The organism is Xylanibacter rarus, from assembly GCF_001275135.1.
In the GTDB taxonomy this organism is placed as follows: domain Bacteria; phylum Bacteroidota; class Bacteroidia; order Bacteroidales; family Bacteroidaceae; genus Prevotella; species Prevotella rara.
The window spans coordinates 1-57,671 of record NZ_LFQU01000022.1; the positions used below are offsets into that span (position 1 = coordinate 1).

General features: G+C 44.2%; 47 protein-coding genes, 2 tRNA genes and 1 pseudogene. 35 read left to right on the plus strand and 15 right to left on the minus strand.

Going from position 1 to position 57,671, the window contains the following annotated elements; genetic code table 11:
- The first annotated feature begins 301 nt into the window (after positions 1-301).
- From ACU52_RS10805 to ACU52_RS10815, 3 genes are all read left to right on the plus strand, one after another.
- Complete coding sequence (locus tag ACU52_RS10805) at positions 302-832, plus strand: transposase (RefSeq protein WP_239684913.1); 531 nt, start codon at positions 302-304, stop codon at positions 830-832.
- 298 nt (positions 833-1,130) lie between these two features.
- Positions 1,131-1,961 carry a hypothetical protein gene (locus tag ACU52_RS10810; RefSeq protein WP_053398784.1) on the plus strand — a complete coding sequence of 277 codons (831 nt, stop codon included), beginning with the start codon at positions 1,131-1,133 and terminating at the stop codon, positions 1,959-1,961.
- Positions 1,962-2,022: 61 nt separating this feature from the next.
- The gene (locus ACU52_RS10815; RefSeq protein WP_125104904.1) at positions 2,023-2,619 is read left to right on the plus strand and encodes a hypothetical protein; all 597 of its coding nucleotides are present in this window, start codon (positions 2,023-2,025) and stop codon (positions 2,617-2,619) included.
- A gap of 312 nt (positions 2,620-2,931) precedes the next feature.
- Here the strand turns inward: ACU52_RS10815 and ACU52_RS10820 are convergent, their stop codons facing one another.
- From ACU52_RS10820 to ACU52_RS10835, 4 genes are all read right to left on the minus strand, one after another.
- On the minus strand, positions 2,932-3,873 hold the full coding sequence (locus tag ACU52_RS10820; RefSeq protein WP_053398786.1) for a helix-turn-helix transcriptional regulator: 942 nt from the start codon (positions 3,871-3,873) through the stop codon (positions 2,932-2,934).
- An 800-nt stretch (positions 3,874-4,673) separates the two neighbouring features.
- Entirely contained in the window at positions 4,674-5,468 is a 795-nt protein-coding gene (locus tag ACU52_RS10825; protein WP_053398787.1) for a hypothetical protein, read from the minus strand.
- Positions 5,431-6,087, minus strand: coding sequence for a hypothetical protein (locus tag ACU52_RS10830; RefSeq protein WP_053398788.1), 657 nt, complete (start codon positions 6,085-6,087; stop codon positions 5,431-5,433). The genes ACU52_RS10825 and ACU52_RS10830 overlap by 38 nt, the downstream gene beginning before the upstream one ends.
- An 86-nt stretch (positions 6,088-6,173) precedes the next feature.
- Entirely contained in the window at positions 6,174-6,395 is a 222-nt protein-coding gene (locus ACU52_RS10835; protein WP_053398789.1) for a DUF6140 family protein, read from the minus strand.
- Positions 6,396-7,760: 1,365 nt separating this feature from the next.
- Between ACU52_RS10835 and ACU52_RS10840 the strand changes: the two genes are divergently transcribed.
- Both ACU52_RS10840 and ACU52_RS10845 read left to right on the plus strand, forming a co-directional pair.
- The gene (locus tag ACU52_RS10840; protein WP_053398790.1) at positions 7,761-8,381 is read left to right on the plus strand and encodes a radical SAM protein; all 621 of its coding nucleotides are present in this window, start codon (positions 7,761-7,763) and stop codon (positions 8,379-8,381) included.
- Positions 8,378-9,142: an energy transducer TonB gene (locus tag ACU52_RS10845; protein WP_053398791.1), complete on the plus strand. Its 765-nt coding sequence runs from the start codon at positions 8,378-8,380 to the stop codon at positions 9,140-9,142. The genes ACU52_RS10840 and ACU52_RS10845 overlap by 4 nt, the downstream gene beginning before the upstream one ends.
- Positions 9,143-9,337: 195 nt before the next feature.
- Here the strand turns inward: ACU52_RS10845 and ACU52_RS10850 are convergent, their stop codons facing one another.
- Positions 9,338-9,970 carry a hypothetical protein gene (locus ACU52_RS10850; RefSeq protein WP_125104899.1) on the minus strand — a complete coding sequence of 211 codons (633 nt, stop codon included), beginning with the start codon at positions 9,968-9,970 and terminating at the stop codon, positions 9,338-9,340.
- A 600-nt stretch (positions 9,971-10,570) separates the two neighbouring features.
- Here ACU52_RS10850 and purL point away from each other — a divergent pair.
- From purL to ACU52_RS10865, 3 genes are all read left to right on the plus strand, one after another.
- Positions 10,571-14,272: a phosphoribosylformylglycinamidine synthase gene (purL, locus tag ACU52_RS10855; protein ID WP_053398793.1), complete on the plus strand. Its 3,702-nt coding sequence runs from the start codon at positions 10,571-10,573 to the stop codon at positions 14,270-14,272.
- A 154-nt stretch (positions 14,273-14,426) separates the two neighbouring features.
- Positions 14,427-14,972: a chromate transporter gene (locus tag ACU52_RS10860; RefSeq protein ID WP_021855400.1), complete on the plus strand. Its 546-nt coding sequence runs from the start codon at positions 14,427-14,429 to the stop codon at positions 14,970-14,972.
- 44 nt (positions 14,973-15,016) lie between these two features.
- A complete protein-coding gene (locus tag ACU52_RS10865) occupies positions 15,017-15,592 on the plus strand; it encodes a chromate transporter (RefSeq protein ID WP_021855401.1) in 576 nt (191 codons plus the stop codon).
- Between the two features lie 784 nt (positions 15,593-16,376).
- Here ACU52_RS10865 and ACU52_RS10870 read toward each other — a convergent pair.
- The 6 genes from ACU52_RS10870 to ACU52_RS10895 form a co-directional block, all read right to left on the minus strand.
- On the minus strand, positions 16,377-17,276 hold the full coding sequence (locus ACU52_RS10870; RefSeq protein ID WP_053398794.1) for a hypothetical protein: 900 nt from the start codon (positions 17,274-17,276) through the stop codon (positions 16,377-16,379).
- Positions 17,277-17,303: 27 nt separating this feature from the next.
- Positions 17,304-18,161, minus strand: a complete 858-nt coding sequence (locus ACU52_RS10875) for a hypothetical protein (RefSeq protein ID WP_053398795.1) — start codon at positions 18,159-18,161, stop codon at positions 17,304-17,306.
- Between the two features lie 30 nt (positions 18,162-18,191).
- The gene (locus tag ACU52_RS10880; RefSeq protein ID WP_239684914.1) at positions 18,192-18,818 is read right to left on the minus strand and encodes a DUF6108 family protein; all 627 of its coding nucleotides are present in this window, start codon (positions 18,816-18,818) and stop codon (positions 18,192-18,194) included.
- Positions 18,819-18,901: 83 nt separating this feature from the next.
- Positions 18,902-19,351 carry a hypothetical protein gene (locus ACU52_RS10885; protein WP_053398796.1) on the minus strand — a complete coding sequence of 150 codons (450 nt, stop codon included), beginning with the start codon at positions 19,349-19,351 and terminating at the stop codon, positions 18,902-18,904.
- 17 nt (positions 19,352-19,368) lie between these two features.
- On the minus strand, positions 19,369-19,893 hold the full coding sequence (locus ACU52_RS10890) for an RNA polymerase sigma factor (RefSeq protein ID WP_053398797.1): 525 nt from the start codon (positions 19,891-19,893) through the stop codon (positions 19,369-19,371).
- A gap of 312 nt (positions 19,894-20,205) precedes the next feature.
- Positions 20,206-22,587: a T9SS-dependent choice-of-anchor J family protein gene (locus ACU52_RS10895; protein WP_082335258.1), complete on the minus strand. Its 2,382-nt coding sequence runs from the start codon at positions 22,585-22,587 to the stop codon at positions 20,206-20,208.
- A gap of 1,272 nt (positions 22,588-23,859) precedes the next feature.
- On the opposite strand from ACU52_RS10895, the gene ACU52_RS10900 reads away from it, so the two are divergent.
- Both ACU52_RS10900 and dcm read left to right on the plus strand, forming a co-directional pair.
- A complete protein-coding gene (locus ACU52_RS10900) occupies positions 23,860-25,461 on the plus strand; it encodes a MutH/Sau3AI family endonuclease (RefSeq protein ID WP_053398799.1) in 1,602 nt (533 codons plus the stop codon).
- Positions 25,462-25,464: 3 nt separating this feature from the next.
- Positions 25,465-27,195: a DNA (cytosine-5-)-methyltransferase gene (gene dcm / locus ACU52_RS10905; protein ID WP_053398800.1), complete on the plus strand. Its 1,731-nt coding sequence runs from the start codon at positions 25,465-25,467 to the stop codon at positions 27,193-27,195.
- Positions 27,196-27,667: 472 nt separating this feature from the next.
- Here dcm and ACU52_RS10915 read toward each other — a convergent pair.
- Positions 27,668-27,740: transfer RNA gene (locus ACU52_RS10915), tRNA-Phe, on the minus strand.
- Positions 27,741-27,872: 132 nt separating this feature from the next.
- Here ACU52_RS10915 and ACU52_RS10920 point away from each other — a divergent pair.
- The 14 genes from ACU52_RS10920 (at position 27,873) to ACU52_RS10980 (ending at position 40,483) form a co-directional block, all read left to right on the plus strand.
- Positions 27,873-27,948 (plus strand) — tRNA-Pro (locus ACU52_RS10920).
- Positions 27,949-28,228: 280 nt separating this feature from the next.
- Positions 28,229-29,020, plus strand: coding sequence for a pyrroline-5-carboxylate reductase family protein (locus tag ACU52_RS10925; protein WP_053398802.1), 792 nt, complete (start codon positions 28,229-28,231; stop codon positions 29,018-29,020).
- Between the two features lie 494 nt (positions 29,021-29,514).
- Positions 29,515-30,477, plus strand: a complete 963-nt coding sequence (locus ACU52_RS10930; protein WP_053398803.1) for a Rossmann-fold NAD(P)-binding domain-containing protein — start codon at positions 29,515-29,517, stop codon at positions 30,475-30,477.
- Positions 30,478-30,630: 153 nt separating this feature from the next.
- Complete coding sequence (locus ACU52_RS10935; RefSeq protein ID WP_053398804.1) at positions 30,631-31,542, plus strand: AEC family transporter; 912 nt, start codon at positions 30,631-30,633, stop codon at positions 31,540-31,542.
- A 128-nt stretch (positions 31,543-31,670) separates the two neighbouring features.
- Positions 31,671-32,696 (plus strand): hypothetical protein, encoded by a 1,026-nt coding sequence (locus ACU52_RS10940; protein WP_053398805.1) that lies wholly within the window; start codon positions 31,671-31,673, stop codon positions 32,694-32,696.
- A 217-nt stretch (positions 32,697-32,913) separates the two neighbouring features.
- Positions 32,914-33,633: a Bax inhibitor-1/YccA family protein gene (locus ACU52_RS10945; RefSeq protein WP_021855424.1), complete on the plus strand. Its 720-nt coding sequence runs from the start codon at positions 32,914-32,916 to the stop codon at positions 33,631-33,633.
- Between the two features lie 202 nt (positions 33,634-33,835).
- On the plus strand, positions 33,836-34,312 hold the full coding sequence (locus tag ACU52_RS10950) for an arginine repressor (RefSeq protein WP_021855425.1): 477 nt from the start codon (positions 33,836-33,838) through the stop codon (positions 34,310-34,312).
- A 136-nt stretch (positions 34,313-34,448) separates the two neighbouring features.
- On the plus strand, positions 34,449-35,051 hold the full coding sequence (locus tag ACU52_RS10955) for a GNAT family N-acetyltransferase (RefSeq protein WP_053398820.1): 603 nt from the start codon (positions 34,449-34,451) through the stop codon (positions 35,049-35,051).
- A gap of 18 nt (positions 35,052-35,069) precedes the next feature.
- On the plus strand, positions 35,070-36,275 hold the full coding sequence (locus ACU52_RS10960; RefSeq protein ID WP_053398806.1) for an argininosuccinate synthase: 1,206 nt from the start codon (positions 35,070-35,072) through the stop codon (positions 36,273-36,275).
- Between the two features lie 4 nt (positions 36,276-36,279).
- Positions 36,280-36,483, plus strand: coding sequence for a PspC domain-containing protein (locus ACU52_RS14835; protein ID WP_193391582.1), 204 nt, complete (start codon positions 36,280-36,282; stop codon positions 36,481-36,483).
- A gap of 305 nt (positions 36,484-36,788) precedes the next feature.
- Complete coding sequence (argC, locus tag ACU52_RS10965; RefSeq protein WP_053398807.1) at positions 36,789-37,757, plus strand: N-acetyl-gamma-glutamyl-phosphate reductase; 969 nt, start codon at positions 36,789-36,791, stop codon at positions 37,755-37,757.
- Between the two features lie 55 nt (positions 37,758-37,812).
- Positions 37,813-38,202, plus strand: coding sequence for a four helix bundle protein (locus tag ACU52_RS10970; protein ID WP_053398808.1), 390 nt, complete (start codon positions 37,813-37,815; stop codon positions 38,200-38,202).
- 83 nt (positions 38,203-38,285) lie between these two features.
- Positions 38,286-39,428, plus strand: a complete 1,143-nt coding sequence (locus tag ACU52_RS10975) for an aspartate aminotransferase family protein (RefSeq protein ID WP_053398809.1) — start codon at positions 38,286-38,288, stop codon at positions 39,426-39,428.
- 821 nt (positions 39,429-40,249) lie between these two features.
- Positions 40,250-40,483 (plus strand): DUF4248 domain-containing protein, encoded by a 234-nt coding sequence (locus ACU52_RS10980; RefSeq protein WP_021965105.1) that lies wholly within the window; start codon positions 40,250-40,252, stop codon positions 40,481-40,483.
- A 352-nt stretch (positions 40,484-40,835) separates the two neighbouring features.
- On the opposite strand, the gene ACU52_RS10985 is transcribed toward ACU52_RS10980, so the two are convergent.
- Entirely contained in the window at positions 40,836-42,155 is a 1,320-nt protein-coding gene (locus tag ACU52_RS10985) for an ATP-binding protein (protein WP_053398810.1), read from the minus strand.
- Positions 42,156-42,736: 581 nt separating this feature from the next.
- Between ACU52_RS10985 and ACU52_RS10990 the strand changes: the two genes are divergently transcribed.
- The 4 genes from ACU52_RS10990 to mcrC all read left to right on the plus strand — a co-directional run bounded on the left by ACU52_RS10990 (position 42,737) and on the right by mcrC (position 47,706).
- Positions 42,737-43,240: a hypothetical protein gene (locus ACU52_RS10990; RefSeq protein WP_053398811.1), complete on the plus strand. Its 504-nt coding sequence runs from the start codon at positions 42,737-42,739 to the stop codon at positions 43,238-43,240.
- 532 nt (positions 43,241-43,772) lie between these two features.
- Complete coding sequence (locus ACU52_RS10995) at positions 43,773-44,201, plus strand: HU family DNA-binding protein (protein WP_021854535.1); 429 nt, start codon at positions 43,773-43,775, stop codon at positions 44,199-44,201.
- A 416-nt stretch (positions 44,202-44,617) separates the two neighbouring features.
- Positions 44,618-46,657: an AAA family ATPase gene (locus ACU52_RS11000; RefSeq protein WP_053398812.1), complete on the plus strand. Its 2,040-nt coding sequence runs from the start codon at positions 44,618-44,620 to the stop codon at positions 46,655-46,657.
- On the plus strand, positions 46,654-47,706 hold the full coding sequence (gene mcrC / locus ACU52_RS11005; protein ID WP_053398813.1) for a 5-methylcytosine-specific restriction endonuclease system specificity protein McrC: 1,053 nt from the start codon (positions 46,654-46,656) through the stop codon (positions 47,704-47,706). The genes ACU52_RS11000 and mcrC overlap by 4 nt, the downstream gene beginning before the upstream one ends.
- Before the next feature lie 28 nt (positions 47,707-47,734).
- Here the strand turns inward: mcrC and ACU52_RS15155 are convergent.
- Positions 47,735-47,923: pseudogene (locus tag ACU52_RS15155) on the minus strand (ATPase); the annotation flags it as partial.
- 457 nt (positions 47,924-48,380) lie between these two features.
- Between ACU52_RS15155 and ACU52_RS11010 the strand changes: the two are divergent.
- Together ACU52_RS11010 and ACU52_RS11015 are read left to right on the plus strand one after the other, a co-directional pair.
- Entirely contained in the window at positions 48,381-48,809 is a 429-nt protein-coding gene (locus tag ACU52_RS11010) for an HU family DNA-binding protein (RefSeq protein WP_053398814.1), read from the plus strand.
- 514 nt (positions 48,810-49,323) lie between these two features.
- On the plus strand, positions 49,324-51,087 hold the full coding sequence (locus ACU52_RS11015) for a GNAT family N-acetyltransferase (RefSeq protein WP_053398815.1): 1,764 nt from the start codon (positions 49,324-49,326) through the stop codon (positions 51,085-51,087).
- Between the two features lie 298 nt (positions 51,088-51,385).
- Here ACU52_RS11015 and ACU52_RS11020 read toward each other — a convergent pair whose 3' ends face one another.
- Positions 51,386-52,684, minus strand: a complete 1,299-nt coding sequence (locus ACU52_RS11020) for a UDP-N-acetylmuramoyl-tripeptide--D-alanyl-D-alanine ligase (RefSeq protein ID WP_053398816.1) — start codon at positions 52,682-52,684, stop codon at positions 51,386-51,388.
- A 183-nt stretch (positions 52,685-52,867) separates the two neighbouring features.
- Between ACU52_RS11020 and ACU52_RS11025 the strand changes: the two genes are divergently transcribed.
- From ACU52_RS11025 to ACU52_RS11045, 5 genes are all read left to right on the plus strand, one after another.
- Positions 52,868-53,353, plus strand: coding sequence for a pyridoxamine 5'-phosphate oxidase family protein (locus ACU52_RS11025; protein WP_053398817.1), 486 nt, complete (start codon positions 52,868-52,870; stop codon positions 53,351-53,353).
- A gap of 228 nt (positions 53,354-53,581) precedes the next feature.
- Positions 53,582-54,394: a dihydropteroate synthase gene (locus tag ACU52_RS11030; protein WP_082335259.1), complete on the plus strand. Its 813-nt coding sequence runs from the start codon at positions 53,582-53,584 to the stop codon at positions 54,392-54,394.
- Complete coding sequence (gene cdaA, locus ACU52_RS11035; protein WP_021854541.1) at positions 54,387-55,157, plus strand: diadenylate cyclase CdaA; 771 nt, start codon at positions 54,387-54,389, stop codon at positions 55,155-55,157. The genes ACU52_RS11030 and cdaA overlap by 8 nt, the downstream gene beginning before the upstream one ends.
- A 553-nt stretch (positions 55,158-55,710) precedes the next feature.
- A complete protein-coding gene (locus ACU52_RS11040) occupies positions 55,711-56,001 on the plus strand; it encodes a hypothetical protein (protein WP_021854542.1) in 291 nt (96 codons plus the stop codon).
- Positions 56,002-56,250: 249 nt separating this feature from the next.
- Positions 56,251-57,126: an OmpA family protein gene (locus ACU52_RS11045; protein ID WP_021854543.1), complete on the plus strand. Its 876-nt coding sequence runs from the start codon at positions 56,251-56,253 to the stop codon at positions 57,124-57,126.
- Positions 57,127-57,671: the final 545 nt, after the last annotated feature.

The following is a 57,671-nucleotide window of genomic DNA, read 5'->3' on the forward strand; positions in this document are numbered from 1 at the left end:
TGACGGATGGGAATGATAAGTAATGGGAATTATTATTTTAACCAAAATCGCTTTCTATGTTCAAATCTAAATATTTTAGCTATTATTTTTATAACATTGTCTTTATTGTGGCTTCTCCATGAGGGTGTGTCAAAACTCATTTTTTGAAAACATGAACTTATAATTTGAAATTTGAGTATTCTAAAAGGCTAAAGAAAGGGCCGTATCATTACTCAATACAGAGTTTAATACGACCCTTTTAAATATTACAGTTATAATCTGTAACTTTGAGGAGTAGTCCTTTTAATTTTGACACACCCTCATGGAGAAGTCCCACGTAAAGACAATAATCTCACAGAGCGGCAGGCATATAGTATCAGAACTGAACAAGGAGATAGAAAAGTTGGGCAGGCGGATATCAGAGCTCATAGAGGCCAACTATGAACTCTCTGAGATTTACCGCATTGTAACTTCCATGCTGGGCATGGGATTCCAGAACGCGGTCTGTCTGATGGTATATACCTACAACTTCCGCAGGTTCAACTATGATGCAAGAAAGATAGCGTGTTACTATGGCATAGCTCCATTTGGCAAGGTTTCGTGTACCAGCATAAATACTGATCCCCATGTACACTATATGGCCAACTGGCAGATAAAGGCCATGTTGACGCAGGCTGCATTGGCTGCTATCAGATATAACAAGACCATTTCGAAATATTGTTCGGGGCTTGTGGAAGAGGGGAAGAAAAATCAGGTCGCACTTAACAATGTCAAGAACAAACTGATCCATCTTGTTACTTCCATGGCCAGAAATCACAAACTTTACAATCCTGAATATAGAATGTCTACATAATTGTTTAAAAAATAGTTAAAATATTTGGATTTGAACATAAAAAGCGATTGGGGTTTAAACCATACTATGCCATGCTTATGATATCCTGATATTGTTTTTGTATTGATTCTTAGCTAAATGTTGATGGAATAACGGTTTTATGTGCATAAAATCACGGATTTCCGTTATTGTGTAAATATATGTTTGTAGCTATATTTGCAAAAAATATTAAAAACAATATACATTCGTCTATGTAAATGTTGCAAACGACATCAGATGTGCCTGCACGCTGTAATAAGTTAAATATAATCTATATGCCATGAAAGAAATTCTGTTAACGTCAACTCTGCCTTACTGGCTTGTCTTCCTGCTGGTATTGGGCGGCTTCGTTGCCCTGTTGTTTCAGGGGCGAAACGGCAGTAAAAGCAACCTGCCTATACTCACGGCTGCCGGCTGCATGCTTGCCGCCACTATCCTCGAGGTTCTTATTTATGCCATAGTGGGCAACAACTGTATGTGGTGGTGCCTGTCAAAGGAGTACGGATTCTGGTCAAAGCTGTTCCGCATTATACCCTTTGCAGTGTTTGTGGTGCTTCAGATAGGACAGATATTCATGTTTAAGGGTGTGCTTGAGGAAATGATGGGCAAGTCGCTATCGATGAAACTGCTTTTCATCTGTTTTGTGCTTACGTTTCCCGTAGTGTTTGTGCTATCTGTCGGAGCAGACATCTTCGGCGCTTCCGATGAAACAAAGAACAGCATCGGCACCACAGCCTTCTGGATTCTCGTCATAGCCGGACTTGCATGGTCGCTTGTGCGCAACATAATGTCTGTCGGTATAAAGCACGGCGTTGTCTTCACCGTGTTCTCGGCTGTCTGTGTCGTTGCCGTCTGCCTTGCTGTGTTCGTGTTCCTTGTAGCCCTTATTGCGCTGTTCTTCCAGGTGCTTATAACCGTGGCTGCCTGTGGCGCGATATTCTTTATACTTACAAACGGAATGGGCAAGGGCAGCTCGATGGTTGACGAGTTTGCCAACCATAAGTCTCCCGGACCGGTGTTTCGCGATGATGACGGACATCTGCACCATAATTCGGCGGCACGCGACAGTGCCAACCGGAAGATTGCCGAACGCAGGAACGGCGAAAGTTAGAAGTTACGAGCTTAAGTGCATTTTATAGAAATGATTGTTTAATATTAAAAATTTTTTGGTTATGAAAAAGATTATCAGAACAGTTTGCATTGCTGCAATAGCTCTCTTTGCAATACCTCAGCAGGCCGATGCGCAGTTTTTCAAGAAACTGAAAGAAGCCGCCAAGGGCGTCGTGCAGGAAGTTACCGGAACCACTACTACCGGCACAGCCTCCACTACCACGACAGCTCAGAATGCTCCTTCTGTAAGCTATCTTCCGTCAGCCTCGGGTGTGTTGGTGGGCAATCCCGGCTCAAAGTATTTCACACTGGAGTTTGTTGAGGCCAAGGGCAGTAAGGGCTCCAACCGCGTTGACATTTATGTTAAGGTAAAGGCCGTAAGCCTGAGTATACAGAATGCGCTTGTAGGCGGAGCCGGTCTTACAAAGGCTTATGATGCCGACGGCAACGAGTATGGTGCTGGCTGCGACTATGACGACAAGAAGAACCTTAATCCCGATGTGGCTGTAAAACTGAAGTTTGCCACTATCTGTGAGGTACCTTCCACGGTTACGTCGTTTGTACTTGTTAAAGGACCGTGGAATCTTGGCGGAGGCAGAAACTCGTCGTCCATCAACGAGTATATTCAGCTGAAGAACGTGCCTATTGTATGGGAATGATACAAAACCGATCAAAGATCTGAATGGACTCTTTATAATAACGTGAATGACGGGACGCCTTGCTGGCGCCCCGTTTCTTTTTGTTCATTCTTTATATTTGATGTTTGTTGTGTAGGTTGCTTCCCGATTTTGAGCTAAAGTTCCAGTATCTGAAAAATTATAGTTTCCTGTCATAGTCTTGCCGTCTGTTTGATATAAGGCTGCAATCCTGCCGAAACTATATGACATGTCTGCGGTAAGTCGGAATATTCCGTCTCATCTTCATGCTATATTATTGACCTCCCTTTCCTGCCGCGTATAGATTTTAGGCTGTTAAGGCTTGTCGTAAAACTTCAGTATGTGCAGGGCAAGGCCGCGCATCTCCTCTCTCACCGCTTCAGGTTCTATTATCTCCAGCTGGTTTGCCTGCGCAAGTATCAGCTGATAGAAGTCGAACGTAGGCTTGAGGTGATATTCAAACAGTGTAGACTCTTCGTCGCTGCTGAGTTCGCGCTGCGACTCATGCAGCGGCAGCGTGCGCAGATAATCTGCGAAGTTGTCGTATGCACGCACCACAATCCTTTGCAAAGGTTCATCAGACGTAATCACTCCGCAGCAGCCTTCAAAGTATTTCGCCGCGTCGAAGTCTTTGTTCATTGTGAACGTCTTGTCTGTGTCCTTTATATCCATTATCCTGTCGAGGGCATATATCCGGAATACATCGTATGGCTTAATGCCTTTCTCCTTGTTCCTTTCAGAATAATAGGGACTTCGCGCCAGCACATACCAGCGGCGGTGAGCCACTTTAAGGCAGTAAGGCTCTATGTCGAATGTCGTTGATTCCGACTTGCCGAATCCGTGATATGTTATGCTCAGCACCCTGTTGTTGCGCATGGCTTCTGCGATATGTGTCAGCCATGTCTGTCCCGACGGTATGTTCTCAAATATAATTCTGTTCTCCAGCTTGCTGTCGGCCTTTATCTGGTTGAGCGTAGAGTAAGAACTTATGAGCCAGTTGTACAGGTTGTTGCTTTCAAGCCTTTCAGGCTCGTCAATATAATATCTGTATCCGTCCTTCTTGTCGCATTCTATATACACGTCAAAGATGTCCTTTATTGCATCCTGGTGGCGATGGAATGTCCTCAGTGGCAGTTCCTCGCCATAGCTTAGTCCGCTTTCCTGCCACAACGAACAGATTTCCTTAAATGTCAGGCGCTTATACCTGCGCAGGATGTCTATCAGCCATACATACCGTCCAAATATATTTGCTGCCATATATTTATTGTTTTATTAGGTTACGCTGCAAAGTTACAATTTAGCCTGTGACAAATCATGACACAGGCTTGTCTTTTTTATTCTTTTGTCAGTAAATTTTCGTAAGAGATACTGCTGTGGAATAATGTATGCATCAAATCCCGTGCCGCCGGGTATGTAGCAACAAAGCTAATGTACCGGCTGATTTGCAATTGTCGTGCAAGTGAGAGCAGAAGCAAATTATATTTGGTTATGCCGAGCGCAGCCGACAATCAATAAAATTAATCTCCCTACAATAGGCATATACCAACAAAACTATTGTGCCGGCTGATTTGCAATCTGCCGGAATTAAGTATAAGGATTTTTCAATCCGCTTGCTTCCTCTTCCTTATTGCATAGGTATGAGTCTCGGATCACAGATCCTTATATTCGATGCTGTCGGATAGCATATCCGACAGAACATTACTCTTGCTGTTTCTTTACAGGGTATGTAGCAACAAAGCTATTGTGCCGGCTGATTTGAACACCGTTGGTCCTGATATTTTATATTGTACTTCCAATCACCACAAAGCATTTCATAATTGGCTTGCGCCAAACTTGCTGTTGGTTTATATATGCATTCAGTCAGGCAGTCCCCATAGATTATACACACAACAATAGTTTCAGACAATATCTCTTGCCTGTTTTTAGGCTGACAAATTCGTCAATGCCATCGGGCATATTTGTCATTTCAGTGTTTGTCCAAGGACAACCACTTTAATTATATGTTGTGATGTTAAACCTCATCTTCGTAAGTTCCGTTATTGCAACTAAGTTGATGTTCATTTATTAGTTCCTTTCTCTATATTCTTCATCCATCCTTTTACTTTTGATGATACATCACAGCCTTTTTCGTATATTGTTTCTAGCGTATAGGTGCCATCTTCATCATGGGTAAGGTTGCCACATCCTTCCATCTTTTGTACCAATTGTTCGGTAAGTTGTGTCTGTTCCGCTCTATTGGAAAGTTCAATGATAATCTTTTCTGTTTTTGTATCGTGCTTTACATCAATATATGGGCGACCGAATTCTTCACTGTCGTATTCGCATGCAAGTGTGTCCCATTCCCATGTGAATATAGACCAATTGGCGTGCAATCCAACCTTATCCAATAATTGGATTGTATTATGTTCGCGTTTTACAATGTCCATTAGGTCTTCTATCCAATCGTAGATATATTTGCGTAGCCCTTCATCGTTGCAGAAATTGTCATACAACTTGTTTTCAGGAATGTTATAAAACTTATTTTCGAAGTGTTTCCACCATGTTCCGTAGCTTCGCCTTCCGCCATATTTCGCCTTTAAGGCTTTTGCAAAATTAGGATCTCGCCAATATGAGGCCTGAATGTAATAATGACCATCGTACCATCCGATGTTTACGTGCGCCGGTTTGTTGTTGCCTGCATCAGACCCAATAAGTGTAAGCATAAAGCCGTTATTGTCGGAAAGATAGTCATTGATGTTCCAGCCTTTACCTGTCCACTCATTTTTCATATTGATCCATTCTTCTTCTACGGCCTTTGTATCAGTATATATTACCTTATAAGTTTTTTTCGTCTGGCAATGTTTGTGGAGCATTGCTGTCGCCTTTGTCTTGTGCGAAAGCTGTAGTGAAGTTTTTGAGCGTTTTTTCCCAATCAGAAGTTTTCAGGCCTTTGAAGTCTTGATACAGGTCTGCCTTGAATTCATCCATGACTTTAAATAATTCACCTAACAGCTCATTCCATCCTTTTTCATTCAACGTTTCAAGTGCGTTGCCGTTATCGTTGATGCTTAGTTTGAATATCTTTTCTACACTTTCGCTTATTTTTTCTACACGATCATGTTCACAGTGCATTGCGACCGATGAAGTTTTGAAGGCCAACTTAAGCTTTTCGCTGTTAGAGTTCTTGCCGTCTTTTATCACTTTGTATAGAGTCGTAAGGTATTCTTGGTATATGCGCAACTTTTCTTCGAATACTTTACCCTTTTTCTCACGTTTCTCTTCGTTGTCTGTTTGGCCGACAAGCAACATCATTGTTATGACAGCTGTAATGATAACTCCTATTATTGCTGCGAACATTTCGTACCAAAGTTCCTCGCCTGTGTAAAGTTTTAAGTAAACAGCAAATGCACATGCTATGGCTATAAGGGCTATAATTACGGATGTGATAACAATATTTTTGTGATTTGCAAATTTCTGTTTTATAGTACTCATTATAAGTTTGTATTAAATTGGTGAGATACTAACGGCAGGCAGCTAAGAAATAATATTAACTGCCTGCACCTTTTTCTTTAAAAGAATTAATCTAACGCTTTGAACTCAAAATCGTTCTTGCTGCAACATGCCTTTTTGTAATCAAAATTGTATATACGCTTGTAAGCTTCCTGCAACTCTTTTGCTCCGTTGTAGAAAGGGTCAGATGTGTGCATGTTGGTTGTTACTGTTACTGCCATTTCTGGCGTCAGAACGGTCCCGTTTGTGCGTTTAATGCGCTTTGGAATTACTTGGAATACTTTGCTCATGGTTGTATTTTTTTAGTTAAACGATAAGTTAATATATAATATTAAAGGTTTTTGTATGAAGTCTTATGTATTTTTGTACAAATATAGGGCGTATAATATGCAGAATTGCGGCACAGTGCATTTTTTTGCATAGTTTCTTAAAAAGAAAGTTACATTTATATTAAACCTTATTTTTAGAAAGGCAATTGTATTACTTTGTAGGCGTCAAATAAATCTTTTATAAGTTTACGCTTATTTTTTTATTACAAAAAACTTGTATAGAATTTTGATTGGTAAGTAACATGTAGTATTAGTTGTGTCTTTGTCTCATTTAGTCCTCCTCTGTTTTTGTTGTTTTCTGCAAATATAGCGATTTTTTTCAATATGCTCAAATTGTTTATTGGTAAATTTTTTATTTGTCAGGTGTTTATCTGTTAAGAACAAATATATCCTCCCGTGTGCTGGGTATTTAGCAACAAAGCTATTGTGCCGGCTGATTTGCAATCTGCCGGAATTAAGTATAAGGATTTTTCAATCCGCTTGCTTACTATTGCTAATTTATAGGTATGTTTTTCGGATCGCAGATCCTTATATTTTTTGCTGTCGGATGGCATATCCGACAGAACATTAGTCTTGCTGTTTCTCTGCAATCGGTATGTAGCAACAAAGCTATTGTGTCTTGCTTGCTGCCGCATCTCATTATTTCAACTGATTAATGTTCGGAAATTTTATCATGACGGCACGGTTGCGACAGAAAACTTTTTTGTTTTGACGCTCTCAGACTTGCCGTCCTCATCTCATTTTCGGCTTTTCATGCGAAAAATGCTCAAAAATGAATATTCTTGTTAAGTTGCTGATATATTGTGAAATACGTGCTTTTGTGAATGGAGGTGCAAATGTTAAAAAACATAACTCGGCCACTTACGGTCGGTTAACCATAGGTTTGTCTCTTGAAAGTGGTGGGTTTTAAGGCGGAAAAGTGCTGTTTTGTGCCACGAAAACGATGATTTTAGATGATTGGGATGTGGTAAATGTAAACAAAAGTTAATTATTCTGCGGTCTATTCATTCTTTCTTAACATAAATTATACTGCAATTTTCTATTTCACAGAAAACTCTGTACACGGATAATGTAAATAGTTTTCCTTTTGCCGTGCCTTTAGCTCCTTTGCTTTGGATGCAGCTTCTTGTTGCTTGCAGCCGTATGCTGATGCGCGGGCGTAAATATTATTTATGACAGATTTGTGGTCGTGTTTGTTTTAAAATCATTATATTTGCATAATGGTCATCCTTGGTGTGTGTCGTACGTTAGGGCGCATATACGGCAGGATGAATTTATGGCAAGAAGTGTGTGCAGGCGTTTGACTAAGACCAAAAAAGTGAAGTTATGAGCGAAGAGCAGTTTGTTCCGTTTATCGGTGTGTCGCGCCACAGGATGGCGACCGACGGCAACGGCGTTACCACGCTTGCCGCCTTTCATGGCTGCCGGCTCGGTTGTAGCTATTGTCTCAATCCGCAGTGCCGCGCAGACGATAGTCCGTGTTTGTGGCATACGCCCGAAACGCTGTATGAAGAAGTCAGGGCAGACGAGCTTTATTTCCTCGCCACAGGCGGCGGAATAACTTTCGGCGGCGGCGAACCGCTGCTGTATCCAGATTTCATCGTAAGGTTCAGAGAACTTTGCGGACCGCAGTGGAAAATCAATGTTGAGACTTCGCTCAATGTGGCAGCCGCCAATGTTGAGGCCATAGCCGATGTTGTAGACACATGGTTTATCGACGTGAAAGACCTTGATGCCGACATCTACCGCCGCTACACGGGGCACGACAATGCGCAGGTAATAGATAATCTCTCGCTTATAGCCGGTGGCGGCAGGGCAGGGCGGTGCGTGATACGGCTTCCGCTCATACCCGGATATAACACCGATGCCGACCGCACAAGTTCAGAAGCCAGGTTAAGGGATATGGGCTTTGAACATTTTGACAAATTTAATTATGAAATACCATGACACGGGGAAAGGAAATTTGTGGAATACTGAAAGACATACGCCGCCGTATAGCCGAGGCGAACGGTATTGAATATGTTGCAGCTGAATGCCGTTATGAAGGCGACTGCAGCGGCACTTGTCCGCGATGCGAGGCCGAGGCGGCTGCTCTATGGCGTCAGCTCGACATGCGCCGTGCCGCAGGCAGGGCAGTGGTGCTCGCAGGACTTTCAGCCGGACTGCTTACGGCGTCGGCACAGAGCAGCGGCGGAGCTGGGCAAGGCTGTGGCTCATGCCACTCAGGTTGTCAGCCGGCGGAAGTGTCAAGCCGTAATCCGGCTGCGGAAAATGTAGACACAATCAAGGTTATGCACAACAGCGGCAAGGCAGAGCCGCGCTTGTCTGCCGATAAAGACGACCGGCAATTGTTTGGCGCGATAAACGAAGTGATGCCCCAGTTTAAGGGAGGCGTAAAGGCCATGGCAGATTATGTCAAGTCGTCGGTAGACTCTATTATGGTTAAGCGCAACCTGACTGTCGACTCCCGGTCGGCAGGCCGTTGCGTAGTTTCGTTTACAGTCAGGAAAGACGGCAGCATAGCCGATGTTAAGGTCGTTAAGAAACTTAACGATGCTTTCGACAGCGTAGCCGTTGACGTGGTGAAAGGCATGCCGCGCTGGAATCCCGGTAAGCGTAACGGCAAATGCATAGATGCAAGATACACCATACCGATAATATTTCGTGTTTATCCGGACGATGTGCAACCGGACAAGATGCAGCAATAAATTGGTTTGCAGATAGATTAATAAAAGGCAAACATGTAATCAGAAGCTGTGCCTGCAGCAGATGTCTTTATTGTGCCGGAACAATTTATGGCTTTGTTCTTGTGAGGTATAATTTTTTCTATATTGCGGTCTGCCGGAAAAAATACAGCCTTGCGGCATCTTCTTTGTCAAGTTTCCGCAAGGCTGTATGTGTTGTTATGGTTTTACAAGCTCCATCTTTCCTTTGGCGTTCTTTCTGAAGTCGAGTTCATAGAACACCGTTGAGGTCTGTCCCGCATTGCTTACGGTCTCCTTACCTTTCTCTACGACGTTGAGTTTTATTGAAACTTTCGGGTCGTCGTATGTGTTCATCGTGTAGCTGTCCATCGACTTAAACTCAAATTCGGCCGGTATCAGTGCCTTTGCAGCCTCAATGTCCTTCATCACCTCGGCAGGGTTAAGGTTGGCCATGTCTATGGCAGGCACGTCTTTGGCGTTGAGATTTTTGTGCCATTTCTCCCATCCTGCGTCAGTAAGCTCTGTTGCCTTCCAGCCCAGGTCAGACATGAACGACTGGTTCCACACGCGTCCGTCTTTGTCAACCATCTCATAGGTAAAAATAGAAACGTTGTTAGAAAGTTCGTCGCGCCCCATGCCTTCGGTCCACGACACGCTGATTATCTTCCACTGGTCGGGCTTGATGTTGTCGGCTGCTATCGACTTGGCTTTCTCAACAGCGCTCTCCGTGTCCATTTTCACCCCTGTCAGATCTTTCAGCCCCGACTTGCTGCACGCCGTAATCATTATGGCTGCGAGGGCCAGCATAAGCACTCTCTGTAAGTTTTTCATAATAACTCAATTTTTTTAATTAAACAATAAATATTCTTTGTCTTTCTCTAAAGTGTTTTTACCGTGTTGACCATATGCGGCAAACAAAACCGAACGGTCGTTCATATTTATCTGCAAATATATGAATTTAAACCGTTCGCATTGCAATTTCAACAAATTGTTAACACTTTATAACTTATCGCCGGGCGTTGCTTTGCGTCTGAAAGAAGCTTACATTTAGCCGGTGCCCAACCGATGCGTGCAAAGCAGTTGCCGGCAACAATAGTATGAAAGGCATGCCGGCGTTATGATTAAACAGCCAAAACCATTAAAAATCAATGAATTTATTTTGTCTTGCCCCCGATTTGCATTATCTTTGCACAAGAAAAGCTGCATCTCGGCATACCGCTCAAGCAAGCTTGGCGATTCTGCTCTCGATTTGCATTGTCTTTGCAGAAGAAAAGCTGCATCTCGGCATAACGTTCAAGCGAGCTTGACGATTCTGCTCTCGATTTGCATTTTCTTTGCACAAGAAAAGCTGCATCTCGAAATATTTTATGCCGGACGGCCAAGGAGAGCAGCTGAATATCTTTCAAGAACAAACAATTATATACCGTAAATATGATTCTTTTTTTCAGAACTCCATCACAAAGCGTTATTGCTACCGAAGCTGACCATCAGCTCAATAACGAGGAAATAAAGGAACTGTGCTGGCTTTATGGCGATGCCACACTCGTAGAAGACAACTGCCTCAGCGGATATTTCGTAGGCCCGCGCCGCGAGATGATTACCCCCTGGAGCACAAATGCCGTTGAGATTACACAAAACATGAATCTGAACGGCATTTCGCGTATAGAGGAATACTTCCCCGTAAGCAGCAAGGATGCCGACCACGACCCTATGCTGCAGCGCATGTACGACGGACTCGACCAGAGCATCTTCACTGTTGACCACAAACCGGAGCCTATCAAGCACGTTGACAACCTTGAGGAATACAACGAGCAGGAAGGTCTGGCGCTGTCGCCTGAAGAAATTGAGTATCTGCACAAGATTGAGAAAGAGCTCGGCCGTCCGCTGACCGACTCTGAGATTTTCGGTTTCGCACAGATCAACTCAGAGCACTGCCGCCACAAGATTTTCGGCGGTGTGTTCATCATCGACGGCAAGGAGATGGAGTCGTCGCTCTTCAACATGATCAAGAAGACGACAAAGGAGAATCCTCACAAGATTCTGAGTGCATACAAGGATAACGTGGCTTTCTCTCAGGGCCCTGTCATCGAGCAGTTTGCCCCGGAAGACCAGTCAACATCTGACTATTTCCGTGTTAAGGACATCGAGAGCGTTATCTCTCTGAAGGCCGAGACACACAACTTCCCTACAACCGTAGAGCCGTTTAACGGTGCCGCTACAGGTACGGGCGGTGAGATCCGCGACCGTATGGGCGGTGGCGTAGGTTCATGGCCTATCGCCGGAACAGCCGTTTACATGACTTCTTATCCGCGCATCAACGGCGGACGCGACTGGGAGGACATCCTGCCCGTGCGCAAATGGCTGTATCAGACACCTGAGCAGATTCTTATCAAGGCTTCTAACGGTGCGTCAGACTTCGGCAACAAGTTCGGTCAGCCGCTCATCACAGGTTCTGTGCTTACGTTCGAGCATAAGGAAGGCGACGAGAAATATGCTTACGACAAGGTTATCATGCTTGCCGGCGGCGTAGGCTACGGCACAAAGCGCGACTGCCTGAAGAAGGAGCCGCAGAAGGGCAACAAGGTTGTCGTTGTAGGTGGCGACAACTATCGCATCGGTCTCGGCGGCGGAAGCGTTTCTTCTGTTGACACAGGTCGCTACAGCAACGGCATTGAGCTTAACGCCGTTCAGCGTGCCAACCCCGAGATGCAGAAGCGTGCTTACAACCTTGTACGTGCCTTGTGCGAGGAAGATGTAAACCCGGTTGTCAGCATCCACGACCACGGTTCGGCAGGACACGTCAACTGTCTGTCGGAGCTCGTTGAGGAGTGCGGCGGTCAGATAGACATGACCAAGCTGCCTATAGGCGACAAGACCTTGTCGAGCAAGGAGATTATAGCAAACGAAAGTCAGGAGCGTATGGGTCTGCTCATTGACGAAAAACATATTGAACATGTGCGCAAGATTGCTGAGCGCGAGCGTGCTCCGCTGTATGTGGTAGGCGAGACCACAGGTGACGCCCACTTCTCGTTCGTTCAGGGCGACGGCGTTAAGCCTTTCGACCTCGACGTTGCTCAGATGTTCGGTCATTCACCAAAGACATATATGGTGGACAAGACCGTAGAGCGCCACTATGAAGACGTAACTTACAGCCAGGACAAGCTCGACGAGTATCTCAGCCGCGTGCTGCAGCTTGAGGCCGTTGCCTGCAAAGACTGGCTCACAAATAAGGTTGACCGCAGCGTTACAGGTAAGATTGCGCGCCAGCAGTGCCAGGGCGAAATACAGTTGCCTCTGTCTGACTGTGGCGTCGTAGCTCTCGACTATCGCGGACGCAAGGGTATAGCCACAGCCCTCGGACACGCTCCTCAGGCAGGTCTGGCTTCGCCCGAGGCAGGCAGCGTGCTGTCAGTGGCCGAGTCGCTCACCAACATAGTATGGGCTCCGCTCGAGGACGGTCTCGACAGCGTAAGCCTCTCTGCCAACTGGATGTGGCCCTGCCGCTCACAGGAAGGTGAGGATGCACGTCTTTACAGCGCAGTCAAGGCTCTGTCAGACTTCTGCTGCGACATCAAGGTGAACGTTCCTACAGGTAAAGACTCTCTCTCAATGAGTCAGCAGTATCCCGACGGAACAAAGATTATCAGCCCGGGAACAGTTATCGTCAGCAGCGGCGGTGAGGTTTCAGACATACGCAAGGTGGTTTCTCCCGTTGTTGTCAACGATGCAAACTCAAGCATCTATCACATCGACTTTTCGTTCGATGAGCAGCGCCTGGGCGGAAGTGCCTTTGCACAGAGCCTCGGCAAGGTAGGCGACGACGTTCCTACTGTGAAGAATCCCGAATACTTCCGCGATGCGTTCAACACCGTTCAGGAGCTTATCAAGAAAGACCTCGTAATGGCAGGTCACGACATCAGCGCCGGCGGTATGATAACCACTCTTCTCGAAATGTGCTTCGCCAACACAAAGGGCGGCATGGACATCGACCTGAAGGAGATTGGCGGCGACGACATGGTTAAGATTCTTATGGCTGAGAACCCCGGCGTTATAGTTCAGATTGCCGACAAGGATGCCGAAGAGTTCAAGACCATAATGGACAACAACAGTATAAGCTACGCCATGATAGGCAAGCCGGCTGTAGGCACACGCACGCTGAAGGTTGCCAAGGGTGCGTTCAACCACGAATTTGATATCGACGCTCTGCGTGACGTATGGTACAAGACTTCATATCTGCTCGACCGCGACCAGAGCATGAACGGATGTGCCGACGCCCGTCATGACAACTATAAGAAACAGCCGCTGGAGATGAAGTTCAACGACTCGTTCACAGGCAAGCTCGAGCAGTATGGCATTTCAGCCGACCGCCGCGAGCGCACAGGCATCAAGGCTGCCATCATACGTGAGAAGGGAACCAACGGCGAGCGCGAGATGGCTTACTCGCTCTATCTTGCAGGCTTCGACGTTAAGGACGTGATGATGACCGACCTTATCAGCGGCCGCGAGACTCTCGAGGACATCAACATGATTGTGTTCTGCGGCGGTTTCTCTAACTCTGACGTGTTAGGTTCTGCCAAGGGATGGGCAGGAGCGTTCCTCTTCAACCCGAAGGCTAAGGAGGCTCTCGACAAGTTCTATGCCCGCAAGGACACCCTGTCGCTCGGCATCTGCAACGGCTGCCAGCTGATGGTTGAGCTCAACCTCATCAATCCTGAGCACGAGAAGAAGGCCAAGATGCTGCACAACAACTCACACAAGTTTGAGAGCAGCTTCCTCAGTCTTGACATCCAGCAGAACAACAGCGTAATGTTCGGCTCGCTGAGCGGCAACAAGCTGGGCATCTGGGTGGCTCACGGAGAAGGCAAGTTCTATCTGCCCGAAGGCGAAGACAAATATAACGTTGTTGCAAAATACAACTATGCCGAATATCCGGGCAACCCCAACGGCTCTGACTATGCCGTTGCAGGTATCTGCTCAGCCGACGGACGCCATCTGGCAATGATGCCTCACCTTGAGCGCGCCATCTTCCCGTGGCAGAACGCATGGTATCCGGCTGACCGCCGCAACGACGACGTTACGCCGTGGATTGAGGCATTTGTCAATGCGCGCAAGTGGATTGAAGAGAACAAATAATAAACAAGCAAGCTGAAAAGTAAAAAGACAAGAGCCCTGTCATGACGGCCGTCAGCACAGCCCGTGGCGCCTTTACTGTAAGGCGGTGCGGCAAAGGCCGGACAAGGCGGAGCGCGTGTCTTTTTACTTTCGTTTTTAAACAACTAAAACAAGGATGAGCAACTTTTATTTAGAGAGCTTCAAGACTTTTTTCAAGATAGGCCTGTTCACCCTGGGAGGCGGCTACGCCATGATTCCTATAATAGAGTCGGAGGTGGTCGACAAGAAGAAGTGGGTGAGCAAGGAAGACTTTCTCGACATCATAGCCATAGCCCAGAGCTGTCCGGGCGTGCTCGCCATCAACGTGAGCGTGTTTATAGGCTACAAGATGAAGAAGGTGAAGGGCGCCGTGTGTACCAGTCTGGGCACAGCCTTGCCCTCGTTTCTTATCATTCTGGCCATAGCCATGTTCTTCCATCAGTTTGAGGACAACAAGGTGGTTGCGGCCATCTTCCGCGGCATACGTCCGGCTGTTGTGGCTCTCATTGCCGTGCCTACGTTCAAGCTGGGACAGAGTGCCAAGATCACTCTTACTAACTGCTGGATACCCATTGCCGGTGCGCTGGCTATATGGCTGCTCGGCGTCTCGCCCATACTTGTTATCCTCATTGCCGGCATCGGCGGCTATGTCTACGGCAAGTATATAAAGCCTACGGAGTGACATTAATCTAAAAAAATGACGAACCAAATAAAGAGCATATTCTTATGATTTACCTGTATTTGTTCATAACGTTCTTTCAGATAGGTCTGTTCGGCTTCGGCGGCGGCTACGGCATGCTCTCGCTCATTCAGGGCGAGGTGGTGCACAATCACGGATGGCTCACCACGGGCGAGTTTACCGACATCGTGGCCATAAGTCAGATGACGCCGGGCCCTATCGGCATCAACTCTGCCACCTACTGCGGCTATACTGCTGTTCACAATGCCGGCTACGGCTACTGGATGTCTATCCTGGGCAGCGTAACAGCCACCTTTGCGCTGGTGCTGCCGTCGTTAATACTAATGATTCTGATATCGCGCCTGTTCATGAAATATATGAACACGCCCACAGTTCAGAGCGTATTCTCAGGCCTTCGTCCTGCCGTTGTCGGACTGCTCGGCGCTGCCACTCTGCTGCTTATGACGCCCGAGAACTTCAGTGCCCCGTCTGTCAATCCCTGGCAGTTCTGGATTAGCTGTTTCCTCTTTGTGGCAACCATGGTGGGTACGTGGCATTTCAAGATCAATCCGATACGCATGATATGCTACAGCGGCTTTGCCGGCCTGATTCTGTTATACTGATAAACATAGTTTGAGATAATATCCCCTTGGCTCTTCGGTTGTTGTGAGTTGAGGGGATTTTTTTATTGCATAATTTCCGTAAATACAGATTCCGCTTTACGCAAAACGCCATCAACTGTATTGCAAAAGGTAGCTTTTCACATACTCAAAGGTGGCCTTTTGCATTATGAAAAGGCATGTTTCGCAGTATGAAAGGCTACTTTTTGCGCCATGTAACATGGCGGCAGAGAGCATAAGCAAAAAAGTTTTTGTTAAAAACTCGTCACTCGTCACATCATGGTTTAATGTGCTGTCTGTCAGAATGTTATGGTGTGACGAGTTGATTTCGTAACTCGTCACCGCCGGAGACAGCAGGGCTTGCGTGACGAGTTGGAATCTCAACTCGTCACACTCTAATGCTTTGTAAATCAGAAGGTTATGTGCTGATGTGACGAGTGATGAGTTTTTAAAGAAAAATAATTACGCTTTATATTCCTGCTTTGGGTTGACTTCATGCAGGCCAACACTTGTTTTTAGTTGACTATAGCCCGTGTTATCGCTATTGCCTGTTGACTTTATGCGCCATTGTATGTTATTTGTTTTTGCGTTGCCGTATGCTTAATGATTGGTGTTAAGTGCCGATAGTCAGGATGAATATATAGCGACAAAATAAAATTCCGGCAGATTTTTTAATGTCTGCCGGAACATGAAGCATTGTACAGTAATAAGCCTATTTAATTAGATTCGTAGTATTTCGGAAATACTCTTTAATGTTTTTATATTGTTACGTCATATCTGATGTTTGTCATTTCTTCTTGTCGCTTTTAAAATAACGTATCATTTCCGGCAGATTAATGCCCATATGAATGGAAGTATAATAAGCCTTATTGTTTGTTATTGTCTTATACAATGGAGTTAAGGACATTGACGCTCCCATATATATACCCATGAAACAAAAAGAATATTCAAGGTTAAGTCCGAAGCGGTTAAGTCTTATGGCGTCAGGGACGTTCGGTGCGGCACTGCCTGCTGCAGGAGAGAAGCGGTAAGCACCATTAGTGCGCACCTCTGCGGATATTCCGAGATTCATGCAATATGAACGATAGTCATGTTGTAAAGAGAGCATCAAAGGTATGCGCAGTGTTCCGTAATTCATGTTGTTGCCTGATGCCTTCATGTCAAGTTTGGTGAAGTCGAGCCTGTCGCCCTGCATGCCTGCTGCATAGTTCTTGTCGAAACACATGTGTACCCATGTAAGCTGAACGCCTCCAACCAGTCCTAATGTATTGCTCTTGTCGAATGGCAAGGCAAACGACCATGGCGTTATACCTATTTCAAATGATTTGCTTCTGCGGCTGTATATGCCCTCATTTTTAGTAGAACCTATTTTGTTGCCCATATAGTTGTAACCATACCATATAGTCGGCAGATATGAGCGGAATTTCAGGTTCTGCAGATTTTCTGTTGGAATTAGCGGTGAACCTACATAAACCTGCTCCACTTCCTGACCGTTAACGTACTCCATTTCACGTGTTTTCAGAAGCTGAAAACCGTTGTTGTCGTAAACTTTCACTATTGTTTTGCTGTCCTGCACGTCTACAACTATTTTCTTGTCTTTCACGTTGAACGTAGTGTCGTTGGCCTCCTCGGCGTATGCTGTGGCAGAAAGTATGAGTGCCGTAAATAAGAATAGCAGTTTCATCATTAATGTGTTTTAGGGTTATTGTTTGTGTTATATACGTATGCCCAGTCCGAACGACACGGGATAGCATTTGGGTGCAACGCTTGTCTTGAGCAGCGGCGTGAGAGCCGTGCGCGCATAGATCATCAGACAGCCGTAGCCGGCGCGTATGTCGAGGTTGAGGCCTACGGGATTCATGTTTATGTCGCCCGTCTCGGTGGTCTTGTTCTTTCCGATGAAGTAGCGCGAATGGTCGTTCCAGCGCAGTTCGACAGACGGACCTATTGCCGCGAACATATCAGCGCCGCCGGTGCGCTTCTGCCACTCTAACATAACCGGAATGCGGATGAAGGTGTAGCTTATGTAGCTCTTCTTGAGCGTCTCGCCCTCAATCTGCCTCATGGAGGTTATGCCGTCGGTTGTAGACAGCACGTAGTTGTCCTGAAAGTGATGATGCACCTGACCTATCTGAAACGCCGATGTAAGCGCCAGCGGATTGGTTATTCTGAAGGCCAGACTCGTCAGCGTGAAGCCATATTCCCACGACTTTGAGTCGCGTGTGTGCATGCCGGCGTTGCCTCCCGTGCCCATCACGCTTCCGGCAAGCTGGCTGAAGCCCATGAAGAACAGCGGATAGTGGCTTCTGGGCTTGCTCTTCTTGCGGTTGAGGCTTTGCGGAATGAAGGGCGACGTTACATATACGCGCTCAATCTCTTGTCCGTCAACAAAGTTAGTCTCGTATGTGCGGTTAAACTTCTTGCCGTCGCTGCCGTAGACAGATATTTTTGTGCTTCCTGCTGAATCGTTTACAACAATCTTCTTGTTGTTCACCACGAATGTAGTGTCGCCGGTTTCGGCGGCCATGCCCGTCAGGGGCAGCAGCGCCGCCAGAAGTAGTGTCTTTTTCATATTTGTCATATTTATTGTTTGTTTCTTTGATTATGCGTAACACAGTTTCATTATGTCGTCGGGCGAGAGTTCGCCCTCAATGTATATCACCGTTCCCCGGTTGGGCTTCACCTTGCTGAACAGTATGTAGCGGTTGATGCCCTTGCTCTTTGGCGGCATTATGTAGTATCCGCTCACTATCTGACCGTTCTCGACCACCTCGCGTATCTTCTTGGCGTTCTTTCTGTCGGCCTTCAGATAAGGCTCTATGCTTGCTCCGATGTTCTTGTAGGTAAGGCTCTTGTACACCTTCAGCTCATACCCCTTCAGCTTGGCGTTGTGCATCTCCACCATCTTGCAGCCCTTGGCATGTCCGAACCGCTGAAACACCTTGTTGACGTTAAGCCCCTCCTGCGCCATGGCTGGCGTTGCGGCTGTAAGGGCCAGTGCGGCTATGAGCAAGATGCGGCATAGTCCGTGCCACATAGTGCCGCTCCGTGCGCGGCTTGTGCCTTTGGCGTTGCGTCGTGTGGCCTCGCTGTTGCCGAAGTATGTGTTGACCGGCAGTCTGCATGCCGCGGCAAGGCGTGTCATGGCCGTTATCATTATCGCGCATACAACATCTATGGCGTCAGCATGCGTTGCCGGCAGTTGCGGGTTATAATATTGCTGTTTCATATCTCGGGTTAATGTTTTTTACATTGTTGTTTATATTATCGTCTTTCATGTGCCTGCATGAGGCGTTCAGCAGTAAGAGAGCGTCATTGGCGCATCAGTTCGAGCGCGCCAAAGTTGTCTTCCTCGTCAGATGATACCATTTCGAGAGCCTTCAGGGCTTCTTCCTCAACCACCTTCTTGTTGGTGTACACCTTGCCGTCTATCACGGCATAGTTGTCGTTCTGGCGCGGCAGCGCGATCATCACCACCGCAATAAGTATGGCTGCCGCTGCCGTTATGGCCGTGTATATCCATCCGTGGCGGCCGGTCTTCCTTGCTTTGTTGAGGCTGCTGTCGGCTGTTGGGGCAGTCTCGACGGCGTCGGCCCGTTCTTCGGCAATGTAGGCAAACAAAGCCTTGTATGGCATCCATTCCTCAGGAATGTTGTTGTCCCTGTTGGTAAAATATCCGCGCAGAGCCCTTTCCTCAGCCGATGAAGTCTCACCGTCGAGATATTTGTCGAGCAGCTGCTTAATATATTCTTCCTTTTTCATCACACTATAAATATCGTTCAAAGCGTCAGTAAATCTTTTCTCTTGGCCCTTATGGCCGTAAGTTTTATAAAGTCCTCACGTATCTTGCGGCGTGCCCTCGACAGGTTTTGCCGTAGGCTTTCGGCCGTGCATCCCGTGATTTTCATTATCTCAGAGCTTTCGTAGCCCTCAATCTCCTTCATCTTGAATATCTGTCTTTGCAGCTCGGGCAGATGTTCAACGATAAGTCTTATCAGGTCGGCCTCGTCTTTGGCTTCAGCCCTGTGCCAGTCGTCGGCTGTCAGGCCTGTTGCTGAGGCCTTTCCGTCTTCCAGCCGGTCGTGGCGCCACTGGTCGCTGTATTTGTTGCGCAGCATGGTCATGGCCAGTGCCCTTTTGTTTTCATACCGGTCGAGCGTAGCCCGCATGCTCCAGAGCTTGAGCATCACCTCCTGCACCAGGTCCTCAGCGCTGTAGTCGTCTCCCGTAAGCTTGCGTGCCAGCCCTTTCAGCTCGTCGCGCATGGGTATTATTATGCGGTTAAATTCTTCCGGTTTCATCATTGTTTCATAAAGGTAACGTATGACGAGGAAAAACGTGACATCAAAAAAGAACTTTTTTTAAAATTGTTTTGAAAAGCTGGATTGAAGCCGGGCTGCCGATGATGGCAGAAGCTTGCGGATTGCATAGTTTTAACTTCAATCGGTTGATTTGGGCTTGATGTTATCATAGCTCCGTCGTGCCTATGTTGAAAGCCTGTTGTGATAGGTCTTTCCCATGCTCGTCTGCCGGTGCCGGCTTGTGTTTATAAAAATAAGAACGGCCGGAGAGAAATTTCCTCCGGCCGTAATATGGTCTGCCATGATGCGGCGTCTTTACTTCTTCATAAACTTATATCCCCTGACGTTGCCGTCGGCTGATTTTACAGTGGCAATGTATATTCCTGCCGGAAGCGATGACAGGTTGACAACGTTGCCTTCGGCAGTCAGTGTGGTGCGGCCTGCCGTGTCGCTGATAGCTATGCTCTTTGTGCCTTCGGCGGCCCGCAGTTCGTTGCCCGATATCATGATGCCTTCGCCCTCGCCGGTAACGGCTGTTACGCCTGTTCCTGTAGAGCCGGTGTATATGCCTATGTTGTCGAGCAGCAGACAGTCGCCACCTTTGGTCCTGAGGCGTATTGCTATATAGATGTCCTTGCCGTCATAGTCGGCCAGACTTATTCCTCGTGTCTTCGGTTCTGCTGTCTCGCCCTCAACGTTGAACACTTCTGTGTATGCTGCGCTGTTGTCTTCGGTGGCAGACACCATTATCTGATAGTCTTCAAGGAACTGCTGATTGAAAGAGTTTGCGTCCCACACGAGATAGCTGTCTTTGCCTTTGATGCTTACCTTCGGCATTATGAGCCAGCGGTCGGCCTGGTCGGTGCCTTCGAGCCATGATGTTCCTGCCAGCATATATTCGCCGAACACGTTATGCGCTACGATGTTGAACAGACCCCATCCGTCTGCGTTAAACTCGTCGCCGGCTGACGGGTCTACGGTGCCGTTGTCCTCGGCGCGGAATGTGAAGTCAGATGGAAGTTTGCCGTCCTCAAAGTCCCAGAATTTCACTGGCTTGCTTACCGCGGTGAAGTCTTTTGTCAGCACGTTGTTGTCGGCGTTCTCGTCGTTGTCGTTCGCAACTTCCACCTTCAGCTTGTGGCTGCCGTCGCTCAGGTCTGCCAACAGGCCGCTGAACGTAACGGTTGTGGCGCTCTGAGCCTTCATGGCGATGGTGCTGTCCTTAACGGCCACGTCGTCGATGCTAACTGTTACTTTGGCGTCGAGGTCAGCCACGCCGCTGTTGGCCAGGTTGAATATCACGTCCTTGAGGTTGCTCTCGCGCACAAAGTCGTAAGGACTCTGCAGGTCGGAAACGGCAAGGTCGTTGAGATTGCTTTCAACCTTCTCGAACGAAACGTCGTCAACGAGAATGAGGTTCTGGTTCTTGTCGCTGAACGCATAGAAGCCTAAATAGATGGTCTGCGCCTTGTCGAAATGAACAACGTTGACAGACTCCTCGTATTTGTTGTTCAGAATGGGGTTGAACTCCACAATCTTGTTGGTCATGGCCTCAGGCTTGGCCTCGTTGCCCCAGTATACGGCCATCTTCTCGGGATAAGAGTCGAGGTTTGAATACCAGAACTTCAGCACATAATAGCCCGGTTCAACGTTTATCGGGTCGAGCATGGCCCAGTCGTCGCCGCTGTTGTTTGAGTCATAGCCGTAAGCCAGACAGCCGTTGCCGGTGTGCGCCATGTTGAAGAAACCTGATTCGATGCTTACGTCCCATGTGCCCTCGTCGTTGTTGAGGTTGTAGAAGGTGAAGTCCTGTGTGTTCTCCGAAGCCTCGAAGCCCATTGTGTAAGGAGCATTCAGCGGTGCTTTGTGCCTTACCGATGTGTAGCATGTGTCGTTCGTGTGGTCGAAGTCGTCGGGATGAGTGGCCCATGCCTTTATTTCGTATGTAGTCAGCGGGGCAGAGAGGTCGGCTTTGGTCTTGAACGTATATTCAAGTGTCTCGCCGGCTGCGAGCGGCTCGCTCACAGTCTCGTTGGCAATCTCCTTGCCGTCAACGGCAAACGCTACGTCAAACCCGCTCAGGTTAGTGCGTCCGCTGTTCTTTATCGCCACCTTTACAGTCTCCTGTCCGAGGCCGTAGCCCGTGATAGGACTCAGAATCTCCGCAACTTTTATGTCTGTCGGGTTGGCAATCGGCTCAACAGTAACTGAGCAGAGATAAAGATAGTCCTTGTAAGCCGTAGATGTGGCGCGGAACGCTATGTGGAACGGTTCGCCGGCCTTGGCGTCAACGAGAAAATAGCCCGACTGCTCGTCTTTCTTTATATTGTCGTATGTAGCCTCCTTGCTGGTCATGTCTTCCACGGTGCCGCCCTTGCCCGAGTACACCTCCATGCTTTCGCCATACATGCTTCCGCTGAATGTATATTTCACTATCAGCGTGCCGGTCTCGCTTGGCGTTATGGCAGGCGAAATCAGCCAGTCGTCGCCGTTGTTGAAGTAGTCGTACTTATAAGCCACTTTCGACGGGGTGCCTTCTTCGTTGAAGAGCCATGTGGCGCCGTCGCTGTTGGCATCAACCACGGTCCATGCGTTGAACTCGTCAACCGTCTCAAATGCTGTTGTATAGATTGCGTCTGCATGTGCAGAAACAACCGACAGCATAAGGAAAAGTAAAAACGTAGATATCTTCCTCATAATAATAATGTTGGGGCTCACTTGAAAATAACGCCTGAACGCCCGCAAGGCTGATCCCCCTTTAACCTTACGAAAGTTGGCCTGATGAAATGTTTAGATTATAAATATAGTAAAAGAATCGTTATGTATGGTTGCAAAATGAAATACTTTAATTAAAATTAACTCAAAAATGAAAGCAAACAGAAGTTTGGTAGATAATATGTGATATATGGGACAAACAACGTGAGACATAAGACGGCGACAAAATGAAGCAAAAAGACAACCGGCAGCATGAATAGAAATAGATAAAACCGTCATTAGCTTAATGAAATATTGTGGCTTTGTAACGTCGAAAAATACATCTCCTGTAATGTTCTGCGTTTGGTGTTTTTGATAAATAAATTAAACGGAGTTTGTAAACATTTATGACATTTTCCGTCCGTTTGACGCTATCAGAATGGCGATGCCCGTCCTCAATCCAATTTTTACCTTGAAAATCGCCATATTTTGCTCATTTCTGTTAAGTCGTTGTCCTACAGATATTTACGTAAAAATGCGATCAAAATAGCAATAGTTAAAAAACATTACTCGGCCGTTTATCACTCAAAAGTGGCCCGTTTACGATGCGTTACCAATCACTTTTCGCATCAAAAGCAACCGTTTTTGCATCAAAAAACGCCTGTTTCAGCTCAGTTTTATGGGGTAAAAGTGAATAGAAGTTAATATATTTATTGTGTAAAGGTTGCTGTTTTAACTTTCGTTATAATTTGATTTTCTAGATTGAGAAAATATTTTGTCATGATTATTTACTGTGAAGTGGATGGAAATTTTGTATGTAAAATTCGTAATGGTGTATTGTGGTTTATATTTAAGATTAAAAATTTTTCTTTAATTATTATAGTTTGGAACTTTTAGATAAATGTTTATTTAATAAATACTACTTTAGTTTTGGAATATATTATTTCAATGCTTTTCATTTTGTCTCATTAAAGTCTTCTTGGATATAAATAATATTTTGTTTAAATATTATTTTTTCAAAACAGATTATATTATTGATGTTATTTTGTATCTTTGTACATTATTTCAGATTTAAAACCAGATAACGGTATAAAGTTATACTTATACTGCAAAACGGAATGTCAACAGATAAAAATCTTATTAGAAAGCATAAATATAAGGCAATAGGCTAGCTGAGTTTAATCTTATTTTAAATAGAGAAATGGTAAATTTCTATGACAGATTTTGAAATGTTGATGTCAAGTTTTATATGTAAAGCGTAACCACAATTTTATTATGGCTGTTACAAAAGATAGAAAATATACAAAATCATATATTTATGACCTATTAGAAGGCGTAAAGGGAAAAACCTTAGGAGAAGTTGATTCTTCTGGTCAGTTTTCTCGTACAGTTAAAAGTGAAAAAATTACAGGCATAGCGGGCGATGTTATAGAACAATCAGTTTTCAAATACGAACGTGATAGTAGGCAAGAATGTGATATTGAAATAGATGGTGTCCTTACAGAGCTAAAAACGACAGGTGTACGGATACGCAAATCTGATTTGAATAAAGTAAAAGGAAAGTCTGGTTATGACTATAATATATATTTAGGGGCAAAAGAAGGCATCAGCATAACAGGTGTTACATTTGAACCGACTATTCAGACAGACTTTGTTGCTTCTCATTTTTGGGAAAAAGCAGAGCATTTGCTTATTGTCTTTTATGAGTATAAATCTTATGATGTTGTTCCTGCATCTGCTTATGCAGACTTTCCGATAATTGATTATTGTTACAATACTTTTTCAGAAAATGAGAAAGGGCAGCTGAAGGCTGATTGGGAAATTGTCAGGGATTATCTTAAGGATGTTTATGATAAATATGAGAAACAAGAAGACCGTTATGAACATCTTGTTGGATTCACTCATTTGCTTCGTCCAAATCTTTTACTGATAGAGCTGGTTCCAGGTTTTAAAAAAAGGTCTACAGGTGGTTATCAGAAGCCACGATACAGACTAAAACAGACTTTTGTAGATTATCTTGTTAAAGGCCATTTTAATAAGAGCCGTGGAGATGTTGAAGTTCAGTTAAAAGAGTCTTTTTCCAGTTTTTCTGAATTAGATTCACGTTGTCACAAATTGACAGAAATGTACAAAGGTAAAACATTTGTAGAACTTAAAGATATACTCGGAATAGATGCAGATGTTACAGATAAAGATTTTGGTGCAAAGTGTATCTTAAAGATGTTTGGTGCAGATTGCAAACGATTAAATCAGATTTCGGATTTCTCTAAAGCCGGTATTATCGCGAAGACTATCACAGTTACTCCCAGTGGAAGTAGAACGGAGGATATGAAATTGCAGCATATTGATTTTGAAGAATGGGCGGATAGAGATATTGATTTTGTTGAGTCAAATGTATATTCTTATTTTTGTGAACATAGTTTCTTGTGTCCTATATTTTGTGAAAGAGGAAATACAAAAAGAATTAAAATGAGAGATTGTTCACTTCAGAAAAAAGAAGATGCCAGAGTTGTTACCGAGTTAGGTAAGACAACTTTTGAAGGTTTCAAAAGATTTGCTTTTGATGAAAAATTCATTGAAGAGCAAGTTAAACGGACATGGGAAGATTCGAGAGCATTGATTCATCAAAATAAACTTGAATGGGAGTATGTTTTAGATAAAGATGGACAAAGACAAAAAAACAATAGTGGCTCATACAAAGGTGCTCCAAATTTTCCGAAAAGTTCAGGATATGATGTGTTTTTTAGAGGCGGAGCAAATGATTCGAGTGACAAGGCTAAAACAGAATGTGTAAATGGTGTAAGAATGTTACCACAATTCTTTTGGTTGAAAGGGTCATTTATAGCAAACAAACTCAAAACAATTCCTTACTTGTAATTTATGGTTAAGAATAAATATAGTATAAAAGTTGCTGAATTATTTGCTGGCGTGGGAGGTTTCCGTATTGGCTTAGAAGGTGCGTCAGATGTTTATGATACAATATGGAACAATCAATGGGAACCATCGACTGTACGCCAAGATGCATCTTTGGTTTATCAGGCGCGTTTCGGTTCTAAAGGACATTCAAACGTAGATATAAATAAAGTAAAGACAGAAGAAATACCTGATCATGACCTCTTGGTTGGAGGCTTTCCTTGTCAGGATTATTCTGTTGCAGCAACATTAAGTCGTTCTGGTGGGATAGAAGGTAAAAAAGGTGTCCTGTGGTGGCAAATATATCGTATACTAAATGAAAAAGGTGATAAACGGCCTCATTATATATTTTTTGAAAATGTTGACCGCTTATTAGGTTCTCCTGCCAAACAGCGAGGTAGAGATTTTGCTATAATATTGGCATCATTATCTGATTTGGGATATACTGTAGAATGGAGAGTTATAAATGCAGCAGAATATGGAATGCCACAACGTAGACGGAGAACTTACATTGTTGGTTATCTTGAAGGCTCAAATGTATATAATAAAATAGAGAGTTTAAGAGATTGGATGCTGTTTGATGGTGTTATGGCTAAAGCATTCCCTTTTATAAAAGAAGAAAAATCTGATTCAGAATTTAAGATTGAAGGTACAATAAAAGAGGTTTCTGATAATTTTAATAAAGGTCTTAAAGATAGCCCGTTTGGTAATGCCGGAATAATGCAAAACCGTATGGTGTATTCTGTTGATGCAAATCCTGTTTATGATGGAACAAGGATGACCTTAGGTGGTATTTTAATTGATGAAAGTTTTGTCCCTGAAGAATTTTTCATATCAGAAGAAGAACTTCCTAAATGGAAGTATGAGAAAGGTGCGAAGAAAATAGAAAGAGTTTCAAAGGAAGGATATAGTTATGTCTTTTCTGAGGGAGCCATGGCTTTTCCTGATGCTTTGAATCGTCCGTCAAGAACAATAATTACAGGAGAGGGTGGATCTGCTGCCTCCCGTTTTAAGCATGTAGTACAAACGCCATCTGGTAGGTATAGAAGATTAATTCCATTGGAATTGGAAAGATTAAATATGTTTCCTGATAATCATACGCTTCATGCAGACGTCTCTGACGGAAGAAGGGCTTTTTTAATGGGTAATGCCCTTGTTTGTGGCATTGTTCAAGAAATAGGTAAATCACTTTATCGTTTTATATATGGCGAAGAACCTGTGTCAACTCGTCCTATAGAGATGCAAAGAGATGCCTGTCCAAAATTGGAATTTAATTTATTTGATAATGAATCTGAACCATTAATCCATAATACAAGGAAGAAAGTATATACATTAGATAATACAAAACATGTCCTTATTGGATTTGTAAAGCCAGATAATCAAGATTATTTCCTAGATGGTGGATTGACAAAAATTTATTATACAGGCAAGACGAAGTCTTTTCCTTCAACTGTCGCTCTAAATAAACTTTATTATTTCATGCCTTATATAAAAGGAAAAGGTGTAAAGGATTTATATTTGGTACGGATAGTAAGAATTGGAAATAAGGCCGAAATACATCCTGAAATAAAAGATAAAGATCCGAGGTTGGTTTTTGAATTAGAGTATCTTGAGAGTTTACCTGAGTATATCCCAATTAAGCTCAATTTGTTTCATACTTATTGTGATACTTTGTTGGGCAGAATTAAAAGCAAATAATGATGTTGTTGTGGATATATGTTCAAATTTATATAGATAAAATAATTGATTTTATTTTAGTTCGGAAGAATAAAAATAGGCAGTTTCAAACTTTGAGATGGCCTATTTTTTATATGAAATAAATTTAAATCGTTATTTCGCCAACATGTTCTTTGTTCCACGAAAAGTGGGGCCATTCTTTATGTTCATATATATACATAGGCAGAATTGTTTTTTGCAAATATACAGTTTTGCGGACAATTAACCGCATATTTTGCGGCTTATTGTCCGCAAAGAACGATGATTTTAATGATTTAGTTATGTAAAATGTGATTTGTATCTGCTGTTTGTGCAATGTATTTTGTTGGTCTTTCATTGGATATTTACATTGCCGGGCATGGGTTTATGCATTTGTTATTGCCGCTTTTTGTGTGTTTAATGAAAACAAAAAATCCTGATTTCGAAATGAAATCAGGATTCTGTTTGTTGAGAGTGGTACCACCAGGAATCGAACCGGGGACACAAGGATTTTCAGTCCTTTGCTCTACCAACTGAGCTATGGCACCATCGTTATTGCTTGATTGCGGGTGCAAAGATATGCCTTTTTTGTTAATCATACAAATTTTTGAGCATTTTTTTTGAAAAAAATGCACGAGTTTCAAAAAAATGCTTTACCTTTGCACTCGCTTTTAAGGCATCGGGATTTAGCGCAGTTGGTAGCGCACTACGTTCGGGACGTAGGGGTCGCTGGTTCGAGTCCAGTAATCCCGACCAGAAGAGGTCAACAGGTTGGAGACAGCATGTTGGCCTCTTTTGGTTTTTGAAGCTTTATTAAAGTTGGATATTTGGACAGAAAGACACAATAATTTTGTATATTTGTATGCCCGTTGTATCATTACGGGGCATGGCTTGTGCTTTAAGCATGATAATTAAAATGCTGAAGCCGGTGGAGTGGGTGTCTTTATAATATAAAGTATGTCTTTGCCCGGACGGCAGTCGGTTTGCTGCGACAGGCATAACAGGGCTGACAGACTTATAAATAATATTGCAGGTTATGAAAATATCGGTAATTGGTGCCGGTGCCATGGGTGGAGCCATGGTGGAAGGCTTTGTCAAGTGCGGGATGTTGGCGGCAGCCGACATCACTGTTTCGGCTCCTCATGAAGCGACGCTCGAGCGCTTCAAAAGTCTCGGAGTTAATGTTACTACTGACAACAAAGTAGCGACAGCAGCAGGCGATGTGGTGTTTGTCGTGGTGAAGCCATGGCTGGCAGAGCAGGTTATAGGCGAAATACGGGCGGCTGTTGATTACAACCGGCAGATCATTGTGTCGGTTATGGCCGGCGTAAGCGGCAGTCAGCTTAAGGAATGGTTTGGCGGAACAGACGGAAAGCAGCCCCGGCTGTTTATCGTGATACCCAACATAGCCATTGCCGTGAAAAGTTCGATGACGTTTATCGTTCCGGTTAATGCAGATGAAGAAGCCACGGCTGTAATGGCTGCCCTGTTTGACTCAACCGGATTGCAGATGGTTACGGAGGAACGGCTGCTCGGAGCTGCCACTACGCTTGCATCGTGCGGCATAGCCTACGCCATGAGGTATGTCAGGGCTTCGACAGAAGGCGGCGTTGAACTCGGATTCAAGGCGCGTGACGCGCAGCGGATAGTGATGCAGACGATGAAGGGAGCCGTAGACTTGTTGCAGGCCAGCGGCAGTCATCCTGAAGTTGAGATAGACAAAGTTACTACGCCCGGAGGCATGACGATACGCGGACTTAACGAAATGGAGCATGCCGGATTTACGAGTTCTGTGATACGCGGGCTGAAAGCCGGAATGTCGAAATAAGACAGAAACTTCAAAATGAATTTCTGATAACAGTGAAACCTGTATATTAGATAAATTATAATGCAAGTTTTATCCGTAATTTACGGATTGTAGAATATTTCGCTGTTTAAGTTTCTTTTTTTTCAAATTTAATTGTTACTTTTGGCAAGTTATATTTGGAGCCTGTGCAAAGGTGAAGATAAGAAATGCTCATGGCGGATGCTATGCCAATGCCTCTGTCGGGATTAGCCGAAAGGCACTTGGCGCTTAGCCTTGTGAGTATGCGGCCGGTTTGCTCTTTGTGGGCGATGAGGCTGTGAACGTTGAATATTTTAAGGCAACAGAATCTGATTTGTTGAGCAGGTGTAAGACGATACGGCATCTGCCATGCGTGATGCGCAGGCCTCCTGTCTCACTTTGCAGAATACAGGACTGCAAATCTGCTACACTGTCAGACGGAAAGTCAGACGTTTTTATGAACTTTCAGGTATTAGGGAAATTTTTAATAAAAAGATATGAATACATTTATAAACGTAGAAGATATCGGCAATCTGCAGCAGGCACTTGCCGAAGCACAAGAAATAAAGAACGACCGCTTTAAGTATCAGCATCTTGGCAAGAACAAGACACTGATGATGATTTTCTTCAACAACAGTCTGCGCACACGACTCAGCACGCAGAAGGCAGCCATGAATCTTGGCATGAACGTGATAGTGCTCGACGTAAATGCCGGTGCATGGAAGCTGGAGACAGAGCGCGGAGTAATCATGGACGGCGACAAGAGCGAGCACCTGCTCGAAGCCATTCCGGTGATGGGTTGCTATTGCGACCTTATCGGTGTGCGCTCGTTTGCTGGCCTGACCGACCGCGAGTATGATTATGCCGAAACCGTGCTCCATCAGTTTATCAAGTACAGCGGCCGTCCTGTGTTTGCCATGGAAACGGCAACGGTGCATCCTCTTCAGGCTTTTGCCGACCTCATTACCATTGAGGAGCACAAGACAAAAGCCCGTCCGAAGGTTGTCCTGTCATGGGCACCCCATTGCCGTGCATTGCCGCAGGCCGTTCCAAACTCGTTTGCGCAGTGGATGAACGCTGCCGACGTAGACTTTGTTGTCACTCATCCCGAGGGTTATGAACTCGACCCGAAGTTTGTTGGCAATGCCCGTGTTGAGTACGACCAGATGAAAGCTCTTGAAGGAGCCGACTTCGTTTATGCCAAAAACTGGAGCTGTCCCGGCGTGACCAGTCCGGCTGATTACGGCAAGATATTAAGCAAGGACATGTCGTGGACAATAGACGCGGCACACATGGCCGTTACAGATAACGGCAAGTTTATGCACTGTCTGCCTGTACGCCGCGGTCTTATCGTAACAGACGATGTGATAGAAAGTCCTAATTCGCTCGTCATTCCAGAAGCTGCCAATCGCGAGATTTCTGCTTCTGTGGTAATCAAGCGAATGCTCGAGTCATTATAGAGTTCAACATTTTAAATCATATTTGCTAACGGAGAATGCAGGCCGATGATGACAAGTCGGGTCTGCATTCTTTATGGCTACAACCGGAAATAGTTCAGGCATTTATATATTAATACTCATTTTATTGAGTAAAAGGATATATTAAAAATAAAAATGGATAACATTGTCATACAGATGATCATACTCCTGCTGCTTGTAGTGGCGGGATTTGTTTCAAACAGATGCGGACTTATGGGCGGCGATTTCGACCGTAAGTTGTCAGGTTTTATTATCAACGTGTCGTGTCCATGTCTTATCATATCGTCAGTGATGGGCGACGTTTTTCCCGACCGGGGCATGATATTGCCATTGCTCGGCGTAGGCATGATTACTTATGTACTGCTGTTTTTGATAGCCTATTTCCTTCCACGCTATTTTGTCCGCAAAGCCGACTATCGCGGAATGTATAGTTTTATGCTTATGTTTGCCAACGTTGGTTTTATCGGCTATCCCGTTGTGGCATCAATCTTTGGCAGCCAGGCCGTATTCTATGCCAGTCTGCTCAACATCCCCAACACACTTTTCATCTTTATTGTCGGTTTGTCGTTTGTCCTTGGAAGCACAGACGGACACAAGTTTAATGTCAGCACGCTGTATTGTCCGCCAATGGTGGCGTCTTATGTCTCGATAGTTATAGTGGCCCTTGGACTTGATTCTATACCGAGGGTGGTGTCTGAGCCGTTTCATCTTTTGGGAGGCATCACCGTTCCGGGAGCGTTGCTTGTTATCGGTTCTTCGATGGCCCAGATGGATACCCGTCATATACTCGGCACAAGGTCGGTCTATGTCATGTCAGCCTTCCGTCTCTTGATAATCCCCGTGGTCATATATTTCCTGTTGCGCCTTTGCGGAGTAGACGAGACAATCAACCGCATCAACACCGTGCTTATTGGCATGCCGGTGGCCTCTTATGGCACGATGTTTTGCCTGAGATACGGGCGCGATGAGAGCGAGATGGTTGAGGGCACGCTGATCACTACCATTCTTTCCGTTGTCACCATACCTTTGCTTACGCTGATATTTTGATGCGCAGATGTTGACCGGTGTGAATGAAATATTATGTCTTTGATGTCAATTTTGTGATAAAAAAGCTGTTTTTGCGTATGCTTTAAATTTTAAAGCATTATTTTTGCGCCTAAAAAGAATATCTGCTTATGGAAAAATATGCTGTTCTGTCGGCCGTTGCCAGGGGAAATTTCTGGGAGCGGCTGTGCCATCTCTACATGAAGACGGGCGATTATGTTGATATGGAGAATCTTGAAAACCGCCATATCGTTTATGTTAAGGTGTTTCTTAGCGACATCCGCAACCAATATGCCGCTCTGCTCGAGTCGCAGCTGTGGCACGACTATCTTTCGCATGTGCCGTGTTCCGTGGTAGGGCAGGCTCCGCTTGACGGGTCGAAGGTTTCGCTTCTTGTATGCACGTCTGATGCTTCGTCGGTTTCTTCGTTTTGCAGTTTAAGGCTCTGCGGGACCGACCTGGCCGGTAAGGATGCCTATGGGCAGGCTGTGGCTCTGTTCGAAAAGTTTGTCGGCTCGGCTCATCTTGCCGATGACGCTTCAGGAGTTGGCTGCCTGCGCGTGTGGCTTTATGTGGCTGATACTGACGGCTGTCTTGATGCCGTTGAGAAGGCACGCGACGACGTGTTCGGGCGTTATGGCATTGATGCCGGCAAATTGCGTATGGCTGTTACGGTTGTTGGCGGAGTAACACATGCCGACGGAGCCGTGGTGGCTCTCGACTATCTGTCGTTTGGTGGCGATGCCAAGGCTGTCGTTCCTCCTTGCTCTGATGAAGGCTCGGCAAAAGATGAGTCTGCCGCAGGCTATGGCTGTATAGACCTTGGCGTAGATTTAGGCAGCGGATTGCGTGTTGACATTCCGCCGTTCGTACTTCCTTCTGCGACTGATGCCGACATGAGTCAGCTCGATGTGCGCCAGTATACCGGACAGATTCTTGGCGACATGGGCGTAAGGCTTAAGCGCTACGGTCTGACGATGAACCACGTAAGTTGCTTTGTGGCTTATCTTCGTGACTTTTCTGACTATACCGATGTCGATCGTCTGCTCTCCATGGCTTTCCCTTATGTGCCTCACGTCATTGTATGTGCCGACGGAGCCGGCGGCTGCTTGCCGGTGATGATAGAGAGTGTTGCCGAGAGACCTGCTGAGGCCTGACACGGGGCCTATCTGTCATGTACAGCGACATTTACGTCTGTCACAATGTCTGTATATACGGAATATTTGTGAATAATCAATGATTTTTATTAAAACAAAGGCATTTGTCGCTTTTTTTGCTTATGTTTGCATAACATATTATGCCTGCTTTGTCGGGCATTTAAGAGTTATGAGATAAAAAAAGAAATCATAAAAACAACAAAACCGAAAAGAAAAAATGAACGAAGAAAGATTGTATGATCTCATACGCGAGAAAGAAAACATCGCGTCGGTAGCCTTCCCGTCGCTTATGCGCAAGGTTTACGTGTGGATGACTCTGGCCCTTGTCATAACAGGCTTTGTGGCTTATGGCGTGGCCTCAAGTCCCGGCATAATAACAGCCCTGGTGTCTAACAAACTGCTGTTCTGGGGCTTGTTCATAGCCGAGCTAGCTCTGGTATGGACTGTTTCGGCACGCATCAACCGCCTGTCGCTTACCACAGCCACACTGCTGTTTATCCTTTATTCTGCCCTCAACGGAGCCACGCTGTCGCTTATTCTGCTCGTATATACAATGCAGTCTATTGCCAGCGTATTCTTTATCACGGCCGGCACGTTTGCCGTTATGGCAGCCATAGGCTATTTCACCAAGGCCGACCTGTCTTCATTGGGCAAGATACTTATGATGGCCCTTATCGGTCTGATCATCGCCACTGTGGTCAACGCCTTCCTGCTTAAGAGCGGCGGCTTCAGTCTTATACTTAGCTACGTCGGCGTACTGATCTTTGTCGGTCTTACAGCCTACGACACTCAGAAGATAAAGCAGATGCTGATTATGGCAGACGATGTTAACGAGGAGACACAAAAGATAGCCCTTTTAGGCTCGCTTTCGCTCTATCTCGACTTTATCAACCTCTTCCTTTATCTGCTCAGGATATTCGGAAACAGCAGAGAATAAAAGATTCATCAGTTGCGCCTTTTGACGGTGCAAATTATAATTGTTGAAGCAGGATGCAGTTGTGCATCCTGCTTTTTTGTTGAATATATATTCAGAAATATGTGAAAAATAGTTCTATTGGCGTATTTTTATACAAAAATGTTTGTATATATACGTGAATGATTGTATATTTGCAAACATAAATGAATAAATATACAGGCAAATGAAATCAAAGAACGGTAGATTACAGACTTTGCGTATGCTTATCTCAAGCCAGGAGCTTTGTTGTCAGGACGAGGTGCTCAAGGCTCTTGAGAAAGAAGGCTACAAGGTTACGCAGGCCACGTTGAGCCGCGACATGAAACAGCTTAAGGTGGCAAAGGCTACAAGTTTGAGCGGCAAATACTTCTATGTGCTGCCCAACGAGACGATGTATAAGCGCGTGTCGAGCCCTAAGACGGCTGCCGAGATGCTGCTTACGTCTGGATTTATGTCTATCAACTTTTCTGGCAACATGGGCGTTATAAGGACACGTCCGGGCTATGCCAGCAGTCTGGCTTACAACATCGACAACAGTGGCATACCATTGATATTGGGCACTATTGCCGGCGATGACACTATTTTTATTGTCATAAAGGACGGTGTGAGGCACGGAGACATTGTGGCCGAGCTGCGCAACGTCATTCCTGACATAAAATAAAGGTGGCAATAGATAATAAATAACAGAAACTTTTTAATATAAACAATGTATCAATGCCGGTTTCGTCCGGTCTTTCCCGTGCCTCATTTGGTTCGGGCAGGGACTTGACGTCCTTTACGGCAGAAACGTTACAATGATGAAAGAAATTGAAGTAATGGTGGCTGATGCGTCACATGAGAAATATGTTGACACCATTCTCGATACAATGGCGGCAGCCGCCAAGGTGCGCGGAACGGGTATTGCCAGCCGTAGCCATGAGTATCTGGCAACCAAGATGAGAGAAACCAAGGCCGTTATAGCCCTGTGTGACGGAAGGTTTGTCGGCTTCAGCTATATTGAGACATGGGGCAACAAGCATTATGTAACCACTTCGGGACTTATCGTTCATCCCGACTACAGGGGCATGGGCGTGTCTAAGCGCATAAAGGACATGACCTTCACGCTGGCCCGCACACGCTGGCCTAAGGCAAAGATATTCAGCTTGACGAGCGGTTCGGCCGTGATGCGCATGAACACGCAGCTGGGCTATCTGCCCGTAACCTTTGCCGACCTTACCGATGATGAGGCTTTCTGGCGCGGATGCGAGGGCTGCATCAACGTAGACGTGCTGAAGCGCACGGGCCGCCGCTACTGCATCTGCACCGGCATGCTTTACGACCCGGCCGAGCACGAGGGCGACAAAACTCCGATAGAGTTGCCCGCAAGCGTTATTGAGAGAATTAAAAGAATTGGAAACTGATTAAAAAACATATTTGTTATGGCAGACAAGAAAAAAGTAGTTGTGGCATTCTCAGGTGGACTCGACACCTCTTACACAGTGATGAAACTATCGCACGACATGGGCTATGAAGTCTATGCTGCATGCGCCAACACTGGCGGATTCAGCGACGAGCAGCTCAGGCAGAACGAGGAAAACGCCTACAAACTGGGCGCAAAGGAGTATGTCACGCTCGACGTTACACACGAATATTATGAGAAAAGTCTGAAATATATGATTTTCGGCAATGTGCTCCGCAACAACTGTTATCCCATTTCAGTGTCGTCAGAGCGCATCTTCCAGGCCATTGCCATTGCACGCTACGCAAAGCAGATTGGTGCCGACGCCATTGCTCACGGCTCAACAGGAGCAGGCAACGACCAGATACGTTTCGACATGACGTTCCTCGTTATGGCTCCTGGCGTTGAGATTATCACGCTTACACGCGACAAGGCTCTGTCGCGCAAGGAGGAGGTCGACTATCTTAACGAACACGGATATTTTGCCGACTTCACCAAACTGAAATACTCTTACAATGTTGGCATCTGGGGCACGAGCATCTGCGGCGGCGAGATTCTCGACTCAGCACAGGGACTGCCCGAAGAGGCTTACCTGAAGCACGTTACACGCAACGACGAGAGCGAACTGCGCATAGAGTTCAAGAAGGGAGAAATAGTTGCCGTCAACGGTGAGAAATACGACGACAAGGTTAAGGCCATACAGAAGATTGAGGAGATTGGTGCAGCCTACGGCATAGGCCGCGACTGCAACGTTGGCGACACTATCATCGGCATAAAGGGTCGTGTAGGTTTTGAGGCTGCCGCTCCGAAACTGATAATAGAGGCTCACCGCATGCTCGAGAAATATACGTTGAGCAAGTGGCAGCAGTATTGGAAAGACCAGGTTGCTAACTGGTATGGAATGTTCCTGCACGAGAGTCAGTATCTTGAGCCTGTAATGCCCGACATCGAGGCTATGCTCACCAGCAGCCAGCGCAACGTAAATGGTACGGCCATACTGAAGCTCCGTCCGTTAGGCTTTGAGTGCGTAGGTGTTGATTCGCCCGACGATCTGCTTAAGTCAAAACTTGGCGAGTACGGCGAGATGCAGCACGGCTGGACAGCCGAAGAGGCCAAGGGCTTCATAAAGGTGTTGAGCACTCCGCTGAGAGTTTATTACGGAATACACGAGGACGAGGAAAGATAACGGTATGATAGGCCGAAAATTATATTTGTCGGATAAAGACCGCAAGATTGCGGGTGTATGTGGCGGCTTGGCCGAATATCTCGGAATAGATTCTACCATTGTACGTATATTATGGGCTTTGGCCGTAATGGTGAGTTATGGCACAGGCTTCATTCTTTATCTCGTCTTTTGGCTTATCGTTCCACGAGAAAGAAATATACTTCCTTGAAAACTGCAATGATCAGAGTTGAGTGAATTTAGATAGAGTGAAAAGTGAACAATTCAAATGCTGAGTTGCTCTATAACGACAATAAAACTACAAAGCTATTGTTCTGTCGGATTTGTAACCCGACAGTATAAAGTATCAGGATCTGTGATCCGAAACTCATACCTATTAATAAAAAATAGGAAGTAGGCAAATTGAATTTAGCTTCACAGATTGTTGGCTCTTTATTTATAGCAACAAGGCATTTGACTTTAACTCCTAGCCAACTTGTTGGCGATAACTCCTCTAACTCCTTTAACTACTTTAAAATGATAAAAATCGGAATACTTGGTGCCGCCGGATATACCGGCGGCGAACTTATAAGATTATTGATAAATCATCCGCAGGCAGAGATTGTGTTTGCCAACAGCGAGAGCAACGCAGGCAATCCTGTTACTGATGTTCACGAAGGACTTTACGGCGACACGGATATGTGCTTCACGTCGGATATGCCGTTTGATAAGGTGGATGTTGTGTTCTTCTGTTTCGGTCACGGCAAGAGCCGTCAGTTCCTTCAGGAACACGACATACCGGCCAACGTAAAGATAATAGACCTCGCGCAGGACTTCCGTCTGGCTGAGCCGGGCAACGACTATGTTTATGGCCTGCCAGAAATCAACCGCGACAAGATAGCCAAGGCCAATCATGTGGCTAACCCGGGATGCTTCGCAACCTGCATACAGCTCGGTCTGTTGCCTGCCGCCGCCATGAAACTTATCAACGACGACGTGGCCGTTAATGCCATTACAGGCAGCACGGGTGCAGGACAGAAGCCTGGCGCGACAACGCATTTCAGCTGGCGCAACAACAACCTGAGCATCTACAAGGCGTTCAGTCATCAGCACGTGCCCGAGATTAGGCAGAGCCTCACGCAGGTGCAAGGCTCGCTCGATGCCGACATCGACTTCATCCCTTATCGCGGCGACTTCGCCCGCGGCATCTTCGCCACTTGCGTAGTGAAGACCGACGCTCAGGCTGATGAGATAATAGAGGGCTACAAGTCGTTCTACAAGGACGCCCCCTTCACTCATTATGTCGACAAGGCCATCGACCTGAAGCAGGTAGTAAACACCAACAAGTGCCTTGTTCACTGCGATAAATTCGGCAACAAGCTTCTCATCACTTCATGCATAGACAATCTCCTTAAAGGTGCCGTAGGTCAGGCCGTGCAGAACATGAACATCATGTTCGGCATTGACGAGACAGAAGGACTAAGATTAAAGCCGACGGCTTTTTAAGTGAAGAGTGAAGAACGAAGAGTGAAGAATTCAATTGTATAATTTATATAATGGCATGGGAACTAAAATAATAAACGAATATAACCGCAGCGATTCACCTTTACATCGGAAAAGTTATGAATTTTCGATACGGATAGTCAATATGGTGAAGTATATCAAATGTTCTGCCAAGGAATATGCACTTACCAATCAAGTGCTTCGCTCTGGTACGGCAATTGGCGCATTGGTGAGAGAAGCCGAATTCGCTCAAAGTTCTTCTGACTTCATAAATAAGCTGTCAGTAGCATTGAAAGAATGTAATGAAACTTTTTATTGGTTGAATCTTCTTAGAGATACAGATTCTATCAATGACAAAGAAGCAGATAGCATGTTGCAAGACTGTAACGAACTGACTGCCATATTGGTGGCATCAGTAAAAACGGCAAAACAAAGAAATAATAAATGATATGGTGAAAAAACGAGGTGAATCAATCATAACAAAGCAATTGAATTCTTCACTCTTCGTTCTTCACTCTTAACTTAAATAAAATGACTTTATTCGACGTTTATCCATTATTCGACATTAACATAGTAAAAGGTCGTGGCTGTTCTGTTTGGGACGACAAGGGACAGGAGTATCTCGACCTTTACGGCGGTCATGCCGTTATAAGCATTGGCCACTGCCATCCGCATTATGTAGAGAAACTCACTGAGCAGCTCAATGCCCTCGGCTTCTACAGCAACTCGGTTGTTAACACGCTGCAGCGTCAGCTTGCCGAAAGACTTGGCAAGGCGTGCGGCTACGACGACTATCAGCTGTTCCTGATCAACAGCGGAGCCGAGGCTAACGAGAACGCGCTGAAGCTGGCTTCGTTTAAGACGGGACGCACGCGTGTGCTGTCTGCCTCAAAGGCGTTCCACGGACGCACCTCGCTTGCCGTTGAAGCGACAGACAATCCTAAGATTATCGCGCCCATCAATGCCAACAATCACGTAACTTATCTGCCTCTTAACGACCTTGATGCGTGGGAGCACGAACTGGCTAAGGGCGATGTCTGCGCCTGCATCATTGAGTGCATACAGGGTGTGGGCGGCATAAAGCTTGCCACAGAGGAGTTTGCCAAGGGACTTCAGGCAGCATGCAAGAAATACGGTGCTGTGCTGATATGCGACGAGATACAGTGTGGTTACGGCCGTTCGGGCAAGTTCTTTGCTCATCAGTGGCTCGGCATACGTCCCGATCTTATCACCGTGGCCAAAGGCATAGGCAACGGCTTCCCCATGGGTGCCGTACTTATCTCGCCCGACTTCAAGCCTGAATACGGACAGCTCGGCACAACTTTTGGCGGTAACCATCTGGCATGTGCAGCAGCTCTTGCAGTGCTCGACGTTATTGAGAGCGAGCATCTTGTAGACAATGCGCATGAGGCAGGCGAATATCTCATGGCTAAGCTGAAAGAGTTACAGACTACGGAGAAGCGCATCACCGACGTGCGTGGCCGTGGCCTCATGATAGGCATCGACCTCGACATACCTCACAAGGCGCTGCGTCAGAATCTTGTTTACACCCAGCACTGCTTCACGGGCTGTGCCTCAACAAACATTCTCCGTCTTCTTCCGCCCCTGTGCTTCACCAAATCCATGGCCGACGATTTCATCGGACGTCTCAAAAAGGCGTTCGCCGAGATTTAGGCTTAATATGGATTTATGGTTAATCATTATAGTAATAAATGCTTCATCCTAGGGCAGCCGACATTCTCGGCCGCCCTTTTTTGTTGAAATAAAACAGTGCTGTATTTCATGCTGGAGTTAAAGGAGTTAGAGTAGTTATCGCCAACATGTTGGCTAGGAGTTAAAGTCAAATGCCTTGTTGCAATAAAGTAGTTCAGCAATTTGATTTTTCACTTTTCACTTTTCTTTTTTAACTTTCGTCAGAATACACATTGATTTACGACTAAAAAACGGCCCACTTTTGCATCAAAAGTGGCCCATTTACGACCCGTAAACGATAGGTTAATGATTTGAAACCAATACACATGATTTTGCTTACAGTTACTCTTTAATCTGTATTCTTTTTACGTTTATGTTAATCATAATCCACGATTTTCCTTTCAGTTTTTGGACCTTGTCAAAATTTATTCTACTTTTTGATGTCGCCAAATTTGATTTGATCTTAGCTGATTCACCATGTCAATGTTCTTAAATCTTTACATTGTGCTGATTTGTTGGCTTTGTAATAATTTGAAAATCAGTTTGTTGTAAACATCTAGCGTGATGTCTAGCGTGTTAAAATTTGCATTCTCTTTCAAGATGTGTTATCTTTGCAATAAGATAATCTGCATCTCGGCATAACATTCAAGCAAGCTTGATGCTTCTGCTCTCGATTTGCGTTATCTTTGCACAAGATAAGCGCCCGGCTGTATAATATTATAATGTCAGCAAAAGTAGTTTTATGATTAAGCCGGACGGCGTAAGCAAAATAAATTAGGATAACAAACAAAAACATAAATATCATGAAAGATACACAGACACAGATTGAATTCAGGATCCGCGCCTATGGCCGCACAGAACTAGCCCAGCTTTATTGTCCCACACTGACTCCCGGTGCCGCCTACCGCAAGCTCCGCCAGTGGATAACCCTAAGTCCCGGCCTCACCGCCCGTCTCGAGACGTTAGGCAGCGGCAAGTCGCGCACATGGACACCTGCCGAGGTAAAAGAGATTGTTGAGGCGTTGGGGGAGCCGTGAAAATATATTCTAACTTTTATTACCTATTTGATGAATAAAAGCGTTGGTATTGTAAAGTTATTGGATAACAGTGGGTTACATGATAATTCAGTTGTTAAGAATTACTTAATAACTGATTATGAAGGTATGGATAATATAATGTTTTGTGCGCATGATATTGATATATTTGTCAAAACAATCAAATTTGCCTAAAAAGTTAAACAATGAATGAAGAAAAAGTATATAGGATACAGCATTTCTGTAATTACCGTAAAGCTTTAAGCTGATTAGCTACGGCAGTGGAGATTGTTACAAAACAGATCTATGATGACGATGAAATCTGAAGGATTTCATGCTGTTTATGACATTTATATTACATATCCTCCATTGACAGTGCCTTGTAGGATATGTTATACCCTTTGAACTCGCCAGTGGCACGCAGAAAAGCTGCTGCTTTTTGTTTCAGCACCTCTATGTCAATATTTGCGGCTTTACGTTTTACCTCGAAAAACGTAGCTTCATTGTTCAGCTCGTTCTCGGCCACAATGTCAATTTCATTTTCACCTTTGCGGTCCCACCATCCGCCAATCCGTGTATAGGCTTTACGTTCAATCAGCACGCGTCTGAAATAGCGTTCGAGCATCAGGCCACTGAATGTTTCGTAGTCACGGTTTATAATCGCTTTCATACTTTCGTAGTTATCTATTTCCAGCATATAGCTGTATTTGTAGATAAAGCGGAACCAGAATATGAAGAAGTTGTCTTCTATTGTATAGCGGACATTCTTGGTGGAACTTTTTTCAAACAAAGGCTGTTTTTTTGCTATAACCTCATACTCGTTTTCCAGTTTTGTCAGGTAGCCACCGATTTCCCTACCTACCACGCTTTCTATTTCCGAACGGGATGTCTTGCCTCTTGCTATAGCTGATAGAATTGAAAAATAAACACCGTAGTCTTTGCCAAACTCCTCAATAAGTATGGCTTTGCCTTCTCCTAAGAAAATGGAATCGGCCTTTACGATTTGATTCAGCATTTTTTCTTTGGTCGTAGCTCCAGCATCTACAAGCAATTGTACATATTTTGCCACACCTCCGGTAAATGAATATAAAGCCAACAAGTCTTCTGCTGTGTAATCGGGATTATATTCTGTCAGGATTTCCTTTAGTACGGATGGAGTAAATGGACGCACTGTCATAAAACGTGTCTGCCTGTTATATAATGGTTCTTTCTTGTCTTTGAATATCTTTGTCATCATGGAATAAATAGAACCGCAAACAATCAGGTTGATATGGGTTTTATTACTGTAAATGTCCCAGATACGTTGCATGTCGCTGTATACCGACTTGTTCACGCGGAAGAATTCCTGAAACTCATCAATGAACAGCGTTATAGGACGGTCTATGGAAAGTTTCATCAGAAATTCAAATATGTCTGTAAAATGTTCAGCCCGCCCCATTGTCGGTATTCCCAACTTATTTTCGATTTCAAGCTGATAATCCTCGCATAAGTCACTTTCAGCTTTGCGGGCAACGAAGAAATAAAGGATAGGTTCGTTCTCGTACGCTTTCCATACAAGAGATGTCTTGCCTATGCGACGACGTCCTGTCACTACTGTGAATTGTGCGTTATTCTTTGCTATCTCACGAATTTCATGCAGAGATGCTATTTCTTCTGATCTATCAAAAAATTTCATATTTTATTCTTTTTATCCCAACGTCCGAAACGACTGTTTCCGAAACGGTCATTTCGCTACTGCAAATATAGCGTTTTTTTCTGTAATTCTGTTGTTAGGCTTTATAATTCTGTAAAATATAACAAGTATAAATATTACCAGATCAATATTTTATACCCGAAAATCTTCTCTAACCTTTCGTAATCTACAGCAATCAGCAAACTTAAAAATTGATTGTTGTATCTTTGCAATGTTGAAAGAAACAATAAATAGATTATTATGTATCATAATGCTGAATTTGTTTCTTATAATTAAAGATTTTCATAGAAATTCTCTACCTTTGCATTTGGTTAGAGGCGACTCTTTCCAATGTTTATGAAAAAGAAGAAGCGTTATGCTTGTCTTGTCAATGGAAACCTGAGAAATTTCTAATTAGATACAAGGATGGCATGATGGTTCTCACGCATAGCGTGGGTTGCTATCTGTGTATCTGTATCTAAAGGTTTTCTCAGGACCTCCATTGAAGATGTCGCATATTAGCCCCACGCTTCTATGGTTTAAAATATGACATTTTAGGGCTGAATGTCACAAATTTTGTAATAATGAAAAAACACTTTTTGAAATTGGCATTTGTAATGGGACTTATTATGTCACAAGTAAATGTTTATGCACAAAAGCAAGTAGCTGAAGTCAAGTCGGGTACAGTTATTGAGCTTAAATCAATTAAAACAGTTTATGCCAGAGATGTGGAAGTGGGCGATGATGTTAAATTTACTGTTTTAAGTGATGTGAAGAGAGGTGGTGTTGTACTTATTCCTGCCGGTACTATTGCAAATGGTGTGGTTTCAGAGGCTAAAAAATCATCACTTGCTGGTACTAAAGGTAGACTTTCTGTTGATTTTAGAAGTCTGACACTTGCCGATGGAACAAATGTTCCATTGTCAGGTAATGTTCGTGTGTCTGGTAAAAATCGTACACCTTTGGCTGTAATTACAGCATTATTTGTATGGCCATGTATTTTTATACCAGGTACAAAAGCTGTTCTTCCTGAAGGATATAATGCAACTGCTACCGTTATTGCAAATACGGAGGTTCCTGTTGAATGATTAGATAATCTTAAATATAAATTATTCGTATTCATATTTTAAAATTTGGTTGCTTTCCCTTCTAGCTTAATGCTATTCTTATGTTCATTGAACATTTGTGTCTACTACGATATGTGTTGATGAAAGTTTTTCTTTTAAGTTTACTAGTAAGTCACATAAAGATCGTTTATAACTGGCATATCAGTTTTTCTGCTTACATAGTAGAAAAGCTGATTTTGTTTTTTCCTAGGATAGAGGTGTGAAATAAATCTTTTTATGCCATCTGTAAAAACATGGTTGAAATGATGAATATATCAATTTCTATCTAACTTTCTTATCCTTTACAACCAACAATCCTCTCAAACCTTTCGTAACCTGCAGCAATCTGCAAACGCGAATTTGGTTGTTGTATCTTTGCAATGTCGAAAGGAACAAGGCGGCACGGACATTAAAGCCACAGCCGGCAGGCGGAAATGAACGTAGCGGCAGTTCTGGAAGGCATGAGAGATAATAAACAAATAATGTATAACAACCAAAAAGAAAGGAAAGAAACATGATTAGGTATAAACTTTATCAGAACCGCAATTCAAACAGTAATACAAACGGTAAATGGTATGCACGCGCGGTGTGCGAGGAAACTTACGATACAGAGAAGCTGGCGGCTCACATGTCATCACACAGTTCGCCGTTCTCGGCCGGTGTTATCCACGGCGTGCTGAAAGACATGATAGCATGCATCAAGGAACTCGTGATGGACGGCAAGAACGTGAAGTTGGACGACTTGGCCATATTCTCGGCAGGTCTGAGAACATTGCCGGCAAACAGTCCCGAAGAGTTCACCGCCTCTGCCAACATCGACAGCGTTCGCCTGAGAGCACGCTCAACAGGAGTGTTCCGCTCATCAGTGCTGACACGCGAGGCAAAGACCAAGCAGTTCTCACAATATACGGTAGGCGAGGGCAGCGAAGTAGAGATGCCGTAATGCAGTAGAGTGAAGCTGCCATAATCCTTTCAAGAAGCTTACTTTCATTGTGTTAATAATGTTGACGGGCATTGGCCGCGCTGATTTAAGCAGGCCGGTGTCCGTAAATTTTTATAATACGGACAAGTGTTTATGGACATAATGAATGTATGACATTTGTTACAGGTGATGAATGTTTGGGCTTTGCCTGTTTTTGTTATAGTTGTGATGGGTGTTTCATTTTATAACATTAAAAACTTTGTAGAATTTACTCGCGATAAAGAAAAAATCAGTAACTTTGTCTAGGTGGATTACTGCGATTATTGCTTGTAATTTATTAATTCTCAGTGTGATAAATTTATAACAATTTTCGCTAATTGCTAAATCTACAAAAAATTGTATTTCGTTGAGTCCACATTACTTAAATTGAAATTATTATGCAAGACCGTAGACTATTATATAGACAATTTCAAGAGACCTTTCCAATAGAGAGCTTGAAGGACATGACATTGGATGAATATACGAATCTTGATAAAGCAAGTTCGTTCTGTTATTGGCTAGAATTTAGAACGTATGAATTGGGTTCTATCAGAGGTGGATCTGCATACAAATTTGGAATATTCAAGTTTAATAAGGCTCCAACTGATAATAAACAAATGTATTCTCATGATGAGAGTTATTCTTGGTATAGCCGTTTGGGTAAAACTGCTGTTGAAGTATTTGCGTTAATTAAAAATACTATTATAAAAATAGTAAAGTTTGCACAACTTGGGGATTGGAGTAAAATAGAAAATTTAGAAATGGAGAAGGTGTTGGGACCACTGATTATATGGAAAATAGCATTTCTTTATTCTAATGAACGACTTTTGCCTATATACGATAAGGATGGATGGCTTGTTCCGTTGGCAGAACATTTTGGATTGTCTACTGCAAAAAAAACTTCAAGAGCGGAATTATATGAATATCTTCTGAGCCAAAAAGGTGATAAAGATTTGTATGCCTTTTATGATGAATTGCTTAAAATAATGAGCAGAAGTAAGGAAAATGTTAATTGGATACATAACGACGAATGGAATTATTCTATAGCAAAACAACCTTTAACGAATTTGAGTGATATTAGTAAAAACACAGATTTGGTAAAAAGTTTAAATGATATGGTTGTTAATAATAACGTTGCCACATTATCAGAAGCAACATCCGGCCGTAATTATTGGTGGCTGGTTGCAAATCCTAAAATATGGAGTATTGCTAATATGCAAGTCGGAACAATTCAAGATTATACTTTATATAATGATAATGGCAATCGCAGGCGTATCTTTCAGAATTTTCTTGACGCAAAGGAAGGCGATATGGTCATTGGATATGAGTCGACTCCTACAAAACAGATTGTGGCATTGGCAGAAATAGCCAAGCCAAATGATGGGAAATTAATATATATCCGCAAGACAGAGTCTTTGCCTGTTCCAATTGATTATTCAAAAATCAAGAGTATTCCAGAATTGGCAGACATGGAATATATGAAAAATCAGCAAGGATCTTTCTTTAAACTCAAAGAAGATGAATACAACATCATAATGGATATAATCCGGGAAGATAATCCTGTCAGGGTTGAGCAAAAGAATGATATTTATGATGAAGAAAGTTTTTTGAACGACGTATTTATGGATAAAAGTCAATATGCTCGTCTAAAATCATTGTTGCTAACTAAAAAGAACGTTATACTTCAAGGTGCTCCAGGTGTGGGTAAGACATTTGCCGCGAAAAGACTGGCTTATTCAATACTTGGCGAAGTTGATAAATCACATGTAGAGTTTGTACAATTTCATCAAAGTTATACTTATGAGGATTTTATCATGGGCTTTAGACCAAATGAAGAAGGCGGCTTCTATCTGAAACGTGGGATATTTTATAATTTCTGCAAAAAGGCAAAAGCAGCCCCTGACAGTAAGTATTTCTTTATTATAGACGAGATAAACCGTGGCAATTTAAGTAAGATATTTGGTGAACTCCTGATGTTAATAGAAAATGATTATCGTGGAGAGTCTATAAAACTTGCTTATAGTGATGAATTGTTTGACGTGCCACGTAATCTGTATATCATCGGTATGATGAATACGGCAGATAGAAGTCTTGCAATGATAGACTATGCCTTACGCCGCCGTTTCAGTTTCTTTGATATGATACCGGCCTTTCAGACAGAAGGCTTTAAAGCGTATCAGAAAAAGTTAGATAATAAACAGTTTGATAATATCATTGACGGCATAGTTAAATTAAATGATGTTATAAGCAAAGATGACTCTTTAGGACAAGGCTTCTGCATCGGTCATAGTTATTTCTGTAATCAGAAAGAGGTTAATATAGAATGGCTTCAGAATGTTATAGACTATGATATTCTGCCTATGCTTAAAGAATATTGGTTCGACGATATAAAGCAATATGAACAACAATCAAACATATTAAAAGCATTGCTGAAATGACAAACGATAAAGGAATTTTGATTCGTAATATATTCTATATGCTGACGTATGCTTTTCAAGAGTTGCGTAGGAATAATTACGAAAAGATTGCCGGGGAGGATTTCGACAACATATATGATTTGTTTGCTGAAATCCTTGCCTGTGGAATCTCTTATCAATTGAAACAGGGCCTTCATCGTGATTATGTTCAGTATAATGACACGCTTTCCGCGCTTAAAGGGAAGCTGGATATAAATAGTACAATACGAAATTTCATAAACCATAATAATAAACTTGGTTGTGAATTTGATGAACTTTCAGTTGATAATAAGTTTAATCAGATACTGAAAGCAACAGCCTATATATTGTTGAAGCACAAGGATGTTAAACCTGCACGTAAGGTTGCACTGAAAAAACTGATGCCTTATTTTATGGATGTCTCTGCGATAGAGGTTAAGAATATAAAATGGAATACGATGCGTTTCGACAGAAATTGCAAGACGTACAGAATGTTGATGTATATTTGTTATTTCGTAATTGATAACATGTTGCTTACAACAGAGAAAGGTGAATATATGATGAATACATTTTCTGACGAACATATGTGCCGATTGTATGAGAAGTTTATTTTAGAGTATTTTAAACGGCACCATCCAGAGACAAAAGCAAGGGCAGCGCAAATTGATTGGAACATTGACAAAGAAACCTCAACCGTTAGCATACTCCCAATTCTTCAAACAGACATCTTGCTCGAATTGAAAGGTAGAACCTTGATAATAGATGCTAAGTATTATGGCAAGACATGGCAGGAACACTATGGCAAGCGAACAGTGCATTCTCATAATCTTAACCAAGTGTTTACATACGTTATGAATTATGATTGTAAATTGACCGGAATGGTTGATGGTATGCTGTTATATGCTAAAACACAAGAAGAAGTGGTGCCTGATGGTAAGGTTAATTATAATACGGGTAATACAATTTATGTCAAGACTTTAGACTTAAATCAGAAATTTGAAGGTATTAAGGCCCAATTAGATAAACTTATAAGTTATTGTAGCACGGACTAGATTTGTGGCGTTCTTTGTGACATTTATACTACATATCATCCATTGACAGTGCCTTGTAGGATATGTCATACCCCTTGAACTCGCCAGTGGCACGCAGAAAAACTGCTGCTTTTTGTTTCAGCACCTCTATGTCAATGTTTGCGGCTTTACGTTTTACCTCGAAAAAAGTAGCTTCATTGTTCAGTTCGTTCTTGGCCACAATGTCAATTTCATTTTTTATTCCTTTTGTTTCAACTTCCGAAACAGCCGTTTCCGAAATGGTTGTTTCGCTACTGCAAATATAGCGTATTTTCCTGTAATGATGTTATTCAGCTTTATAACTTTATGAAAGTATAGCAAGTGGCGTGTCGTATTACGAGCAGGCGGACGGCTGAAATATTTATAATAGGTATTAGCTGAAAATCGAAAATTCTTAGTATGAACGTCAGTTTTTTTATGAACATTGCCATGCTTTCTTATCCTTTACAACCAACAATCCTCTTAAACCTTTCGTAACCTGCAGCAATCTGCAAACGCGAAATTGGTTGTTGTATCTTTGCAATGTCGAAAGGAACAAGGCAGCACGGACATTAAAGCCACAGCCGGCAGGCGGAAATGAATGTAGCGGCAGTTCTGGAAGGCATGAGAGATAATAAACAAATAATGTATAACAACCAAAAAGAAAGGAAAGAAACATGATTAGGTATAAACTTTATCAGAACCGCAATTCAAACAGTAACACAAACGGTAAATGGTATGCACGCGCGGTGTGCGAGGAAACTTACGACACTGAGAAGCTGGCGTCTCATATGTCATCACACAGTTCGCCGTTCTCAGCCGGTGTTATCCACGGAGTGCTGAAAGACATGATAGCATGTATCAAGGAACTCGTGATGGACGGCAAGAACGTTAAGCTGGACGACTTGGCCATATTCTCGGCAGGTCTGAGAACATTGCCGGCCAACAGTCCCGAAGAGTTCACCGCCTCTGCCAACATCGACAGCGTTCGCCTGAGAGCACGCTCAACAGGAGTGTTCCGCTCATCAGTGCTGACACGCGAGGCAAAGACCAAGCAGTTCTCACAATATACGGTAGGCGAGGGCAGCGAAGTAGAGATGCCGTAATGCAGTAGAGTGAAGCTGCCATAAACATTAAGAAGCTTACTTTCATTGTGTTAACCCAAATCTGGAGTTATGATTCTGCCTGTATTTTTGCCTTGTGTAGAGCTGATTTTCGTTTGATTTTTCGCAGGCACTTTTATAATTCATAATTAACAATTCATAATTAACAATTAGCTGGCGCTGAACTTCGTTTGCGCTTAGCACCTTGCGCCAAAAGAAACAAAAAGACGGATGGAGGCAGAAATACATAAAATAGACAAAACTATATGCGGTCTGATGATGATTTGGGTTTTGTAACGTTGACGGGCATTGGTCATGCAGATTTAAGCTGGCCGATGTCTGTCAACTTTGTTAATAAAACGGAAGCGTGTCGTGAAGTATATCTTATGACAGTCAGACATTTAGCTCCTGCCTTGGCTGCTCAGGACTGTTTGTGCACCTGAATTTTTTATCGGTGCATTGATGTTGTTTACATCTATTTTTTATAAATTTGCCAATTGAAACACAGACAATTTTTATGATAAAGTTTAAGGATATAACAGAAGACGACAAGGAACTGATACAGAGTTTTACGCTTTGGGGCGAAAGACAAAACTGCGACCTGTCGTTCTCGAACCTGATAAGCTGGCGCTTTCTTTACAACACACAGTTTGCGATAGTGGACGACTATCTGGTGTTCCGTTTCTACATGGGACATCATCTGGCCTACATGATGCCTGTGCCGCGGCCGAAGCGGCAAGAAGACGGAACGTTTAAGGTGGAGCCGTGTGACGAATGCTCGGTGAGCGTGATACGTGCAATACGCGACGACTCGATAGCAATGGGACATCCGTTCCTGATGCTTGGCGTGTGCAACTATATGCGTGACATCATTGAGGAGCATTTTCCCGACACGTTCGACATAAAGCCCGACCGCGACTTCAGCGACTATATCTACACTCGCGACAAGCTGATAAACCTTTCGGGAAAGAAACTGCAGAGCAAGCGCAACCACATAAACAAGTTTAAGAACCTTTATCCTGACTACATATACCGCGAGCTTACGCCCGACCTTATTCCGCAATGCCTCGAACTGGAACGGCAGTGGCGCCGCACGTCGAAAGACGACAACGGAGATGTGCCCGATGAGGACCTATCAGAGGAACTGCGCTCAATGACGCGGGCATTTAACCGATGGGATAGGCTGGGACTTGTGGGCGGAACAATATTTGTAGGCGACAAGCTTGTGGCCTTCACCTTCGGCTGCCCGATAAACCAGTGTACGTTTGACGTGTGCGTTGAGAAGGCCGACGTAAACTATGAAGGAGCGTTCACGATAATAAACCAGGAGTTTGTGAAGCATCTGCCCGAGCAGTATTATTATATCAACCGTGAGGAGGATATGGGCGACGAAGGACTGCGACGCGCCAAACTGTCGTATAAGCCCGACATCCTGCTTGAGAAGAACGTGATAATGGAGAAACATCCGCTGGCGGCATTTGAAGATCAGGACCGCATAAAGGAAGAAACGCGTGAGATATGGAAACAGGTGTTCAACGATCCCGACAAGTTTATCGACCTTTACTTCTCGCGTGTCTACCGCAGCGAGTATAACGTGTGCTGCCAGATAGACGGAAAGGTGGTGGCTGCGCTGCAGACATTGCCTTACACCATGATTTATGACGGACGTGAGGTGAAGACTGTATATGTAAGCGGAGTGAGCACACGGCCGGAATATCGCCGTCAGGACATAGGCAACAACCTGATGCGGCAGGCCCATTTCCGTGTATATTACAGGGAAATAGTGTTTGCTTCTCTTATTCCTGCCGAAGACTGGCTATATGAATGGTATGAGAAGTGCGGCTATGCCCGCGTGATGACATGCACGCCTCCGCCGGCAGATACCATGGCTACGTCGTTTGAAGAGTTCGACCGCATTCAGCGCGCAAAGCGTTGTGTGCTTCTGCATGATGAAGATGGCTATGAGGTTATACGCGAAGACATACGCCTGGCAGGTGATGAATATCGTCCGCAGGCCAAAAACATTCAGGCCATGTTGCGCGTGATAAACGCCAAGAAGGCTCTGGAATTGTATGCCGAACTGAATCCTGACAAAGATATGGTGCTGAGGGTTGAAGGTGATGCCGACATTCCGATGAATAATGCCTACTATGTAATAAAGAACGGAAAGGTGCGTCAGACGGATGAACCTTACGCCGATGCCTTGAAGCTGACAATAAACGGCCTGGCAGAATTTCTGTTTGATGGCGTAGGGGCGGAAATGAACCTGATGCTGAATTAAGTTAAACCCAAATCAGTCATTAGACCGCATATAGCTTTATCTATTTCGTGCATTCATGCTTTCAGTCCGTATTTTTGTTTCTATTGGCATCTTTTTGTTCGCTTTTTCTTGACATAGCCCGCTATGCCTGCGAAAAATCTAACGAAAATCCGCTCAATATAAAGCAAAAATCCCGGCTGAATACTAATGCCAGATTTGGGTTAAAAGTGAAAAGATAAAAGTGAAAAATCCATTAGCTATCTTGCTTTAATACAATGGCTAATGGATTCTTCACTTTTCACTTTTATCTTTTCACTTCTTAGAGTTTCGTTTTCAGCTCGTAAAGTTTTGTAGAGTTGCTGCCTTTGATGAGTATGCAGAAACCTTCAGGCTTGTTCTCGTCAATGGCTTGCTTAACCTCTTCAACGTTGTTGAACTTGCGGAACGGGCAGTCAGTAGATTTAAACTCATCTCCTACGAGCCACACCTGCTCGATATCTAAGGCTTTCAGCATGTCTGCAACCTTTTGATGTTCCTCGTCGCTCACTTCGCCAAGTTCCTTCATTGCGCCTATTATGGCCATCTTGTGGTCGGCCTTTATCTCTCTGAAGTTCTTCAGTGCAGCCTCCATGCTTGTCGGGTTGGCGTTGTATGCGTCGATAATCAGTTCGTTGTTTGCCGTAACCTCCAGTTCTGAGCGGTTGTTGGTAGGCACGTAGTTGGCAAGTGCATGGCATATCTGCTCTTCGGTAACATCAAAATAAAGACCTATACATGCTGCAGCGAGCATGTTGTATATGTTGTAGCTGCCAATCATGTGAGTCCTTACTTCGTTCCACTGGGCTTTGCCGTGGCGCCATCTGAAGTTGAGGAACGGGTCGCATGACAGGAACTCTCCGCATACGCTAAGTTCATCGCTGTCTGTGGTGCCGTATTTTATAAGGTTCAGTCCGCTTGAAATTTTCAGCAGATGTTCGTTGTCGTTGTGTATAAACACTTTGCCGTTGTGCTCGCGCAGATAGTCGTAGAGTTCGCCCTTGGTGCGTATCACACCATCAAACGAGCCGAAACCTTTAAGGTGAGCCTTGCCCACGTTGGTTATTATGCCGTAGTCAGGCTCGACAATGTTGACCAAAGTCTTGATTTCGCCCGGATGGTTGGCTCCCATCTCTATCACGGCAATGTCGTTTTCGGCAGTTAGGCGCAGCAGCGTCTTAGGCACGCCGATGTGGTTGTTGAAGTTGCCCAGAGTGTAGAGCACGTTATATTTTTCGGCCAATACGGTTGCCACGAGTTCCTTTGTCGTGGTCTTGCCGTTGGTGCCGGTTATTCCAATGATTTTAGTTCCAAGTTTGCGGCGGTGATAGTTGGCCAGCTGCTGCAGCGTGGTCAGACAGTCTTCGGTAAGAATATACCTGTTGTCGCCTTCAACGGCAAACTCTTTTTCGTCGATAACGGCATACGAGCAGCCCTGTTCGAGAGCCTTGGCAGCAAAGGCGTTGCCGTTGAACGATTCGCCTTTCAGCGCAAAGAAAATAGAACCTTTAGGGCAGTCGCGGCTGTCGGTGGTAACCTGCGGATGCTCGGTGAAGATTCTGTATAATTCTGATATGTCCATGTGTGATAGTTTTATTGGGTGCAAAAGTACATCAAAAAATCGTACCATGACAATTTTGCGGCCAAATAATAATCTGTTCTGCACATATTTTCTTACCTTTGTGATTCTGTTGATACAGAAAAAATTATTGATGAAACAAAAGATATATTGTTATAAATGCTAATCTGAAACTTTTTGAATAAAATGAAATACGTAAACGAAACGGTGCGCCGCCAGGACCGCCTGCTCAGCGAAGAGCGTGCCTTGCAGCTTATTAGAGACAGCGAATATGGAGTGTTGTCCATGGTCGATGCTGACGGTGGAGCCTATGGCCTGCCGCTGAATTATGTTTGGGACGGCGAACACAGTCTTTATATACATTGTGCTCCTGAAGGAAAGAAACTCAGGGCCTTGGCGCACAATCAGGATGCGTCGTTCTGCATAGTTGGCCATACTAATCTGTTGCCGTCTCGCTTCACTACCGAATATGAAAGCGTGGTTATGAAGTGTAATGCCGTAATTGTGCTTGATGATGAAGAAAAGAGGCACGCACTGCAACTGCTGATAGACAAACTGGCCCCTGAATATAAAGAAGCCGGAATTAAGGCCGCTGAAAAATCGTTTCATCGTGTAGGCATAATACGTCTTGACATAATTGAGTTCAGCGGCAAGTGTAAGGCTGTTCCGTAGGCTCATTGAGGTTTAAACCCAAATCAGGCGTCTTGGATATAAATATATTTTCCGACTTGTTTTTATTCTTTATAAAAAACGTCAAAAATATAAAGAGTCTCAATATTTATGAGTATTTTTGCCATCTGTTGAGATTAATTTTATTCTTTAATTTATATTGTGAAAAGCTTTATTCCATATATATTGAACGTTAACGGGCAACTGATTGATTTGTCAGAGCCTTGTGTTATGGGCATTCTCAATGCCACTCCCGATTCTTTTTATGCCGGCAGCCGTAAGCAGACTGAAGCTGAGATTGCTGCAAGGGCCGACCAGATAATGGCCGAAGGCGGCAAGATTATCGACGTAGGAGCTTTCTCTACGCGCCCCGGTGCGGCTCATGTTACTGAGGAAGAAGAAATGGAACGCATGCGCATGGCATTGAAAGCCGTAAGAAGCGTGCAGCCCGATGCCCCCGTTTCAGTCGACACATTCAGGCCCGAAGTGGCCCGTATGGCCGTTGAAGAGTTTGGGGCTGGCATAATAAATGATGTATCTGAAGGCAACGTCAACGGTGCTTTCGGCGGCAGCGAGGCTTATACGGCAGGCGATGAGGTCGGCGAAGGCGGATGTGAGTGTCCCGAGATGTTCAGGATGGTGGCCCGTCTTGGCGTGCCTTACATACTCATGTCGGTCAAGCCCGACATAATGAGCATGATGAAGGCCTTTGCTCATGAAGTGCAGACGCTCCATTCTCTTGGTGTTAAGGACGTGATTCTCGACCCTGGCTTCGGCTTTGGCAAGACGCTTGAGCAGAACTATGAACTGCTTGCCTCTTTGGGAAAGTTGCGCGAGTTTAATCTTCCGCTGCTTGTCGGCGTGTCGCGCAAGTCGATGATTGCGCGCCTGCTCGGCACTGATGCCGATCATTCGCTCAACGGCACATCGGTTGTCAACACCATTGCCATGATTAATTCGGGTGCGTCAATTCTGAGAGTACACGACGTAAAGCCGTGTGTTGAGGCTGTTACTATTGTAAAAGAAGTATTTAAGTATGTTTGAATTTGGCATAAAAGATTTTGTCGATATATTTTGCGTGGCCCTGATGCTGTATTACATTTACAGACTGATGAAGGAGTCGCGCTCGCTCAACGTGTTTATCGGCATCATGGTGTTCATCGTTGTCTGGCTGTTTGTAAGTCAGATTCTTGAGATGCGCCTGCTCGGAAGCATTATGGACAAGCTGGTAAGCGTGGGTGTCATTGCCATAATAATATTGTTTCAGGAAGAAATACGCAAGTTCTTGTATAATCTTGGTGCACACCGTCGCGTGAACGGAATAATAAGGCTCTTTGTTTCGGGCGATAATAAGGATAAGGTTGACATGGAGTCGATAATGCCTGTCGTGATGGCTTGCATGAACATGGGCAAGGCGCGCATCGGAGCGCTCATTGTCATCGAGCGAATATCGTCGCTCGACGATATCGTTGAAACCGGCGATATCATCGACGCAAACATAAACCAGCGACTTATAGAGAACATCTTCTTCAAGAATTCGCCTCTGCACGACGGTGCGATGGTCATATCAAAGAAGCGTATCAGGGCTGCGGGATGTATCCTTCCCGTGAGCCACAGCATAGATATCCCGAAGGAACTCGGACTGCGCCACCGTGCTGCAATGGGCATATCGCAGGACAGCGATGCCATAGCCATTGTCGTGTCAGAAGAGACCGGGCGCATTTCTGTGGCCATAAAGGGACAGTTCCACCTGCGTTTGTCGGCCGAACAGCTTGAGAGCATACTTACACGTGAACTTGACTTCTGATGCATGACGTCATGGCATGGATGCCGGAAAGGCACAAGCCATGACGTCATGATTCATTTAACTACAGCCGTAATCAGTATTCAGCAGGCTGTAGTTTTATGTTGATTGTATTTCCGCTTTTTATTTTCTTGGTCATAGTGGACTGTTAATGGAAATACAAACAATATTACAATAGAAAACAAGAAGACGGCAGAATACACCGATATGTTTATATAACATTTAGAACATATCCTGCCAGCTGATTTTGCTTTGTTTTATTTTATTCCTTTTATCTTGTTGATGCCGACGGCTTTCTTCGTGTTTCACATTGAAACTGATATCATTCCCATATATTCTTCATGTTCTTTTTGATTCTATTCCGGTGACAAATTGCTTTTGTTTCAATAATATGTATCACAAAAAGTATAAAATATTGCTTGTTTAGTTAATAAAAGTAATTTTTATCTTGAAAACAATTAAAAAATGAAATTGTAACGCTTTTTTAATGCCTCGTATTTTTATTTCTGAAAATAAAGAACTATATTTGTGAAGTCTCAATTTATAGTTTGTTATCATGATAGATTTTAAAAATTTCTCAGCTATTCAGACTTGTCTCGACGAGTATATGTCGCTTGCAGGCAAGAATGAAATTAACGACATGGAAGCCAACCGTGAGTTGGCCCGTGCCGGTTTGTTAGACGATTCTCTTCCAAATCCTGGCAAGCCATTAAGAATGCTGCTCGCCGGTTTGAGAGATGCTAATCTTTTGCCTCAGAATATTAGGCAGATATACGGAACATGGGTTATCCGGCTGTCTACGACGATAGCCAAATGTCCGCTTGTCAACCAGTTTCAGTATTGCTGAAAGTCAGCAGCTACAGGCTTGCCGGAAAAGATTAAATAACTGATTTTCAATGCACCTCATGGCATGTAAAAAGGCTGTGGAGTGCATTGAATTTATATGTGCCTTATGGCTGTTTCGGTTTAACGGTTGTTTACTTTACACGCTTATTGGCGTTAAATAATGCTAATGACATTCAACTTTAGCGCAACTTATCCGTCTTATACGTAAATTTGCAACAAATTATAACCTAAAAATAAACGAAAATTTATGATGAAGAAGAATTTATTGATTGTATCATTGGTTGCAGGATGCTTCATGGTGAGCAGCTGCGTAAGTAAAAAGGACTTGGAAAACTGCCAGCTTGAGAACAAGGAACTGACAAATAAATATCAGGAAACACAAGGCAAACTCTCTGACGCTAACTCTGAACTTGCTGCAAGCAAGGTGCGCGTTACAAGTCTTGAGGAGCAGCTTGCTCAGACTAAGAGCGCATATGAGGCACTGCAGAGCTCGCTCGACAAGAGTCTTACTGCAAGCAACCAGACAACTGTGAACATCTCTAAGCTGGTTGACCAGATCAACGAGTCAAACCAGTACATCCGTCACCTCGTTGAGGTTAAGAGCAAGAGCGACTCTCTGAACCTTATCCTCACAAACAACCTTACACGCTCGCTCAGCAAGGAAGAGCTGAAAGAGGTTGACGTTCAGGTGCTCAAGGGTGTTGTTTACATCTCTCTTGCCGACAACATGCTCTACAAGAGCGGAAGCTACGAGATCAACGACCGTGCAGCCGAGACTCTGAGCAAGATTGCAAAGATTATCAAGGACTATAAGGACTACGATGTGCTCATCGAGGGTAACACCGACAACGTGCCTGTAAACACATCTTCAGCTGCGATGAAGAACATCCGCAACAACTGGGATTTGTCTTGTCTCCGTGCATCAAGCGTTGTTCAGGCTCTTATCAATCAGTATGGCGTAGAGCCGAAGCGTCTAACTGCTGGTGGACGTGGCGAGTTCAACCCTGTTACATCTAACGATACTGAGGTTGGCAAGCAGCGCAACCGCCGCACTCAGATTATCATCACTCCGAAACTCGACCAGTTCATGGACCTTATCGACAAGGCTCCCGAGAGTGCTGAATAATCAGAACATTAGAACTTAGATAATATAATCATAAGGTCGGACATACGGCAGGCGCCGTTTGTCCGGCCTTTTTCTTTTTTTATATTCTTCTCATAAATGCCCTAGGCTTTCTGCCTTTTGTCTTTTTCCTATAGTATTTGTTTTTGCTTTTGGGGGATTGCTGTGCTGTATGCTTACATGTCTCTGCATCATCTCAATATGTTTTCATGTTATTTTGTGCTCTTGCTGCCGTTTTCATGTTAAGTTTCTCATTTCTTTCCTTGCCGTTTATTGCTTGCGTTGGACTATGTGGTGCGGATGTTGCTCAAAACTCATTGGTTTTCATTCAAAAAAGCGGCCGTTTTTGCTTCAAAAGTGGCCCGTTTTCGGGGTGAAAACAATAGGTTAATGATTTAAAACTTATTCATGCGGTTTTACTTTCACTATTTGCGCTTTTGACGTTTGGTTTTGCCTGGTTGAAATAAAACAGGAGCAGTTTCCTTACACTTTTTCGTGCTTTTCTTTTTGATGCTTTGTCTTGTCCTTGTCGTTATGCTTTTTCGTGC

Bases quoted from the DNA above. Each gene is read 5' to 3' on its own strand.
- ACU52_RS10805 (WP_239684913.1), top strand. From the start codon at position 302: ATGGAGAAGTCCCACGTAAAGACAATAATCTCACAGAGCGGCAGGCAT.
- ACU52_RS10810 (WP_053398784.1), top strand. From the start codon at position 1,131: ATGAAAGAAATTCTGTTAACGTCAACTCTGCCTTACTGGCTTGTCTTC.
- ACU52_RS10815 (WP_125104904.1), top strand. From the start codon at position 2,023: ATGAAAAAGATTATCAGAACAGTTTGCATTGCTGCAATAGCTCTCTTT.
- ACU52_RS10820 (WP_053398786.1), bottom strand. From the start codon at position 3,873: ATGGCAGCAAATATATTTGGACGGTATGTATGGCTGATAGACATCCTG.
- ACU52_RS10825 (WP_053398787.1), bottom strand. From the start codon at position 5,468: ATGCTCCACAAACATTGCCAGACGAAAAAAACTTATAAGGTAATATAT.
- ACU52_RS10830 (WP_053398788.1), bottom strand. From the start codon at position 6,087: ATGAGTACTATAAAACAGAAATTTGCAAATCACAAAAATATTGTTATC.
- ACU52_RS10835 (WP_053398789.1), bottom strand. From the start codon at position 6,395: ATGAGCAAAGTATTCCAAGTAATTCCAAAGCGCATTAAACGCACAAAC.
- ACU52_RS10840 (WP_053398790.1), top strand. From the start codon at position 7,761: ATGAGCGAAGAGCAGTTTGTTCCGTTTATCGGTGTGTCGCGCCACAGG.
- ACU52_RS10845 (WP_053398791.1), top strand. From the start codon at position 8,378: ATGACACGGGGAAAGGAAATTTGTGGAATACTGAAAGACATACGCCGC.
- ACU52_RS10850 (WP_125104899.1), bottom strand. From the start codon at position 9,970: ATGAAAAACTTACAGAGAGTGCTTATGCTGGCCCTCGCAGCCATAATG.
- purL (WP_053398793.1), top strand. From the start codon at position 10,571: ATGATTCTTTTTTTCAGAACTCCATCACAAAGCGTTATTGCTACCGAA.
- ACU52_RS10860 (WP_021855400.1), top strand. From the start codon at position 14,427: ATGAGCAACTTTTATTTAGAGAGCTTCAAGACTTTTTTCAAGATAGGC.
- ACU52_RS10865 (WP_021855401.1), top strand. From the start codon at position 15,017: ATGATTTACCTGTATTTGTTCATAACGTTCTTTCAGATAGGTCTGTTC.
- ACU52_RS10870 (WP_053398794.1), bottom strand. From the start codon at position 17,276: ATGATGAAACTGCTATTCTTATTTACGGCACTCATACTTTCTGCCACA.
- ACU52_RS10875 (WP_053398795.1), bottom strand. From the start codon at position 18,161: ATGAAAAAGACACTACTTCTGGCGGCGCTGCTGCCCCTGACGGGCATG.
- ACU52_RS10880 (WP_239684914.1), bottom strand. From the start codon at position 18,818: ATGAAACAGCAATATTATAACCCGCAACTGCCGGCAACGCATGCTGAC.
- ACU52_RS10885 (WP_053398796.1), bottom strand. From the start codon at position 19,351: ATGAAAAAGGAAGAATATATTAAGCAGCTGCTCGACAAATATCTCGAC.
- ACU52_RS10890 (WP_053398797.1), bottom strand. From the start codon at position 19,893: ATGATGAAACCGGAAGAATTTAACCGCATAATAATACCCATGCGCGAC.
- ACU52_RS10895 (WP_082335258.1), bottom strand. From the start codon at position 22,587: ATGAGGAAGATATCTACGTTTTTACTTTTCCTTATGCTGTCGGTTGTT.
- ACU52_RS10900 (WP_053398799.1), top strand. From the start codon at position 23,860: ATGGCTGTTACAAAAGATAGAAAATATACAAAATCATATATTTATGAC.
- dcm (WP_053398800.1), top strand. From the start codon at position 25,465: ATGGTTAAGAATAAATATAGTATAAAAGTTGCTGAATTATTTGCTGGC.
- ACU52_RS10925 (WP_053398802.1), top strand. From the start codon at position 28,229: ATGAAAATATCGGTAATTGGTGCCGGTGCCATGGGTGGAGCCATGGTG.
- ACU52_RS10930 (WP_053398803.1), top strand. From the start codon at position 29,515: ATGAATACATTTATAAACGTAGAAGATATCGGCAATCTGCAGCAGGCA.
- ACU52_RS10935 (WP_053398804.1), top strand. From the start codon at position 30,631: ATGGATAACATTGTCATACAGATGATCATACTCCTGCTGCTTGTAGTG.
- ACU52_RS10940 (WP_053398805.1), top strand. From the start codon at position 31,671: ATGGAAAAATATGCTGTTCTGTCGGCCGTTGCCAGGGGAAATTTCTGG.
- ACU52_RS10945 (WP_021855424.1), top strand. From the start codon at position 32,914: ATGAACGAAGAAAGATTGTATGATCTCATACGCGAGAAAGAAAACATC.
- ACU52_RS10950 (WP_021855425.1), top strand. From the start codon at position 33,836: ATGAAATCAAAGAACGGTAGATTACAGACTTTGCGTATGCTTATCTCA.
- ACU52_RS10955 (WP_053398820.1), top strand. From the start codon at position 34,449: ATGAAAGAAATTGAAGTAATGGTGGCTGATGCGTCACATGAGAAATAT.
- ACU52_RS10960 (WP_053398806.1), top strand. From the start codon at position 35,070: ATGGCAGACAAGAAAAAAGTAGTTGTGGCATTCTCAGGTGGACTCGAC.
- ACU52_RS14835 (WP_193391582.1), top strand. From the start codon at position 36,280: ATGATAGGCCGAAAATTATATTTGTCGGATAAAGACCGCAAGATTGCG.
- argC (WP_053398807.1), top strand. From the start codon at position 36,789: ATGATAAAAATCGGAATACTTGGTGCCGCCGGATATACCGGCGGCGAA.
- ACU52_RS10970 (WP_053398808.1), top strand. From the start codon at position 37,813: ATGGGAACTAAAATAATAAACGAATATAACCGCAGCGATTCACCTTTA.
- ACU52_RS10975 (WP_053398809.1), top strand. From the start codon at position 38,286: ATGACTTTATTCGACGTTTATCCATTATTCGACATTAACATAGTAAAA.
- ACU52_RS10980 (WP_021965105.1), top strand. From the start codon at position 40,250: ATGAAAGATACACAGACACAGATTGAATTCAGGATCCGCGCCTATGGC.
- ACU52_RS10985 (WP_053398810.1), bottom strand. From the start codon at position 42,155: ATGAAATTTTTTGATAGATCAGAAGAAATAGCATCTCTGCATGAAATT.
- ACU52_RS10990 (WP_053398811.1), top strand. From the start codon at position 42,737: ATGAAAAAACACTTTTTGAAATTGGCATTTGTAATGGGACTTATTATG.
- ACU52_RS10995 (WP_021854535.1), top strand. From the start codon at position 43,773: ATGATTAGGTATAAACTTTATCAGAACCGCAATTCAAACAGTAATACA.
- ACU52_RS11000 (WP_053398812.1), top strand. From the start codon at position 44,618: ATGCAAGACCGTAGACTATTATATAGACAATTTCAAGAGACCTTTCCA.
- mcrC (WP_053398813.1), top strand. From the start codon at position 46,654: ATGACAAACGATAAAGGAATTTTGATTCGTAATATATTCTATATGCTG.
- ACU52_RS11010 (WP_053398814.1), top strand. From the start codon at position 48,381: ATGATTAGGTATAAACTTTATCAGAACCGCAATTCAAACAGTAACACA.
- ACU52_RS11015 (WP_053398815.1), top strand. From the start codon at position 49,324: ATGATAAAGTTTAAGGATATAACAGAAGACGACAAGGAACTGATACAG.
- ACU52_RS11020 (WP_053398816.1), bottom strand. From the start codon at position 52,684: ATGGACATATCAGAATTATACAGAATCTTCACCGAGCATCCGCAGGTT.
- ACU52_RS11025 (WP_053398817.1), top strand. From the start codon at position 52,868: ATGAAATACGTAAACGAAACGGTGCGCCGCCAGGACCGCCTGCTCAGC.
- ACU52_RS11030 (WP_082335259.1), top strand. From the start codon at position 53,582: ATGGGCATTCTCAATGCCACTCCCGATTCTTTTTATGCCGGCAGCCGT.
- cdaA (WP_021854541.1), top strand. From the start codon at position 54,387: ATGTTTGAATTTGGCATAAAAGATTTTGTCGATATATTTTGCGTGGCC.
- ACU52_RS11040 (WP_021854542.1), top strand. From the start codon at position 55,711: ATGATAGATTTTAAAAATTTCTCAGCTATTCAGACTTGTCTCGACGAG.
- ACU52_RS11045 (WP_021854543.1), top strand. From the start codon at position 56,251: ATGAAGAAGAATTTATTGATTGTATCATTGGTTGCAGGATGCTTCATG.